This is a genomic window from Paenibacillus tyrphae, from assembly GCF_027925525.1.
GTDB lineage: Bacteria > Bacillota > Bacilli > Paenibacillales > NBRC-103111 > Paenibacillus_G > Paenibacillus_G tyrfis_B.
The window spans coordinates 1-57,671 of record NZ_BSDJ01000014.1 but is presented as its reverse complement, the minus strand read 5'-3'; the positions used below and the strand labels follow the sequence as shown (position 1 = coordinate 57,671).

At 48.1% G+C, this 57,671-nt stretch carries 48 protein-coding genes, 4 pseudogenes and 3 CRISPR repeat arrays (1 of these 55 running past the window's edge); of the genes and pseudogenes, 25 read left to right on the top strand and 27 right to left on the bottom strand.

The features are described from left to right. Nucleotides 1-65, top strand: the end of a protein-coding gene (locus QMG93_RS18385) for an AAA family ATPase (RefSeq protein ID WP_281938936.1). It extends 964 nt beyond the left edge of the window; 65 of the gene's 1,029 nt are visible here — the last part of the coding sequence; its start codon lies off the left edge, out of view; the stop codon is at nucleotides 63-65. A 15-nt stretch (nucleotides 66-80) separates the two neighbouring features. Beyond that, nucleotides 81-986 carry an ADP-ribosylglycohydrolase family protein gene (locus QMG93_RS18380; RefSeq protein ID WP_281938934.1) on the top strand — a complete coding sequence of 302 codons (906 nt, stop codon included), beginning with the start codon at nucleotides 81-83 and terminating at the stop codon, nucleotides 984-986. 7 nt (nucleotides 987-993) lie between these two features. Here QMG93_RS18380 and QMG93_RS18375 read toward each other — a convergent pair whose 3' ends face one another. Genes QMG93_RS18375 through QMG93_RS18365 form a run of 3 tightly spaced genes read right to left on the bottom strand, consistent with a single transcriptional unit; the run spans nucleotide 994 to nucleotide 4,709 of the window. Continuing rightward, nucleotides 994-2,163, bottom strand: coding sequence for a Ger(x)C family spore germination protein (locus QMG93_RS18375; protein ID WP_281938932.1), 1,170 nt, complete (start codon nucleotides 2,161-2,163; stop codon nucleotides 994-996). Between the two features lie 3 nt (nucleotides 2,164-2,166). Then, the gene (locus QMG93_RS18370; RefSeq protein ID WP_281938929.1) at nucleotides 2,167-3,636 is read right to left on the bottom strand and encodes a spore germination protein; all 1,470 of its coding nucleotides are present in this window, start codon (nucleotides 3,634-3,636) and stop codon (nucleotides 2,167-2,169) included. Further along, nucleotides 3,633-4,709 carry an endospore germination permease gene (locus tag QMG93_RS18365; protein WP_281938927.1) on the bottom strand — a complete coding sequence of 359 codons (1,077 nt, stop codon included), beginning with the start codon at nucleotides 4,707-4,709 and terminating at the stop codon, nucleotides 3,633-3,635. Before QMG93_RS18365 ends, QMG93_RS18370 begins: the two co-directional genes overlap by 4 nt. A gap of 220 nt (nucleotides 4,710-4,929) precedes the next feature. Here QMG93_RS18365 and QMG93_RS18360 point away from each other — a divergent pair, with 220 nt between their 5' ends. Further along, complete coding sequence (locus tag QMG93_RS18360; RefSeq protein ID WP_281938925.1) at nucleotides 4,930-5,862, top strand: manganese-dependent inorganic pyrophosphatase; 933 nt, start codon at nucleotides 4,930-4,932, stop codon at nucleotides 5,860-5,862. Nucleotides 5,863-5,942: 80 nt separating this feature from the next. Here the strand turns inward: QMG93_RS18360 and QMG93_RS18355 are convergent, their stop codons facing one another. Beyond that, the gene (locus QMG93_RS18355; protein WP_281938923.1) at nucleotides 5,943-7,091 is read right to left on the bottom strand and encodes an N-acetylmuramoyl-L-alanine amidase; all 1,149 of its coding nucleotides are present in this window, start codon (nucleotides 7,089-7,091) and stop codon (nucleotides 5,943-5,945) included. A 244-nt stretch (nucleotides 7,092-7,335) separates the two neighbouring features. On the opposite strand from QMG93_RS18355, the gene QMG93_RS18350 reads away from it, so the two are divergent. The 5 genes from QMG93_RS18350 to QMG93_RS18330 all read left to right on the top strand — a co-directional run bounded on the left by QMG93_RS18350 (nucleotide 7,336) and on the right by QMG93_RS18330 (nucleotide 13,536). Further along, on the top strand, nucleotides 7,336-8,454 hold the full coding sequence (locus QMG93_RS18350; protein ID WP_281938922.1) for an amidase domain-containing protein: 1,119 nt from the start codon (nucleotides 7,336-7,338) through the stop codon (nucleotides 8,452-8,454). A gap of 173 nt (nucleotides 8,455-8,627) precedes the next feature. Next, the gene (locus QMG93_RS18345) at nucleotides 8,628-9,398 is read left to right on the top strand and encodes an IclR family transcriptional regulator (RefSeq protein WP_281938920.1); all 771 of its coding nucleotides are present in this window, start codon (nucleotides 8,628-8,630) and stop codon (nucleotides 9,396-9,398) included. A 194-nt stretch (nucleotides 9,399-9,592) separates the two neighbouring features. Continuing rightward, the gene (locus QMG93_RS18340; RefSeq protein WP_281938918.1) at nucleotides 9,593-11,020 is read left to right on the top strand and encodes an MFS transporter; all 1,428 of its coding nucleotides are present in this window, start codon (nucleotides 9,593-9,595) and stop codon (nucleotides 11,018-11,020) included. Nucleotides 11,021-11,048: 28 nt separating this feature from the next. After that, a complete protein-coding gene (locus QMG93_RS18335; RefSeq protein ID WP_281938916.1) occupies nucleotides 11,049-11,966 on the top strand; it encodes a nucleoside hydrolase in 918 nt (305 codons plus the stop codon). 226 nt (nucleotides 11,967-12,192) lie between these two features. Next, nucleotides 12,193-13,536, top strand: a complete 1,344-nt coding sequence (locus QMG93_RS18330) for an amidohydrolase (RefSeq protein WP_281938914.1) — start codon at nucleotides 12,193-12,195, stop codon at nucleotides 13,534-13,536. 793 nt (nucleotides 13,537-14,329) lie between these two features. On the opposite strand, the gene QMG93_RS18325 is transcribed toward QMG93_RS18330, so the two are convergent. Both QMG93_RS18325 and QMG93_RS18320 read right to left on the bottom strand, forming a co-directional pair. Further along, nucleotides 14,330-14,557: a helix-turn-helix domain-containing protein gene (locus QMG93_RS18325; RefSeq protein ID WP_108533052.1), complete on the bottom strand. Its 228-nt coding sequence runs from the start codon at nucleotides 14,555-14,557 to the stop codon at nucleotides 14,330-14,332. 608 nt (nucleotides 14,558-15,165) lie between these two features. Continuing rightward, nucleotides 15,166-15,930: direct repeats of the CRISPR family, unit length 30 nt; unit sequence GTTTCAAATCCTCATAGGTACGTTCAAAAC. Between the two features lie 536 nt (nucleotides 15,931-16,466). Then, nucleotides 16,467-16,550 (bottom strand): putative holin-like toxin, encoded by an 84-nt coding sequence (locus tag QMG93_RS18320; protein WP_281939084.1) that lies wholly within the window; start codon nucleotides 16,548-16,550, stop codon nucleotides 16,467-16,469. A 340-nt stretch (nucleotides 16,551-16,890) separates the two neighbouring features. Between QMG93_RS18320 and cas6 the strand changes: the two genes are divergently transcribed. From cas6 to QMG93_RS18275, 9 genes are all read left to right on the top strand, one after another. Further along, nucleotides 16,891-17,604 (top strand): CRISPR-associated endoribonuclease Cas6, encoded by a 714-nt coding sequence (cas6, locus tag QMG93_RS18315; protein WP_281938910.1) that lies wholly within the window; start codon nucleotides 16,891-16,893, stop codon nucleotides 17,602-17,604. 107 nt (nucleotides 17,605-17,711) lie between these two features. Next, on the top strand, nucleotides 17,712-19,775 hold the full coding sequence (gene cas8b, locus QMG93_RS18310) for a type I-B CRISPR-associated protein Cas8b/Csh1 (RefSeq protein WP_281938908.1): 2,064 nt from the start codon (nucleotides 17,712-17,714) through the stop codon (nucleotides 19,773-19,775). Then, complete coding sequence (cas7b, locus tag QMG93_RS18305) at nucleotides 19,765-20,685, top strand: type I-B CRISPR-associated protein Cas7/Csh2 (RefSeq protein ID WP_281938906.1); 921 nt, start codon at nucleotides 19,765-19,767, stop codon at nucleotides 20,683-20,685. Before cas8b ends, cas7b begins: the two co-directional genes overlap by 11 nt. 8 nt (nucleotides 20,686-20,693) lie before the next feature. After that, nucleotides 20,694-21,464, top strand: a complete 771-nt coding sequence (gene cas5, locus QMG93_RS18300) for a CRISPR-associated protein Cas5 (RefSeq protein WP_281938904.1) — start codon at nucleotides 20,694-20,696, stop codon at nucleotides 21,462-21,464. Between the two features lie 38 nt (nucleotides 21,465-21,502). Further along, nucleotides 21,503-23,905, top strand: coding sequence for a CRISPR-associated helicase Cas3' (cas3, locus tag QMG93_RS18295; RefSeq protein ID WP_281938903.1), 2,403 nt, complete (start codon nucleotides 21,503-21,505; stop codon nucleotides 23,903-23,905). A 24-nt stretch (nucleotides 23,906-23,929) separates the two neighbouring features. Then, nucleotides 23,930-24,469 (top strand): CRISPR-associated protein Cas4, encoded by a 540-nt coding sequence (gene cas4 / locus QMG93_RS18290; protein ID WP_281938901.1) that lies wholly within the window; start codon nucleotides 23,930-23,932, stop codon nucleotides 24,467-24,469. A 36-nt stretch (nucleotides 24,470-24,505) separates the two neighbouring features. After that, the gene (gene cas1b, locus QMG93_RS18285) at nucleotides 24,506-25,498 is read left to right on the top strand and encodes a type I-B CRISPR-associated endonuclease Cas1b (protein ID WP_281938899.1); all 993 of its coding nucleotides are present in this window, start codon (nucleotides 24,506-24,508) and stop codon (nucleotides 25,496-25,498) included. A 43-nt stretch (nucleotides 25,499-25,541) separates the two neighbouring features. After that, complete coding sequence (cas2, locus tag QMG93_RS18280; protein ID WP_281938897.1) at nucleotides 25,542-25,805, top strand: CRISPR-associated endonuclease Cas2; 264 nt, start codon at nucleotides 25,542-25,544, stop codon at nucleotides 25,803-25,805. A gap of 152 nt (nucleotides 25,806-25,957) precedes the next feature. After that, nucleotides 25,958-26,721: direct repeats of the CRISPR family, unit length 30 nt; unit sequence GTTTTGAACGTACCTATGAGGAATTGAAAC. Nucleotides 26,722-26,891: 170 nt separating this feature from the next. Then, nucleotides 26,892-27,272 (top strand): hypothetical protein, encoded by a 381-nt coding sequence (locus QMG93_RS18275; RefSeq protein ID WP_281938895.1) that lies wholly within the window; start codon nucleotides 26,892-26,894, stop codon nucleotides 27,270-27,272. Between the two features lie 746 nt (nucleotides 27,273-28,018). Here the strand turns inward: QMG93_RS18275 and QMG93_RS18270 are convergent. From QMG93_RS18270 to QMG93_RS18255, 4 genes are all read right to left on the bottom strand, one after another. After that, a complete protein-coding gene (locus QMG93_RS18270) occupies nucleotides 28,019-28,588 on the bottom strand; it encodes a hypothetical protein (RefSeq protein WP_281938893.1) in 570 nt (189 codons plus the stop codon). A gap of 163 nt (nucleotides 28,589-28,751) precedes the next feature. Then, entirely contained in the window at nucleotides 28,752-28,865 is a 114-nt protein-coding gene (locus QMG93_RS18265) for a YjcZ family sporulation protein (RefSeq protein WP_281938891.1), read from the bottom strand. Between the two features lie 1,215 nt (nucleotides 28,866-30,080). Then, the gene (locus tag QMG93_RS18260) at nucleotides 30,081-30,845 is read right to left on the bottom strand and encodes an NRDE family protein (protein WP_309299674.1); all 765 of its coding nucleotides are present in this window, start codon (nucleotides 30,843-30,845) and stop codon (nucleotides 30,081-30,083) included. A gap of 93 nt (nucleotides 30,846-30,938) precedes the next feature. Next, entirely contained in the window at nucleotides 30,939-31,967 is a 1,029-nt protein-coding gene (locus QMG93_RS18255; protein ID WP_281938890.1) for a pyridoxamine 5'-phosphate oxidase family protein, read from the bottom strand. 577 nt (nucleotides 31,968-32,544) lie between these two features. Here QMG93_RS18255 and QMG93_RS18250 point away from each other — a divergent pair. Continuing rightward, the gene (locus QMG93_RS18250; protein ID WP_281938887.1) at nucleotides 32,545-33,048 is read left to right on the top strand and encodes a MarR family transcriptional regulator; all 504 of its coding nucleotides are present in this window, start codon (nucleotides 32,545-32,547) and stop codon (nucleotides 33,046-33,048) included. Nucleotides 33,049-33,132: 84 nt separating this feature from the next. Here QMG93_RS18250 and QMG93_RS18245 read toward each other — a convergent pair whose 3' ends face one another. The 3 genes from QMG93_RS18245 to QMG93_RS18235 all read right to left on the bottom strand — a co-directional run bounded on the left by QMG93_RS18245 (nucleotide 33,133) and on the right by QMG93_RS18235 (nucleotide 35,080). Continuing rightward, nucleotides 33,133-33,558, bottom strand: coding sequence for a DUF3995 domain-containing protein (locus QMG93_RS18245; RefSeq protein ID WP_281938885.1), 426 nt, complete (start codon nucleotides 33,556-33,558; stop codon nucleotides 33,133-33,135). Then, nucleotides 33,555-34,160, bottom strand: a complete 606-nt coding sequence (locus tag QMG93_RS18240) for a TetR/AcrR family transcriptional regulator (RefSeq protein WP_413789308.1) — start codon at nucleotides 34,158-34,160, stop codon at nucleotides 33,555-33,557. Before QMG93_RS18240 ends, QMG93_RS18245 begins: the two co-directional genes overlap by 4 nt. Nucleotides 34,161-34,582: 422 nt before the next feature. After that, nucleotides 34,583-35,080 carry a DinB family protein gene (locus QMG93_RS18235; RefSeq protein ID WP_281938881.1) on the bottom strand — a complete coding sequence of 166 codons (498 nt, stop codon included), beginning with the start codon at nucleotides 35,078-35,080 and terminating at the stop codon, nucleotides 34,583-34,585. Nucleotides 35,081-35,622: 542 nt separating this feature from the next. Here QMG93_RS18235 and QMG93_RS18230 point away from each other — a divergent pair. Together QMG93_RS18230 and QMG93_RS18225 are read left to right on the top strand one after the other, a co-directional pair. Next, nucleotides 35,623-35,871 (top strand): annotated as a pseudogene (locus tag QMG93_RS18230) (YolD-like family protein). 608 nt (nucleotides 35,872-36,479) lie between these two features. Then, entirely contained in the window at nucleotides 36,480-36,926 is a 447-nt protein-coding gene (locus tag QMG93_RS18225; protein ID WP_281938879.1) for a hypothetical protein, read from the top strand. Nucleotides 36,927-37,296: 370 nt separating this feature from the next. Here the strand turns inward: QMG93_RS18225 and QMG93_RS18220 are convergent, their stop codons facing one another. After that, nucleotides 37,297-37,383 (bottom strand): putative holin-like toxin, encoded by an 87-nt coding sequence (locus QMG93_RS18220; RefSeq protein WP_413789310.1) that lies wholly within the window; start codon nucleotides 37,381-37,383, stop codon nucleotides 37,297-37,299. A gap of 199 nt (nucleotides 37,384-37,582) precedes the next feature. Beyond that, nucleotides 37,583-37,825 (bottom strand): hypothetical protein, encoded by a 243-nt coding sequence (locus QMG93_RS18215; protein ID WP_281938877.1) that lies wholly within the window; start codon nucleotides 37,823-37,825, stop codon nucleotides 37,583-37,585. Between the two features lie 910 nt (nucleotides 37,826-38,735). Between QMG93_RS18215 and QMG93_RS18210 the strand changes: the two genes are divergently transcribed. Next, nucleotides 38,736-38,828 carry a hypothetical protein gene (locus QMG93_RS18210; protein WP_281938874.1) on the top strand — a complete coding sequence of 31 codons (93 nt, stop codon included), beginning with the start codon at nucleotides 38,736-38,738 and terminating at the stop codon, nucleotides 38,826-38,828. 317 nt (nucleotides 38,829-39,145) lie between these two features. On the opposite strand, the gene QMG93_RS18205 is transcribed toward QMG93_RS18210, so the two are convergent. The 4 genes from QMG93_RS18205 to QMG93_RS18190 form a co-directional block, all read right to left on the bottom strand. After that, on the bottom strand, nucleotides 39,146-39,601 hold the full coding sequence (locus QMG93_RS18205) for a hypothetical protein (RefSeq protein ID WP_281938873.1): 456 nt from the start codon (nucleotides 39,599-39,601) through the stop codon (nucleotides 39,146-39,148). Nucleotides 39,602-39,694: 93 nt separating this feature from the next. After that, the gene (locus QMG93_RS18200) at nucleotides 39,695-41,473 is read right to left on the bottom strand and encodes an ABC transporter substrate-binding protein (RefSeq protein ID WP_413789309.1); all 1,779 of its coding nucleotides are present in this window, start codon (nucleotides 41,471-41,473) and stop codon (nucleotides 39,695-39,697) included. A 193-nt stretch (nucleotides 41,474-41,666) separates the two neighbouring features. Continuing rightward, nucleotides 41,667-43,175, bottom strand: coding sequence for an ABC transporter permease (locus tag QMG93_RS18195; protein WP_281938868.1), 1,509 nt, complete (start codon nucleotides 43,173-43,175; stop codon nucleotides 41,667-41,669). 12 nt (nucleotides 43,176-43,187) lie between these two features. After that, on the bottom strand, nucleotides 43,188-44,630 hold the full coding sequence (locus QMG93_RS18190) for an ABC transporter permease subunit (RefSeq protein ID WP_413789307.1): 1,443 nt from the start codon (nucleotides 44,628-44,630) through the stop codon (nucleotides 43,188-43,190). Between the two features lie 159 nt (nucleotides 44,631-44,789). Between QMG93_RS18190 and QMG93_RS18185 the strand changes: the two genes are divergently transcribed. Beyond that, nucleotides 44,790-46,535 (top strand): ABC transporter ATP-binding protein, encoded by a 1,746-nt coding sequence (locus tag QMG93_RS18185; RefSeq protein WP_281938866.1) that lies wholly within the window; start codon nucleotides 44,790-44,792, stop codon nucleotides 46,533-46,535. 337 nt (nucleotides 46,536-46,872) lie between these two features. After that, nucleotides 46,873-47,635: direct repeats of the CRISPR family, unit length 30 nt; unit sequence GTTTTGAACGTACCTATAAGGAATTGAAAC. A gap of 361 nt (nucleotides 47,636-47,996) precedes the next feature. On the opposite strand, the gene QMG93_RS18180 is transcribed toward QMG93_RS18185, so the two are convergent. The 8 genes and pseudogenes from QMG93_RS18180 to QMG93_RS18145 form a co-directional block, all read right to left on the bottom strand. Beyond that, nucleotides 47,997-48,935 (bottom strand): alpha/beta hydrolase, encoded by a 939-nt coding sequence (locus tag QMG93_RS18180; RefSeq protein ID WP_281938864.1) that lies wholly within the window; start codon nucleotides 48,933-48,935, stop codon nucleotides 47,997-47,999. Between the two features lie 83 nt (nucleotides 48,936-49,018). After that, nucleotides 49,019-49,516 (bottom strand): annotated as a pseudogene (locus QMG93_RS18175) (LLM class flavin-dependent oxidoreductase); the annotation flags it as partial. Between the two features lie 85 nt (nucleotides 49,517-49,601). Then, nucleotides 49,602-50,070, bottom strand: a pseudogene (locus tag QMG93_RS18170) (LLM class flavin-dependent oxidoreductase); the annotation flags it as partial. A gap of 66 nt (nucleotides 50,071-50,136) precedes the next feature. Further along, nucleotides 50,137-51,009, bottom strand: a complete 873-nt coding sequence (locus QMG93_RS18165) for an NAD(P)-dependent oxidoreductase (RefSeq protein ID WP_281938858.1) — start codon at nucleotides 51,007-51,009, stop codon at nucleotides 50,137-50,139. Nucleotides 51,010-51,077: 68 nt separating this feature from the next. Next, nucleotides 51,078-51,677 (bottom strand): TetR/AcrR family transcriptional regulator, encoded by a 600-nt coding sequence (locus QMG93_RS18160; RefSeq protein ID WP_281938856.1) that lies wholly within the window; start codon nucleotides 51,675-51,677, stop codon nucleotides 51,078-51,080. Nucleotides 51,678-53,101: 1,424 nt separating this feature from the next. Further along, on the bottom strand, nucleotides 53,102-53,563 hold the full coding sequence (locus tag QMG93_RS18155; RefSeq protein ID WP_010498097.1) for an AbrB/MazE/SpoVT family DNA-binding domain-containing protein: 462 nt from the start codon (nucleotides 53,561-53,563) through the stop codon (nucleotides 53,102-53,104). A 26-nt stretch (nucleotides 53,564-53,589) separates the two neighbouring features. Beyond that, nucleotides 53,590-53,811: a Spo0E family sporulation regulatory protein-aspartic acid phosphatase gene (locus tag QMG93_RS18150; protein ID WP_010498098.1), complete on the bottom strand. Its 222-nt coding sequence runs from the start codon at nucleotides 53,809-53,811 to the stop codon at nucleotides 53,590-53,592. Between the two features lie 342 nt (nucleotides 53,812-54,153). After that, entirely contained in the window at nucleotides 54,154-55,428 is a 1,275-nt protein-coding gene (locus tag QMG93_RS18145; protein WP_281938852.1) for a helix-turn-helix domain-containing protein, read from the bottom strand. A gap of 309 nt (nucleotides 55,429-55,737) precedes the next feature. Between QMG93_RS18145 and QMG93_RS18140 the strand changes: the two are divergent. From QMG93_RS18140 to QMG93_RS18130, 3 genes and pseudogenes are all read left to right on the top strand, one after another. Beyond that, nucleotides 55,738-55,845 (top strand): annotated as a pseudogene (locus QMG93_RS18140) (aspartyl-phosphate phosphatase Spo0E family protein); the annotation flags it as partial. A gap of 153 nt (nucleotides 55,846-55,998) precedes the next feature. Next, nucleotides 55,999-56,712 (top strand): hypothetical protein, encoded by a 714-nt coding sequence (locus tag QMG93_RS18135; RefSeq protein ID WP_281938851.1) that lies wholly within the window; start codon nucleotides 55,999-56,001, stop codon nucleotides 56,710-56,712. Nucleotides 56,713-57,026: 314 nt separating this feature from the next. Continuing rightward, nucleotides 57,027-57,611 (top strand): hypothetical protein, encoded by a 585-nt coding sequence (locus tag QMG93_RS18130; protein ID WP_253413848.1) that lies wholly within the window; start codon nucleotides 57,027-57,029, stop codon nucleotides 57,609-57,611. Nucleotides 57,612-57,671 lie beyond the last annotated feature (60 nt).

Here is a 57,671-nt window from a genome sequence, read left to right as displayed (position 1 = left end):
TGAAGCGGGTGCTGAGCCGCTACCGCAAGTATGCGAGCCTCGGCGCACCGTGGGCGGAACTATAGGAGGGGGAAATCGGGATGAGCGATAGAGGAAAAAGCATGGCAGACCGCATCAAAGGCGGGCTGTACGGCGTCGCCGTCGGCGATGCGCTCGGCGGGACGACCGAATTCATGAGCGCCAAGGAAATTCACCGCAAGTACGGCTATTTGACCGACATCATCGGCGGCGGGGTGTGGGACCTCGAACCGGGGGAGGTTACGGACGATACGATGATGACGCTTTGCGTGGCTGAAGGCATTCTCGACGACCCGAACGACCCGATGGCGAGCATCGGGGAACGCTTCCTGGCGTGGTACCGTTCCGATCCGAAGGATATCGGTAATATTATCCGGCGGGCGTTCACACGGTATGACGGCCATTGGTTCGAGGCGGCCTTTCTGGCCGATCAAGACCTGGGCCGCAGCGCGGGCAACGGCTCGCTGATGCGCTGCCTGCCGGTGGCGCTCGCCTACGCCGACCCGGACCGGATCGACCGCATGTCGCGGATGCAGTCGAAGATGACGCACTACGACGAGCGCTGCAACGAAGCGTGCGGCTTGTACAACCGCATCGCGCTGCGGCTGCTGAACGGCGAAGAGCTGCGCCCGGCGATGGCGGCGGAAACGCAGGGCACGCCGTATGCTTCCGCGCTGGCCGAAGCGCCGGACTGCGAGCCGACCGGCTTCGTCGTCGATACGCTGCGCTGGGCGCTCCACTGCCTGCAGCAGGGCGACGGCTTCGCCGATGTCGTGCAGCGGGCCGCCAATCTCGGCGGCGACAGCGACACGATCGGCGCCATCGCCGGCGGGCTGGCGGGCGTGTATTACGGCTACGCCGGCATCCCGGCCGCGTATGCGGACGCCATCTTGATCCAGGACCGGCTGGACGCCGTGGCCGGGCGGCTGACGGCACTGCGGCGGGCTGCCTCCGACGGTTCGCAGTAGAAGCGGCTCAGCTCTTCTCTTTTAACATGGAAGGCCGTTTCAGCTTCAGCTTTTGCGAATTGTCCATGCGAACCTTTACCTTTACGCTTTGCAGAGAGTCTTTATTGAGGAAAAACTCGTCCTTTTGGGCGAGTTTTCGCCATTTTTTCGGGTCCTTGCGGTATAGCGCGTCAGATAGCTGCAGCACATCCATTTTGCGCTCCAGTCCTTTGCGATACGTGTGCTCGATTTCTTCTTTTATTTTCTGCTCCGCTTGCCGCTGAATCTCCTTTTCGTCCATTGGACGGTTATATTGAAATACGCCGCCGGAAGCGGATACCTCGATGTTGAAGCTTACCCGGTTTTGCTGTACCACGGGCGTGATCACGGCTTTCGGCTTCTGCATGACGACCACGGCCGACGGCCGCTTCGGATCGCCCAGCGCAAGCACGCCCCGGACGGTAGAGCGGTTCATCCAGCGGAAGCCGAGCAAATCTTTACTCGGCATCGCCGCGACCAGCTTGTCCTTCTTCATGCCGTACACGCCATCCATCATTAGGTTCTTATGTGGAGCTGTGTTTTTGGTCCACGCTTTTTCGTTGATGTCGATGGAAGGCAGGAGAGAGGTCATTCCGGGCTCGTACAGAGTAGACATAAAATGGTACAGCCGCAGCGGCTCGATAAAAGAGCTTTGCCGGTATATATCCATCGGACTGCTAAGCTGGGAATACAGCATCGAAATGTTCAGAATCGGGTTAGCCGACAAAATCTCCCGCATTGGACTTTCAGTTCCGAACACCCACGGCGTCTGCCGGAATTCGTTGAACCGGCCCCACAGATCCATGACGTCCGTGATCCCATGCTCCAGCAGCGCTTTGCTGAAGACGATCGCGGAGATGTGGCTCCAGGAAACGGATTGATGCGACGTGCGGTACACTTGAAAGATGGCTTCATCGAAGGTGGAGGCCGTGCCTTCCCCGATAAAATTGCTCGGATTGGCCCGCCGGCCCCCGCTCTCGACCTTGGCGATGTTCGTAAAATCAATCACTTGGACGTACACCTTATATTGGCCTTTCACATAATCGATACCGATCGCATTCGGGTAAATGACCTGTTCGACGGACCGCATGCCGCAGGATGAGAGCAGCAGGAGCAGCGGCAAAATAAGCATCAATTGGAGCAAAGGATGCCTGCGCATCGGTCATTCCTCCCGTTTGGGCGATATCTTCTTCAAAAAGCGGAGCCTTTTCGTCAAACGATTGAATGGGGTGCGAAAAAGCTCCGGAACGATTTCCTTCATCGACGTAGGAGACAACGGTGACATGAGCGGAACGCCGAAGGAGGTCAGGTTCACCACGTAGGTGATGATTGCAAAGGCCGAGAGCAGGAAGCCGTACAAGCCGAAGCTCGCCGACAAAATCAGCACGAAAATGCGTAAAATCGAGATCGTTCCGAACAGCGTCTGGGTTGTCGTCACGAAGGAAGCGACCATGCTGGTGGCCATCACGACCACCATGCTCGGCGAGGCCAGACCGGCGCTGATCGCGGCTTGACCGATGATGAGGCCTCCCACCACCGACAGCGTCTGCCCGATGTTAGGCGGCAGACGCATCCCCGCTTCGCGAAACAGCTCGAACAGGATCAGCATGGCGAATAGCTCCAACTGGCTCGGAAAAGGGACGCCCTGCCGCGAAATGACAATCGTAGCCAGCATGCTCACCGGAAACTGGTCTTGATGAAACGTCAGCAGCGCGATCCAGAAGCCGGGCAAAAAAACGGCCAGAAACAAACCGAACATGCGCAGCAGTCGACCGAAGGCGACGAAATAGAAATGGGTATGCGCGTCTTCGGCGGATTTGAAGGCGAACGTCACGGTAATCGGCGCGATCGCAACGGTGGGCGATCCGTCGAAGAGAATGACCAGCCTGCCTTTCAGCAGGGCCCGGACGGCGAAATCCGGGCGCCCCGAATGATAAGCGGCGGGAAACAGTGCAAATTTGGAATCGACGATCCGCTCGATCAGCTCCGAAATGCTGAAGAGGCCATCCATCTCCAGCCTTGAGATGCGCTCCTCTACCTCCCGAATGGTCCGCGGGTCCGCCGTTCCGTCCATATACATCAAACCGACCCGGGTGCGGGATTTGAGGCCGACGCGGAATTCCTTATAGCTCAGATGATGGGATAGCAGCCGTTTCCGGATCAGCGCGACATTCGTATCGAGCTGTTCGATGAAACCGTCCCGGGGACCCAGCAAGGAGGTTTCCGTCTTGGGCTCTTCCGGAGTTCGGCTCAGCGGAGCGGCCAGATTGCAGCTGTATAAGCGGTCCGATTCCGTCAAAATTAGCAGGTGGCCTCGGAACAGCAGGTCATTGGCCTGCCGAAACCAGTCCTTTCCGTCGACCGGCTGCAGATTCAGCCCGGTGATGCCGGAAAGGACGTGAGGAGCTTCACTCGCAATGTCCGGGGCAGCCTCCGCCAGTCTTGGCAGGACGGTCTGGTTTAGCTTGTCGGTATCGGTCAAGCCTTGGCAATAATAAAGCAGCAGTCGTGTGCTTTCGCCCGAAGAGACCGGATATTCGATGGTGAAAAACAAAATGTCCTGGCTGTTCTCATAGACCGAGCGCAAATACGGTTCGTTTTTTACAGGCGGCAGCTCATGATGAGTGTTCATGGTCCATTCCCTTTCTGGCGACAGGGCAGCAAGGTCATTCCTGCCAGCGTGAAGGACAGTGCCAGCACCGCGCCCGATATATAGGGCAGCGTCGTTTGCAGCGTACCGAGAAACCGCAGGCCCGTTACAGGAAAATAAGGCGCGATAATGAACAGCCCCGAGCATACGATCAGCCATGGAACCGATTTTTGTTTCCAGAGAAGGCTTGCCATGTCTGCGATCAGATACATCGCCAAGGAAATTCGAATGTAGGCGCCTGACAGCCATTGGTATACGGATAAAAAGTCGAGATGCTCGATATATTTTCCGAGGTTCACCAGTCTCCATTCTTCAAATGCGGGATACCGCAGCAAGCCGGCCCGGACCGGCCCGAACTCGACAATCGCTCCGATCAGAGGCCCCATGGTCAGCCCTACCAAGATGATGCCTAACACTAGAAGATGAACGTACTTTAACGTTTTGTGAATGCGGTGCCGCATCAAGACAAGGACGAATAACTCGCTTAAGCCGGCCCCGATATACGGAATTCCCCGCAGTGCGGGGCCGGAGCCATTCTCGAAAAACGGCCGCAATAAACCGTAATTTTTGTGCGGAATATTGGACGACATGACGAAGAAACCGAGAATGACGACAATGGGAAGCAGCAGCGCGGCCGTCATGGCGATGCTTCGGAGCCCTTTATAGGCATTGTAAAAGCAAATCCCTACGAGCAGGACCGTAAGGGAAAGTCCGGGCATCAGCGGCAAGTAAATCCGGGACCATTTGATCGTATCCACGGTCGTGACCGCGCCGATGTACAACAAATAAGCGGCAAAGACGGCTGCGAACAGGACGGCCCAAAACTTGCCGAACCGGATGCGGATCCACTCCGCAATGTGCCGGTTCCCGGTACGCCGGACGATGCAATAGATCAAGGCCAGCCATATAATATATAAAACCGTTGCAAAGAGGACGGAGATCCAAGCGTCCCTGCCCGATACCTCCAGCATAACCGGAATAATGATGACATGATTCATCAATCCCGTCGACAACATCAGAATCATGGATGCTTGCAGGAGTGAAATGGTTGGCATGTGCTCTCACCGTTTGGATTCGTTACCCAATTTACCAATATTATCTTCCGTTGGGTAAAGTTTTATCCAACGATATCGCGTCTGGGAAGCGAAGTAATTCTATTAAAGGGATAGGAATAATGATAGTTTTGCGATATAATCTGTGTGGGAAATCTTGATTGTGAATGTGGATGTACGGTATACTTTTCTCGCCAAAACAAAACAAGTAAGGAGAATAAGGATGGATAAAGTACTTATTTTCGGACATAAGAACCCAGACACCGATACGATCTGTTCCGCCGTTGCGTATGCGCATTTGAAAACTCAGCTAGGCCAAAATGTCGAGCCTGTCCGCTTGGGCAGCGTAAACGGGGAAACCCAATACGCGCTCGACTACTTCAAAGTGGAAGCTCCGCGCCTTGTCGAGACGGTGTCGAACGAAGCGAAAAACGTCATTCTGGTCGACCACAACGAGCGTCAGCAAAGCGCCTCCGACATCGATCAGGTTCGCGTGCTGGAGGTCATCGATCACCACCGCATCGCTAACTTCGAGACAAGCGGCCCGCTCTATTACCGTGCCGAGCCTGTCGGCTGCACGGCGACGATTCTGAAAAAGCTGTATAAAGAAAACGGGGTCGCCATTCCGAAAGAAATCGCGGGTCTCATGCTGTCCGCGATCATTTCCGACTCGCTGCTGTTCAAGTCGCCTACCTGCACGGATGAAGACGTAGCCGCTGCCCGCGAGCTGGCCGAAATCGCCGGCGTGAACGCCGAAGTTTACGGTCTGGAGATGCTCAAAGCCGGCGCAGATTTGAGCGACAAAACGATCGCCCAACTGATCACACTCGACGCCAAAGAATTCCAAATGGGCAGCTACAAAGTGGAAATCGCCCAAGTGAACGCCGTCGACACGAACGACGTGCTGTCGCGCCAAGCGGAGCTGGAAGCGGCTCTCTCCGGCATCATCGCGGAGAAAAACCTGGACCTGTTCCTCTTCGTCGTAACGGACATCTTGAACAACGATTCGATCGGCTTGGCCCTTGGCCGCGCCGCGCATGCCGTGGAGCAAGCGTACAACGTGAAGCTGGAAGACAACAAAGCCGTGCTCAAAGGCGTCGTCTCTCGCAAATCGCAGATCGTACCGGTGCTCACCGACACGTTCAACAAGCTGTAATCTAGGGATGAAAACAAGGCCGCCGGCGCATTGCGCTTGGCGGCCTTTTATTCCTCTGAAGCCATCGTGCTATGTTAGTTTCACTTTTGATATTCGGCGTACCAGGCCTTCACGTAACGCATGTACGTCGTCCAATCCCAACCGGACCCTGGGTCAGTGTGGGTCTGATTTGGGTACTCGCTATGCCCTTTGATGTGACTCCGATCGACCGGAATTCCATAGGTATAGCACATGAGAGCCGCCAGCTTGGCCGACTGGTTGTACATGGTCGAGGTAAACCATTTTTTCGGATCGCTAACGTAGCCTTCGTGCTCGATCCCGATGGTGTAAGAGTTCGCGCTGCGGGCGTGATAGGCAATATTTTTATCTTTGACCATCTGGGTAATTTCGCCGTCTGAGCTTCTTACGTAATAGTGCGCGGCCGAAGGCCCGTCATGCTTTTGCTGCGCCCAACTGATGGAGCCGGCGTAAGTACCCTGCATGACGTGGATCACCAGATGCGTAATGGTTCCGCGGCCGCGGTTTCCGGTTGCATAATTGGTGGGATGCGCCGCCTTCCAAATCGGCTTCACCACCGGCTTTCCGGCAAGACCGGAAATGACGATTTCGTTTTTAATCGTTACCTTATTCCCCGAGGGAATAAACAGCTTGGAAGTACCCAGCACTTGCTGAAGATAAGAGACGTTCAGCTCGTCATTTTCCGAGCCCAGATACATTTTGACGGCATTGGACCAGTCCGACAGATTGGACGATTCCCGGAATTCGGGGTTGGCCGTCTTTTGAAAATCGGCAAGAAGCGCGGCCGCTCCCATAATGTTCGACTTATCATCGGATTTCAGCAAATTGACGTCGAGTCCGGAAAGCTGGGATGCTTTTTCCAGTGTTTGCTTGACCGGATTGGAAACGAGGTTCATCATTCCGTAACCGTTTTCAAAACTGGGAAGGCCTTCATGGCTGCTTAGCCGCGATTCGTTCCAGCCGATCGCTATGAGCAAATCGCGGGGGACCTTATACTGCTTCGATGCTTCATCGAATGCTGCCAATAAGGTATCGGGCACGACGAAAGCCTGCTCGTTTGTCAGCTTGGCTTCCGTGTCCAATTGCTGCAGCTCCATGTTTATTGGGCTGCCGCTGTCCTTTGCCGCTTCCTCCGCATAGCTTGCCCATGGCGCGCTGACCGCGAACAGTGCCGCCAAAGATAAAATGCCTAGTACATGACGAGCCTTCATTCGAGAACCCTCCTAAAAAATGGAATGACATCCATCTAATAATTAGGCGGGAAACTGCAAAAATCCTCCTTTTATTTCTAAATATTTCTTAATCCAGCGAATTTTCGACATCTTCCGTGCGTCATAACGCGGTTTTTCTGCAGGATCATTCATAATCCTCTGCGAGCCGGCCATTTGTTATATAGTTGCATTGTGTGCGGGATCAGATCGCACGCCGATGACAATTCAAATCGAGGAGGAATGAATGATGTTCGGTAAAAAAATAGCTGCAAGCGCGATCATGTTATTTGCTTTAACTTCAGCCGTCGCTTTCGCCGATGACACGACTCTGAAGGCGGGCGATGCGAAAGTCCGGGAAGAGGCCCAAAAATTCGTTGTCGATTTTGTCGGGCAAGCTTACAAGCCTTACTACACGTTGAATACTATCGACAGCGACATCTCCGAGTACTCGGTGAAGGACAATGTGCTGACGGCAAGAGTCAATATTTCTTTAAACAAAACGTTAAAAGCCAAGTCGGTCGACGAAATTCCTTACGTTAAAGGAATGAAGAAGCAATCCGCCGCATTAAAGCAAACCAACGCGATCAGCGCCATGGAAACCGAACAGGTCATCAGCGACCGGCTCAAAGACCTCAGCGAATATATCGGCACGGCAACGGAGCAGAACGACTCGTTCCGGCTTACGGCCAAGGTTGTCAACGGCAACATCGATAACTCAAGTGCAAAGCTTGAATTTTTGAATTATATGGATTGGATTCCGGCGGCCCACTTCATTCCTGAAACCGAGGAAACGATGATGAAGTCTGGACAAAAGGATTTGTTGGAAGCGGTTACGACCAATCGGGCTTACACGGTAAGAAGCGCAGTCCAGCCCCAGGCTGCTTTTACGTACAACCGGATTGCGGCAAGAGATTATGCGAATAGGTACACGTCTACGGTGACTAGCTCGCCTTACTACGATACAAGCAAGTGGAATAAAAACTACAAGTTTCATACGGAGAGCGGCGGGGTCGATTGCGCGAACTATGTTTCCCAAGCGATGTATGCCGGCGGGATTCCGACGGACAGCACATGGAAGCCCGAGTCGATTGCCTGGGTGAACACGGGCCGCAACATTAGCAACGGCTTGGAAGATTACATGGTCCGCACCAAGAAATATTTCTACAAAACGACGAAAGTCACCACGCCGGCCGGCGGATTTATCAGCGCGTTGGATTACTCGCATGTGATGTTTGTCGTGGCTAACGATACCGTGACGATGCAATACAGCGCCCATACGAACGACAAATTGAAAGCTTCGTTCGCCAATTTCAGCGACAGCAAGTTCGAGTTCTTCTATATTAATTCGGCTTATTTAAATTAATTAAGATGCGATCGATGCTGCCGGGCAAATCCACATGTCCCGGCAGTATTTATTTTCCAGACGCCATCTTTCAATCAACCTTATTGCTTTCCCCGGTTAAAAAATCTATAATGAAAGAAAAATCAACAAAAAAGAACATTGTTCTTATTTGCGGAACGAAAGGTTAGCTGCCCATGAAAAACAATACGAAGAAAACGGCGATTCTGGAGACCGGGGACCGGATTCTGAGAATGCTGGAATGCTTCACGATCGAGAAGCCCGAATGGGGAGTGACCGAGCTTAGCGAACATCTGGGTCTGTACAAAAGCGTCGTTCATCGCATGCTGGTCACGTTGGAGCACCGCGGCTTCGTCACCCAAAATCCGCAGAGCCAGAAATATATGCTCGGGATCAAGCTGTTCGAATTAGGTGTCGTCGTCGGCAATCAAATGAATTTGCGAACGGTTGCAAAGCCGGTCATGGAAGAGTTGTGCGAGAACACCAAAGAGACGGTTATGCTCATGATCGTTGACGGTCTGGAGGGCATTTGCGTCGAGAAGGTCGAAAGCACGCAAAGCGTACGGTACACGTCTCCCTTAGGCAAGAGGGTTCCGCTGCATGCAGGAGCCACCACCAAAATATTACTAGCTTATCTCCCCGAGGACAAGATTGACAAAATCATATCGAAAGGCTTGCCGAAATTTACGGACTATACGGTCAGTGACCCGGACGAGCTTCGGCAGCAACTGCAGACGATCCGAAAACAAGGCTATTGCATCTCGTCCAACGACTTCTCGCTGGGAGGCATGGGGATTGCCGTTCCGATCATGGACCATTCAGGGGAAGTTGTAGCCGGGTTGTCCATCTCCGGATTGGAGTTCCGGATGAACGATATTACAGACAGCTTACTCCGGCAGTGCCAGGCTGCAGCGGACTTGATATCCAAGAGACTTGGCGCGCGTTAATTTTTTTTAGACATTTGAAAGAACGTTGTTCCGCATATAAGAACGATGAGGCTGCCCGTTTGACAACGAAATATGATAGCGTTTTCTTGATTGAAACTAAGACAAGGAGGTGATCCTATGTCATATGCCCGGTATAACGATGGCGCGGCGGCACGGATTGACGTTTTTTAAACTTTATGGGGGAGTGAAAGAACATGGGTCAAGACAGACATACGGATAACAGCAGCGTGAATTCCAAGGTCATCTTAATCGCGATGCCTTGGGTCATCTTTTTACTCTTCATGCAGGTGTTTAATGAAAACGTTTTTTCGCTGGTCACGCCGAAAATCGCGGAAGATTTCGCGATCACCCCGGGGACCGTCAGTTGGGTCGTCACGATCGGCGGGCTCATTCTGGGCGTCGGCGGAGCCATCTATGCGGCGCTCTCCGACAGCATCTCGTTCCGCAAACTGTTCGTCTTTGGCGTCGTTACCTTTGTGGCGGGTTCGCTTCTGGGCTTTATCGTTCAGTCCTCGTTTGTGCTGGTTGTCCTGGCCAGAGCCATTCAATGCATGGGGGCAGCGGTCATTCCCGGCTGCTTCATCGTACTCGTGCGGAGATACGCTCCGAAAGAACAACAGCCTCTCTACCTCGGCTACGGTACTGCCATGTACCAGTTATCGGCCGGCATCGGCCATATTATCGGCGGCTACGTCGCCAAATATTTCTCGTGGACGTTCTCGTTCCTGCTTCCGCTCGTCGTTCTGATAACGCTTCCCGTCTTCTTGAAGTATCTTCCGGACGAAACCGGAAAAAAAGGCAAGCTCGATATCATCGGCGCGATCATTTTGACCGTGCTTTCCACCGTTCTCATTCTGGCGGTGACGAGAAAGGATATGCTCATCGGCCTGGTCGGACTCGTGATTCTTGTTTTCTTTGTTCTATATTCCAAGAAACGTACGGACCCGATCCTGGATTTGTCGGTGTTCCGCATTAAAACGTACACCCCTCTGCTGCTGGTGTCGATTCTGATCTATTGCGTGCAGTCCGCCTTTTTCTTTATTTTCCCGTTCTTCATTCGCGACGTGTACAGCGCGGGGATCGAAGTGATCGGGCTTATGTTCGTTCCTGCGAACTTCGGGGCCTTCATTTCGGGGATGCTTGCCGGAAAAATCACGAATAAAATCGGCAAACTAAAAGCATTTTATGTGGGAACGAGCATCGTCTTGGCCGGGATGTTAATGTTCGGCATTTTCCTTGGGATGAATATCATTTATATGTGGATCGCGCTGGCCTTGTTTGGGATCGGTTACACGATCATTTATTCCGGGTTTTACACTTCGTTTACAGGTCTGCTGCCCGACGATCGGGTAGGAATCAGTATGAGCGTCTACAATCTGATCACCAAAATTATTTTGTCCCTGTTCGTCGCGCTGGTCGGTATTCTCATTTCCCAGGACACGCTGGACTTCAAACTGCTGCCCGTACCCGAAGGCTTGAAGCATGTGCATCTGTACAGCAACGTATGCTTGCTGTTCTCGCTGATGCTGGTGGTGGGCATGGTGCTGTTCGAGGTGTTCTACGGGCGGAAGGAGCGGCAAAGGCTGGCGAGTGAAATGATCGTGGAGAAAGAAGCAGTATAGGATGGAAGAATAGAAGGGAGAGAGTACCATGCAAAAAATGATTCTGGATGTGGATACGGGGATTGACGACGCGTTGGCGATTGCTTATGCCGTCTCGCTGCCGACGGTCGAACTGCTGGGCGTCACGACGACTTACGGGATGGCCCCGGTGGATTATTCGTGCCGGAATTCGCGCAAAATTCTCGAAGTGCTGGGCGCCACCGACATTCCTGTGTTCCGAGGCTCGGAAAAACCGCTGCAGCGCATCCGGGAATATAACGGCAAAATTCACGGTACCGACGGGCTCGGCGAGACGTTAGGTCCAGTCGAAGGTCCGGTTCCGTCCTCGCAGCATGCGGTAGATTTCCTTATCGAGCAAATTTATGAGCACAAGAAGGATTTGACGATCGTTGCCACCGCGCCGCTGACGAATCTGGCCGCTGCGCTCTTCAAAGCGCCCGAAATTGCCGGGATGGTCGGCAAAGTCGTCATTATGGGCGGAGCCGTCACGACCCCGGGCAACGTAACCAAATTCGCCGAAGCCAACATTATCATCGACCCGGAGGCGGCTAGTATCGTACTGGAGTCGGGAATGCCGATCACGTTGGTGGGGCTGGATGTGACGAGAAAAACGCTGCTCACGAGAGCGGATGCACAGCAATGGAGGGAAAAAGGGACGCCGGCAAGCACCTCTTTCGCCCAATTTACCGAGTTTTATCTGGATGCTTACAGCAAGCTCCATCCTTATCTGAAAGGTTGCGCGCTCCATGATCCTCTCGCCGTCGGCGTTGCGGTCTATCCCGATCTGGTCCGCACCGTGCCGATGAATATTAAGGTGGATCTGGAAGACAACGCGCTCGGCCGGACGACGGAGGATTTGTACCGGACAACGGAGCCGACGACACTCGTATGCGTGCAAGTCGACGCGGAACGGTTCATGAAGGATTTCTTTGCGCATGTCATCTGAGGCGCGGCGAGAAAAGGGCTTCGCCGAGGGCAGGGTTCGATGATGCGACATGGGTGAAAGCGCCGCTGCGGGGGGAATCGGGCGTGCCGCCGGTATGGTACGTGTACGTACGTTCGGCAGGTTAACGGCGTGGGAACGTGGGAACGGCAAAAATTTTTTTGCATGGGTAGGAGAACGATGTTCTTATATGGAGGACAAATAGAGAGTGTGAGGGGAGCCTGCTTAAATGCTTATGAAATGCGATATTTTGATCAAACATACTGCCTTGATGACTCCCGACTTCGAGATTATAGAAGGGCAGTCCATTGCGATTCACGACTCGCGGATCGTCGAGATCGGAGCCTATGACGAACTGAAAGTGAAATACGAGCCGGAGCACCTTCTGGATGGAAAAGGAAAGCTGTGCATGCCCGGCTTGGTCGACGCGCACACGCATACGTGCCAGCAGCTTTTGAAGGGGCGAACGATGGACGAGCTGCCGATGATCTGGTCGCGCATCCTCGTTCCGTTCGAAGGAAATCTGGACGAGCAGGACGTCCGGGTCAGTGCGGAGCTGAGCTGTCTCGAAATGATCAAGTCGGGGACGACGGCCTTTGCGGACGCCGGTGGTGTGCATATGCATCAAGCGGCGGAGGCTGCCGTCCAATCCGGCATGCGGGCCGCGATCACGCGTTCCGCCATCGATATCGGGGACTTTCTCCCGGACTCGATGAAGCAGCCGATGCAAGACATTATCGACAGCAACGAATGGTTGTACAAGACGTATCACGGCGCAGGCGACGGGAGAATCCAGATTTGGTTCGGCATCCGGCAGGTGATGTCCTGCTCGCCGGAGCTGATCCAAGCCGCGGCTGAGAAGGCCAGACAATACAATACGGGCCTACACGCCCACTTGGCGGAGCACCGCGATGAGGTGAGGTATTGTCTGGAGAAGTACAAGAAAAGACCGGCGGAATATCTGGATTCCCTCGGTGCGCTGGGCCCGAACCTGCTGACGGCGCACAATGTGGTTTATTCCGAAGGCGAGATCGACTTGCTCAAAGAGCGGAACGTCAACATCGTGCACTGCCCGCGGGTTAATTTCAGCAGTCACGGCATTCCGAAGACGCCGAGAATGATGCAAATGGGCATGAACATCGGCATGGGAAGCGACGGGTCGTCCTCTTCGAATCTGAGTCTTTTCGACGAAATGCGGGTGTTCCGCTCAGGCATCCACATGTCCTGGGGTCTTCCGGTGTTCGATCCGGTCGTGCTCCCGGCCAAGGAATTGATCAAGATGGCCACGATCGGCAGCGCGAAAGCCATGCTGCTAGGAAACGAGATCGGGACGGTCGAGATCGGCAAGAAAGCAGACCTTATTCTTATTGATATCGATCAGCCGCATATCTCGCCGTCCCACAGCTTGATCAACATGATTGTCGAATCGGTGACGAGCAGGGATGTCGAGGACGTCATCATCGACGGGAAACTGGTGATGAAGCAGCGGGAAGTGTTGACGCTCGACGAGGAGCGCATCCTTTATGAAAGCGCGCAGCGAATGAAATCGACCGCGGAAAAAGCGGGAGTGTAGCGGAAACGCCGCGGTAGTCAGGTTTGCCCTGAGCCGCGGTGTTTTTTGTTGTTTAGGGGGAGGGGGAGGGTTAGAAAAGGAGTTTGATGGAAATCAGTTTCTATCCTCATAGGTAGGTTCAAAACGACAAGAAGAAGGGGAAAGTGAACAGCCATGAACGTTTCAATTCCTCGTAGGTAGGTTCAAAACCAGCCTGCTGTTGGACGATCTCGGAGAGTTCCTCCAAGTTTCAATTCCTCATAGGTAGGTTCAAAACGCAATTGCAAAAGCAAGAATCGGCCAGAAGGCAGAGTTTCAAATCCTCATAGGTAGGTTCAAAACCAAAAGCCTGATACTCATCCAGAAACCATTTAGCAGTTTCAAATCCTCATAGGTAGGTTCAAAACTTGAAGATCTTTATTTATGGGAATACGTGCGGCGCGACAGGGTTTGAAATCCTCATAGGTAGGTTCAAAACCAGCAGCAGAACGCCAAGAACTTGAAGCGCTGAAAGCAGTTTCAAATCCTCATAGGTAGGTTCAAAACCAAGTGTACGCGAAAAATGGCGGCCGGCCTCGCGCGTTTCAAATCCTCATAGGTAGGTTCAAAACCCGCAAAAATGCCGTTAAACCGGTGTTTTTCATAAACGCCAAAGTCATAAGTGAACGTTGGGAACGAGAGGATTCCTTATTTTACACGGTTTATGTTGTCGTCGATCCCCCGGCTTTTTTGCGGGATTGGGGGTCGACGACAATATGCTCGACCAATCATTACAATTTCGAAGATATTTATCTCTAACCCTTTTCGTAAACAATCAATCAACTGGCGGGTCCTGAACTCCATCATCTTGGTACTCTAACAAATCTCCTATATTAACCCCTAAATATGTACAGAGCTTGTCCAAAAGCTCTCGCGGATAACGTTCTGTTTGGTCATTGTAAAAAGCCCGCACGCTATCGAAACGATAGTCAATATCTTTTGCTAACTGACGAATGGAGATTCCTCTCTGGTCAAGAATTGGCTTTAATTTTGAGCGAATCAAATGCTTCTCACCTCTGTTCAAATTGTAGGACTTACCTAATAAGCATGTCAATCTAATAAAGGATAAATTATTATTGACACGCTAAGCGGGTCGGGATATAATGTAACCAATGACACGTTAAGAGTGTCAAAAAATATTGGAGGTGATAAGCTTAGTAATTCACCGTGACTATGCTGAGTAAAAATAAGCTGGCAATTTTACTTATTGTTAATTTCACTCCCGCTCTACCTTGTATTTATACGAAATGCTGTTGGCATACCTTGAGGTTCAATAAGATGGTATTGAAGTATCAAATGGTCGGCAGATTTGCGACCTTAAACATGGGGGAGATATGTTTCAAGATCTGAAAAAACTAATCGTAGATTTAAGTAGCATTCAAGTTATTTGGGATACCGAGGCTAAAACGAGGCATAATGAAACTGAAAGAATGTATGCTACCGGGGTAAGTGATGGCTTTAAGCACGCAGCAGTAGCTCTAGAGTCAATAATTCGAAAATACTCGACATGATTTTGATATTGACCCATAAGCGACTAGCTTTGGGTCTCTTTTCTTTACAAGTTGCAGTATTAATATTAAAAATAGTCATCTCGATGAGGCATGGATGATGAGTTTCAAATCCTCATAGGTACGTTAAAAAAGCGGAATTGTAGAAAGGAGAACGACTATGGAAGGATAGTTTCAAGTCCTCATAGGTACGTTCAAAACAGATAATCGAAATCATGCAACGTTACGGTCATTGGGGAGTTTCAAATCCTCATAGGTACGTTCAAAACCCCGGGCACAAAAGTGCCTAGAACCCCCGTATTGGTTTCAAATCCTCATAGGTACGTTCAAAACGATGACATTTCTTATGACGCCGGGACCAATTCAAGGTTTCAAATCCTCATAGGTACGTTCAAAACCAAAGCTCTAGAAGCTGCTGCAAGTACAATCATGATCTAGTTTCAAATCCTCATAGGTACGTTCAAAACTACTTCGTAGGTATCCGGCGTCTGAGACTTTACGCAGTTTCAAATCCTCATAGGTACGTTCAAAACCAGGTTCGCCAAAATTTATGCAGAGAACTTTCAGGAAAGTTTCAAATCCTCATAGGTACGTTCAAAACCACAAAAATTTGCTTGTCATATAGACAGGCATACGGGTTTCAAATCCTCATAGGTACGTTCAAAACACGTAGTGAGTACGCTACAGTTTCACTTATCGTTCAAGTTTCAAATCCTCATAGGTACGTTCAAAACTTCCTTCTCCCAAGCCTCGCACACCGGGGTCGAGGGTTTCAAATCCTCATAGGTACGTTCAAAACCGGCGCGGTGAAGCTGACGGAGGAAAACGTCAACAAATTGTTTCAAATCCTCATAGGTACGTTCAAAACCCATAAAAACCCTGCCACTACGCCATTCCTGCATATCCCATAATTTCGTTTTTCTAACGGCTAGCGTCACAATCCTTTTCGCCACGCGGCTATCCTTGTCGTCGATCCCCCGGCTTTTTTGCAGCATTGGGGGTCGACGACAAAATGAACATAGCTAAATTATATTGATGTGCCCTCTTTTTTCCAAGCTTTTAAAAGTTATTTACCTATAGCATATTGTAACTTGAATAGACTTTAAAGGAAATAAATAACACAATCCTTTGTTGAGTGAACCTCAATCATGTCTGAAATTAGAAGCGAAACAAACTACATGGAGTTTTTAGCATAAATGGAGTGAGCCATAATAAACAGCTTTTCGACTTAATTTTGATCGGGTTTTTTCTATTTATAGTTGCCAGTATAATTCCAATCATGATATGTTCAATTAGGAGAGTCGTGCGCTAACATGGGTCTCAAGAACAATATCCGCTACAAGGGCGGTATGGCTTGAATATCGGAATGAAGCTAGGCTCCCGGTCCGTCAAAACAAAGGGGGCCTACTTCTTTTTTAAGTAGTTAAGTAAAGCGAAGATGAACATGCCGAACATGAACATCAATGTTAAAGTATCTTTTATTTCCATGAAACCACTCCTCTCGGGAGAATGAAATCATGCTTTCCTTGAAAACATTGCATTGTTTGTCTATAATACATTGTTAAAAGTGATGACGAATTGAGTTACCTGTGCAGGAGTTGAAACTTATTTTTTCTTTTTGACAGCTGCGCATCTACCTATAAGGAAAATTGGCGCTTGGAACTGATGTTCTTTGCGCCTCTTTTTTTTTTTTTTTTTTTGGATTTTATGTTGATGATTTCACTTTGTGTTATATAATGGGATCATATCAAAGAGAAATAATAATAAAGAAAACAGGTGATTCCCTCTGCGAGTCAAAATAACGCTCCAATTCCCCGGCCAACTGATCGTGCCGATACATCATTTCGAACTGCTGCACGGACTAATCTACGCCAGCATTCGCAACGAGCAATATCGCGAACACCTTCATAACGAGGGCTACAAATACGAGAACCGCAATTTCAAAGGCTTCTGCTTTTCCAGGCTGCAAGGGAAGCACACCGCATCCGAAGGGAAACTCACATTCAGCTCCCCGGTCTCCTTCTTGTTCTCCACCTGCGACGAACAGTTGATGAAAGAACTCGTCTCCTCATTATTTACCAAAGATTACGTGATGATCGGACATCAGCGGACAACCGTCCTTTCCGTCGAGCAGATCGAAGAAAAGATCAGCGAGTGCATGAGGATACGTTTTCTCACTCCCGTTACGATGTATAGCACGTTCATGCATAATGATAAACGTAAGACCTACTTTTACGCTCCCACCGAAGATGACTTCAGCGAACTGATTGCTGCCAATGCCCGCAAGAAATACGAAGCCATCTTCGGCCAAGATCCGCTTGACCGCACACTCACCCTTACTCCTCTTGATAAGCGGCATCCCAAACAAGTCATTTTTTCGTTCAAAAAAACAATCATCAAAGGTTGGCTAGGCGAATTTATTCTGCAAGGAGATCTGGAGCTTCTGAAGCTTGTTTACGATGTTGGTTTAGGGGCCAAGTCATCCAACGGGGCAGGGTTATTCACCGTGGCGAATCATCTGGACACAAAGGCGGAGATGTGACAAAATTCGAAAAAAACCAGGATAAAAGACTGATCCAAATATTCCAATAGTTGGTTTATATGGTATGATAGTCATGTGGCGCGATAAACAAGAGAGGGGGGCGTCCAATGATCGATGCTATCGCTTCATTGGGAAAACTGCAGTACAGCGAAGACCCGCAGCAGTTGATTCGTTCCTTGGTCCGCTTTCGGCGGCCGGACAGCATGAAGGGACAAGCTCACTATTTGATTCTTGATTTTTCGACAAAATCCAAAAAATGCACCATACAGCTCCCTGAATTCAATACACGACGGGAAGATTCCGATTACACGCCGCAGCGACTTCATTATATCGGGATCGTTCCGGCTGCGGGATTGCAGTATCATACGACGGGACATGATCTTCGGCATCTTTGTTCTCAGGTGCTGCCCGCCGTGCTGGACAAGCTGCCGGGGAATTCTCCGCTGGGCGACAGCATCCGGCAAGTACTCTCAGATTATTTTGTCTTGGATATGGAGCTGGACTCGAAGAACCGCTATCGTTATTTATTGGACCTCGAAGCCGTCGGCATAACAAATGCCGGATTCACGGACAAAATTCGCAGCGAAGCAGCCGACAAAGAACGGCCCGGCCTTGTAGCGAAAGAATTGCTGGATTGGGTCAAAAGAGAGAGGCAAATTGCGCCGGAACAGATCGATTTGTTTGCATTTAGCATCGATGGTCAACTGATTGCCCGACACCCCGATTATATCCGCGCGGTGCTTGACGATCAGGTATCGATGTTCGATAAAGCGCAGGAAGGCGTCTGCTGCGTGACAGGACAGCAAGCCGAAGTCAGCGCCGACTTAACGAAATTCAAATTCAAATATTACATCACGGATAAATTAAATTTCTCGAGTTACTTGTCAGGAAGATTCGAACGCAATTTTCAATTGAGCCGCACGGGAGTCTGGCAGCTTCTGTTAGGCGAACGGTACATCATGAACCGGCTGCGGCTGCGTATCGGTTCCTTTAATGTCTATATGATTCCGGAATTTCTCGATTCGGCTGCCTACGAGGCCGCAGAAATACGGGAAACGATTAATGAAGTATACAGCGATGTGCGCGCACTAGCGACTCAGAAGGAAGCCCGAAAGATCGAAGAAGGCCTGAAAAAAGAACTAAGCGCAATCGAATCTTTGGACGGCATTCGGACCCAAATGCTGATCAATCTTTTATTTTTCGAAGAAAATAAAAGTGAATTTAAGGTCTATCGTCATGTGAAAGATATCTCTCCAAGCCGGATCACGCTCATGCTAGATAAGGGAGAGGAAGTCCGCGAATATTTTCGGGGTATCGCTGAACATTTTCGTGCCAACAGACCTTCGCTGGAAAGCTTGTATTATATGATTCCGCTGCAGGTGGACGGCAAGGGAAAGGTCAAAAATTCGCAGATGTTAATGCAGCTCTATGATTCGATCTTGTCCGGCCGCAAGCTTGACCGACGGGAGCTGATCGAAGCGTTTGTCGCCCTGCTGGGAAGGGTATACCACGGAACGACAGGCGGCCTTCAGATCGGTAATAAGCGAGGTTTGTCTAACGAGCCGAGCAGCGATTTTGCATGGATACGCTTGATCTGGGAACAAATGCATTATATACGCTGGCTGGAGGAAATCGGGAATTTGAAGCGGGAAGGGGCAGGCGGTATGGCGATTGAATTATTGTCGGGACTAGAAAAGGAGCAGGAGCATATTCAAGCTTCCGGCTTTGACGAGGCGAGAGCCGCTATGTTTTTGCTGGGGGGCGCGATCAAATTCGTCGCCGATGCGCAGCAGGCGAAGCTTAAATCCAAGCCTATTATGCAGAAGGTTAACTTTAAGGGGATATCCGAGCATCTTTTGCAAAGGCTGATAGCAGAGGTGTTCGAAAAGGCCGAATACTATCGCAAAGCATATGAATACTTTCCACGATACCGATTTGACGCTTTTTATTCCGAGTTGACTCGGCTGCTCGATTTATCCGGATTTTCGATCACGCGACAATGGAAATTGAACGAGCAGGAAACGGTTCACTACATTTTATCCGGATATACCTTTCAGGTTGGGATCAGCATGAAACCGCGCGAGTATAACGGAGGACAAGCAGCGGACGAATACCGGACGGTCGATGCCGATCATATCTTAGACGAAGAGGAGCATGACGATGAAAAATAGTGAAATCTTGTTTCTGTATGATGCCAAGATGACCAACCCGAATGGAAACGTTGATGATGAGAACCGGCCGCGGATGGATTACGAGTCGAAGCGCAATCTGGTTTCCGATGTTCGGCTCAAGCGCTATATCCGCGATTACTTGGAGCTGCAAGGTAAATCGCTGTATGTTGGGAAGGTGGACGGCAAAACCGTCAATGCCGAGAAACGGCTCGAACCTCTGCTGGCGGAGCTTCCGGGGAAGGTGGACAAGAAAACCTGGAACGCAGAGCATGAAGCATGGTTGCTCGATCAACTAATCGATGTGCGCTTATTCGGGGCGACGATGGCGGTGAAAGGGATGCCGCTTACGTTTACGGGGCCGGTGCAGTTCTCTTGGGGCTATTCGCTCAATCCGGTAACGGTCATGGAAAGCACGATTACCACGCATTTCAGCTCGACGGGCGAACAGGGCCAAGGCACGATGGGCCGGGATTACCGGGTCGTTTATTCGTTCTTGTCTTTCTATGGGCTTATCAGCGGGAAACGGGCACAGTGGACCAGATTGACCGAGGACGATGTACGGCTGCTGGATGAGGCGATAGTGAGATCTATTCCGCTTCTGGCAACCCGCAGCAAAATTGGCCAAAGCCCCCGACTCTATATGCGTGTAGAATATGTGGACGATCTGACCTTGATCGGAGATTGGCGTGACAAGCTTGATCCGCTGGGGGACTCACTCAACCAGATCAATGACGTTGAGCTGAATGCGGAACGGTTAATGACGAAGCTGGAGCACGTCAAGGACAAGATTCACCGTATCCATCTATGGGAAGATACGGATTTGAAAGTTAGCTCTCAGGGCGCAACAGGTGCGTTTAGCGAATTGCTTCCTTCCGCACTACAGACCAAATTGCAACGCATCGACGGTTAGGTGAGCTTATGAAAACGGTCGTTTTTGAAGTGCGGGGGAATTTCGCGCATTTCCGCAAGTTTTACGCCAACTCGACCTCGCTCAGCTACGAATTTCCCCCGAGAACAACAGCGTGCGGGATGATCGCCGCTATTCTGGGGATGGAAAGGGACAGCTATTATGAGCTGATGAGCGAGGAGCAAGCCTTTGTCTGCGTACAGATTATGGAGCCTGTCAAACGGATGAGTCAGACCGTCAATTACATGTGGGTCAAAGGGACGAAAGATTTGAACGGCTCCGCAGGTCCGATGCAAATTCCGGTGGAATGGGTGACGAACATTGACGGCGTCGGCAAAGGGGAAGTAGGCTACAGGATTTATTTCTCCCATCGCGATGAAGCACTGCTGGAGAAGTTGAGCAGTCTGCTCAAAGAGAATCAAACGTATTATCCTATCTATCTCGGACTTAGCGAGGCGCTGGGCCATGTTCGTTGGATCGGCGAATTCGAATTGGAGCATGTGGACGAGTCCGATGAGCTTATTGAAATCTCCACCGTCTGCCCGATCGAGCAATTGCAGGATATCTTCTATGTGCAAGCAGGAGAAGGGGGCCAGGTAAGAAAATACATGCGGGACCGTATCCCTTGCGACTTTGCCGCCGAACGTCGTTTGACTGGAGTCGCTCAAGTCATCTACGAACCGAACGGCCATCCCATTACGGCAAGGGTGAAGCATAGAGTATATCGCCTGCGGATCAATGACGAGCCGCTGTATATATTACCGCTTACGAGCCGGGAATAGATTACTGCGATCATCCAAGCGTCGAGGAGGTTGAACTTATGCGTTTTCGTTCTCATCCGGAACGGGAATTATCCGATCATGTACAGGATGTTCATCGACGTGTGCTTTCGATGCTTGAGCGAACTCCGATAGAAGAAGCGGAGCGGGATGCGTGGATGCGCCTGCTCCGCCTTCTTGCTTCCTGTCACGATTTCGGCAAGTATACAAGCTTCTTTCAAAAGCATCTTGCCGGGGATCGCAGCATCGGGAAAGAAAGCTATCATTCGCTGCTTGGTGCTTTATTCGGTTCGTATGTACGGGAGCAGAGTTGGTCTTCCGCTACGGATTGGAAGCAGCTTGAGTATTATTTGCCATTGATCGTTTATTTTATTATTGTTCAGCATCACAGCCACTTGCGGGATTTTGCCGATACGGTCCCGTCGAAGCAGAATTATCTCGCCGCCCAGTTGCAGGATATTACACACAATCTGCGTGAAATTGAGCAAGATCTGCATCAGTCTTTCCCGGAGCTTACGCCTCATTTGCTTGCTTTCCTCGACCACTTCGAAGAACACATGAACCAACTAAGCGGAAAACATAATTTTGTACCGAGATTTTTCCGCCAGCTTCCGGAGTATGACTTGTCTTTAGCGTTGATGGTGCAGGTGGCGTTCTCTTTTCTGATTGACGCGGACAAACATAGCGCAGCGGAAAACGATAGCGTACCCCCAAGCCAACTTTCTCCGGAGCTTGTCGAAGCTTACCGGATACGTCAGTTTGCCAAGGCAGCGGAGAAAAACGATGCGATGGTCGTGAAACGCAATCTCGTCAAGCAGATTGTGACGGAGAACGTCTCGCGAATAGAACTGTCCAGATCGTTCCATACGTTTACCTCGCCCACCGGCACAGGAAAAACACTTGCTGCGCTGGAAGGAGCATTACTGCTGCGGGACCGCCTGAGCAAGGAAGGGTCTCTGCCACGCCGGATCATCTACGTACTTCCTTTCACAAGCATCATTGATCAAAACTATGCTGTAATACAGAATGTCATTACGCAGGGTAAAACGAATTCCCAGCTCGTATTAAAGCATCACTACATGAGCGAAATCGAATATGGAAAAGCGGATGGGACGGACGAGCTTTCGCTTGACCGGCAGTTAATGTTTATCGAGAGCTGGGAGTCCGAGGTCATCGTCACTACCTATGTTCAACTTCTGCATACGATGCTAAGCAATCAGAACCGGCAATTGAAGAAGCTTCATAATTTAGCGGGTTCGATTGTCATTTTGGACGAGGTGCAAAATATTCCGTTTGCTTATTGGCTGCTCACCGAGCAGCTTTGCAAGGCTTACAGCAAGCAGTTCGATAACAAATGGATCCTGTTAACGGCCACCCAGCCGAAAATCTTTCCTGACTCCGATACGGTAGAATGGTTGGACCATCTGGAATACCCGAATACTAGTTTTTTTGACGAAATGAACCGGACGGAAATTCGTTTGCTTAGCGAACATTATTTGGAGCTGGAAGAATGGCTGGAGGCAGCGCACGCCGAGGTGGAAAAGGTTCCTTCGACTCTTATTATCGTCAATACGATTGCCACTTCGACACAGGTATATGATTACTTTTGCGAACGAATAGGGGGCGATAGCGACGAGGTTGTCTACTACTTATCCGCAAATCTGGTCTTTGAACATCGTAAAAAGGTATTGAAACGAGTACGTCAACGACTGGATAACGGTTTGCCTGTAATACTCATCTCTACACAGGTGGTCGAAGCGGGCGTGGATGTCGATTTCCATTGTGTGATCCGGGATCTGGGACCGATGGACTCGATCATTCAGGCCGCCGGGCGATGCAATCGTCATGGCCGAAGGCTGTCGCCAGAACCCGTGGCGGTCATTCCGCTGCAAAAGGCAGGCTCCCGAAAGGCGGATTCGGCCATCGTATACGGTCAGGATGCCTATATCGCCTTAGAAACGATGAGGGAGTTCCGGGCAGAACATGGTGGCGGAGCTATACCGGAGAAAGTTTATCAGCAAATGGTGGATAGGTACTACGAAAAGCTGCTTTATCTAAAGGAAAACGGCGAATCTCGCAAGAGGCTAGTTCAGCTTCAAAAGCTGGAGTTTGACAAGCTGTCGGACTTCTCGCTTATTCCGAAGAAAAACCGGACGATTGCCGTATATATCCAATACAACTGGAAAGCGGTCTGGCTCTGGAATTACTACGTGGAACATGTATGTAGAGAAAAAGATTTAAACCGAAGACGTGAAAATTATTTGCGCTGCAAAACGAAGCTGAGACAATTTCAAATGGATGTCGATTGCCGCTATGTTCGTAATCGGGAATTAGAGTATGGTTTTGTCCTGATCCGCCCGGAGTGGGTAGAGGCAGACCAATACTATGACCGGCGAAAGGGATGGATACGCGATCCGAACGATGAAGAGGCGTTTATTTGGTAACTAACGGATGGGAGGAGAACGGCCATGAACGACTCCACAGCACCGGACATGGGAAGCGATGCCGAACATATCCAAGGGATTACCGGTACGTTCATCTGGTACTATTACATCTGCCGGCGCGAAGTATGGCTGATGTCCCGGCAGATTGTGCCGGACCAGCAGGATGAGAATATGGATTGGGGCCGATTCCTGCATGAGCAGACCTACGCCCGCGAGAAGAAAGAGGTTGCGTGGGAATCGGTGAAGATGGACACCGTGACGAGCAAGCAAGGGGAACTCGTCGTGGCCGAGGTGAAGAAGACCTCGTCGTATTTAAAAAGCGCCACCATGCAGCTGTTATTTTACCTGTACACGCTTAAAATTGCTGGAATTGACGCGCGGGGCGAGCTGCGTTTTCCGGAGGAACGGCGCAAGGAGCCGGTTCAATTGGACGATGCTCGGGTGGCTGAGCTTCAAGAAGCGATTCGGCAGATTCGTCGCATCATCGACCAAGACGTACCGCCCAAGCCGGAAAAAATTAAATTTTGCGGGAAATGTGCTTATCGTGAGTTTTGTTGGGCTTAGCTTGCTGGATGAATCACCGAGCCTGGAGGGAAATCTTTGAAGAAAACCATTTATATTTTTCAATCCGGCGAATTGAAGCGCAAAGACAATACGTTGTACTTTGAAGGCGAAGAGGGCCGGAAGTTTATCCCGGTAGAGGATACGCAAGAGTTGATGATTTTCGGTGAGGTCGACTTGAACAAGTCGCTGCTCGAATTTTGTTCGCAGAAAGAGATTATTTTGCACTTTTTTAACTATTATGGGTATTATACAGGCAGCTTTTATCCCCGGGAGCATCTCAATTCGGGGTATATGATTCTCAAGCAGGCGGAGTACTATTCGGACGAGGTGAAGCGCTACGAAATTGCGCAGGCGTTTGTCCGTGGCGCTGCCCATAATATTTTGCGGGTGCTGAAATATTATCGTTCGAGAAATAAGGATGTCGGCGCGGCGATCGATACAATTGAAGCCTTTGTCGCGAATTCGGCTGCGGCCCGGACGATACCGGAGCTTATGGCGTACGAGGGGAATATTCGGGAGAGCTACTACAAGGCGTTCGATATCATTTTGGATCACCCGGATTTCAAGTTCGGCCAACGTTCCAAACGTCCGCCCAAAAACGAGCTTAATGCGTTAATCAGCTTCGGCAATTCGATTCTGTATACGCAGGTGCTGAGCGAAATTTATCATACTCACCTGGACCCGCGGATCGGTTATTTGCATACGACGAATTTTCGGAGATTTTCGCTGAATTTGGATGTGGCCGAGATTTTCAAGCCGGTGCTTGTGGATCGGCTGTTGTTTTCATTGATTGGCAAGAAGCAGTTGACGAAAGAGCATTTTGTTAAAGAAACGGGAGGCATCTTGCTTACGGAAAAGGGCCGGAAGCTGTTTATTACCGAATGGGAAGGGAAGTTAAAGACGACGATCAAGCACCGGGAGCTGAATAAGGAGGTTAGTTACCGCAGGCTGCTGCGCATGGAGCTATACAAGCTGCAAAAGCATTTCATGGGCGAGAAAAGCTACGAACCGTTCGAGGCTTTGTGGTAGGGACCGGCCGTATAATAGCTGGTGCCGGAAAGAGGTGAGGCTTTTGTTTGCGATCATTGTATACGATGTCGGGGAGAAACGTGTAGCCCGCGTGCTTAAGACATGCCGGAAATATCTGAATTGGGTCCAAAACTCCGTACTGGAAGGGGAAATTACGGAGACGAACCTGAAGAAGCTGAAGGCGGAACTGAATAAAATTATCGAAGACGAAGAGGACTCGGTTATTTTCTATACTTGGCGTACCCAGAAGTATTCGGATCGGGAGATTATGGGGTTGGAAAAAGGTGGACAAAGCCTTATAATTTAACTATGTTTTTTGTCGTCGACCCCCAATGCTGCAAAAAAGCCCGGGGGTCGACGACAACGATAGTTGCGCGGTAGAAGGGATTGCGGCGTTAGCTGTTGGAGATACGAAAGTATGGGATATGCGAGAATGGCGTAATAGAGGCATTTTTACGGGTTTTGAACGTACCTATGAGGAATTGAAACCCTTTAAGTCGGCCGTAATGAGTAAACGAACCTTTGAGTTTTGAACGTACCTATGAGGAATTGAAACTTCCATAACTGCTTTTGATTCTGTTCCGCCTAAACGTTTTGAACGTACCTATGAGGAATTGAAACAAATTTCATATTCATGGTAAGAAACAATGTAGTTTCAAGTTTTGAACGTACCTATGAGGAATTGAAACCCGCCTTCAACACGATACCATAGCCCTTCGGCAGGGTTTTGAACGTACCTATGAGGAATTGAAACTCGAATTGTCTTGACTCCTTGCGGAGTCTGTATCCTGTTTTGAACGTACCTATGAGGAATTGAAACCGAGGTTCTGGACAACATCTTATATTTGAACAGTTCGTTTTGAACGTACCTATGAGGAATTGAAACCATGGTGCTTCAGCTTGAGGCTCCATATACACCTGAGTTTTGAACGTACCTATGAGGAATTGAAACGAATACGGGCTGTAGTGAATCCCGGCGTCGCGAAATGCGTTTTGAACGTACCTATGAGGAATTGAAACAGATACGGGAGCATGTCAGATGAATGTTCCACAACTTGTTTTGAACGTACCTATGAGGAATTGAAACCCCATATCGCGCAGCACCGTCGACTCGTAGCGGGCGGCGTTTTGAACGTACCTATGAGGAATTGAAACAACGATATCTCAAAAACAATTGATATGTCCATGCAATTGTTTTGAACGTACCTATGAGGAATTGAAACTAGGCCATCAGGATTCACCCTTCCTTTCACGCAGCAGTTTTGAACGTATTGTGACGAAAAGAACAGTCGTAACATTTATTCTTGCGATAGCTCTACTATTTTCCAATATTGGGATAGTAACATCCCCGGCTCAAGCATCTGCGAAGAAATGAGCGGATGTATTAACGAAAATGACTGACCCGTTAGCTTTAAAGATGGAAGCAGGAAATAATTTAATTTGGGATAACGTGGATTCAAATGTGATTTCCGCAAAAGATAAATACAGCAAGTTGATAAAAGATAAGGGCTGGAGGATTGAATTTAGCTCAGCTTACCTTCCTTACGAATACCAGAGACACTTATACGAAATCGTCCAAAATCCCACGATTTGTAAGGAAGAGAAGCAAAAGCATCGTTTAGGCACTAAAGTGGCAAAACCTTCAAAAGATGCTCCTCACACAGCCGGAAAAGCTTTTGACGCCACTGTCTATGATAAAAATGGCAAGGCTACACCACATTCTCTTATAAGGCTAGGGTGGTACAGATCCAGTTTTGAGGAGATACCGTCATAAGCCTGGAATCCAACCTTAACTGTATGGTGTACACATTGTTGTGAATTCTTGAGGTGGAAGTAGGAGTTTGTTGCAAAGGCGAAAAGAGTCCCCGCCAGTCAGATAACTGGTCAGGAACTATTTTTAACGTTATTCATATAACTAAGTGCTTAGAACAGCTGCTGTAAGTCCGGCAAAGTTTATAGTAATTGTTTGGTTACCCGATAAACCATTTCCTGTGGCTTGTAGAGTATAGGTATGAGTGCCAGTCAGTGGTGTCTCGTCACAAGTGGTAATAGCAGTCGTTATAGGTTGGTGTCCACGTTACATAGGCGGTCAACCAAACTACGTTGGTAACGGCGGCCACGGTGGCAGTTACAGTTAGGACAGTCGCTGTTGGTGTAGTGGCGGTCAAGACAATAGGCGGGGTGCCAGCATACTTTGAACAATTAAATCCAGTTAAAAGCCCTGGGGGTCCAGCAGGACCTTGAGGTCAGGTAGGCCCTGAAGGTCCTGGTAATCTACCCATAATAAGTTCATACTCCTCATATATGTTAAGAACATAGTATGAATGATGACTGTATTTAGAAACGGAGAACGTTTAAGTATGGCGGCATGAAGACCTTCAACGAAGACGATAATAGCTCAATTTCTGCAGGGGTCCGACAGCTCAGGCGGGTCCATGCTGTATGAGTCAAATTTTTTTATCACAACATTTAGTTTGGTGAAATTAGCCTGATCTAGGTTGGATTCTGGACATCGGGATATTAAGTTGCCAATTCAAACCAGCTTATATTAAGTGACAGAAGGTTCGTTTGATTTGTATTGTTTACGAGCCTGACATAAAAAGTTCTGTTCGTTGTAGTAGGAGGTATAGCAATTTCTCCATTAAAATCAATAACAACGGGGCCGCCAGTCTGAATTATCGAATTAAAAATTATTCCGCCAATCGTAGGATCGGTAGCTTGTGTAATCAATTTCGAAGTTGTCAAACTGGTATTAGTTGAGCCTTGATTGGAATTAACAGGCGTAATGCTTGTTCCTGCTGCAGAAAAAGTTGCATTAAGAAGGATATCAATTGTCGTATTAACTGTAGCCCCTCCCGAAACTCTCTGGATATAAAGAGTTCTTCCCGAGTTGGCAGGGTTGGTAAGTTGGGTGGTAAGAAATCCGTTAGCGGCCACGGAGCGCGATTGAGTGGTAATTGCAAAAAATGTGCCGTTCTGTGCGGCTGCATAAGATGGTGAAGATACAATGTTTGGGGTAGTAATGGTTTGAATGCTTTTAACATAGATCGGTTGATTCAATCCTGAAACCGGATTATAGTTGGGAGACATTTGCTTTCCCCCCAGAATTTAATATGTATCATCATACTATATGCTGTATTTGGGAATTTATTTCTTCATTGAATTGTTATGCGCTGTTGGCAGCGTTGAAGGCGTGACCAACATACGAAAAGGAGCCGCCTGTCGGCGGCCCTTCCATTTGTTCTATAGACGCTTAAAAAAAGCAGAGGCTGCAAGAAACTATAACAAGCAGAATGAAAAGAACCAGAATGACACCTGTTGAAGTAAAGCCGGCACCAACTCCACCAACACCACAACTCATGTTCATCGCTCCTTTAAAAGTAGATTGAGAACCTGCAGTACAATTCACAGGTTACTCTATGCTTAGGGTATGCAACAGAAATAAAGTTGTATGGACGAGTAACGGGTGGCAAGTGACATGCAATGATAGAAAACCATGATCACGGGTCCTTCAGGCGGCGAAATCATGTTGGCGAAATGGTTGAAAATCATTTACCTTGGGAATGACGGCAGCATGACAGAGAAGGATTGCAGTTCGGTCAGTTGAACGAGGCAGGGTCACAGCGTTTTATTTCTAACGGCAAGCGCCGCGAGTGTTCAAATTGGAGAATATCCTTGCCGTACAACAGGTGGTGTGTCATGCTGGCTGATGCTGAACGGAAAGTGTTGCGGATCATTGCGAATTATTCGGCCGGCCGTCGAAGGATGCCTTCTTTATTGAAGTTGGGGAGAAAAACGGGAAAAGCCGGGAAAGGCTGTCGGAGACTTTGGCGGAACTGGCGAAGGAAGGATACGTTCAAGGCGAATATTTGTGTGGCGTTGGGGACGAAATGGGGACACACTTCACTCGGGATATCAATAATTAAACCTTGATAATCAAGGGTTTTAAAGATTTACTCGGAATTCAATATAGATGCATTTCAATTTATGAGGAAATGAAACCATGGTCAGATCGTTCTACTCGTGACCGCACGCCGGCGATGAACCGGAGGTGGTAAGATGGCTATTTAGCAGGATCAATCATCCGGAATATGGTGCAGGATTAAAACGAAACATTCATCACTGATCCAACAATTTCATACGGTCGTCGCAGACCGCGTATGCGTAGTCTAGCCATTGTTCGCCAAATCCCCATATTGGACAGCAGGTTTACCTAGTCAAACCGCTGAATGAATCAGGTATGACACATCAAACGGATTCCTTTATTACAGGGGACCCGGAAATAAAGGACATGTCCCCTCGGATTCCAGAAGCTCCCCAAAACACTTAGTTACATTCCAAGCTACAACAGGTGGAGCAATACCAAAACAAAATTCCCACCAAGTATATTTAATTCCATTTTCACATCCTTCGAATATACAAAAAACACCTTTCAACTCCAAATCGTGTAGTTTTAATCAGCTATTCAATATCATTGATTCAAAGGATGTAACGATTCAAATTCGGCGTGGGCACGGAATGCAAGCCGAACAATGCAAACAAGGAAAGCCTCTCGAGATCGTCTCGAGAGGCTTTATGGCGATTAGAACGTGATCGAATGTCTGTGGTCTTGGATGCGTTCGCCGGAACGTGTTCGTTCCACATAGTGAAGCTTGTTATCCGTCATCAATAAAATCGTAGAGCTTCTCGTACCATAATGATCGCTCCGAATGTAGATCGGAGAGAGGAGACGCTCCCACTGCAGCGACACGCCGGTGGCAGGCAGCGCATCATCCGGTGCCGGCTCCGCGTCCTCAAGCAGTTCAAACAACGCATCGACCCGGTCCTCCCGTAAGTCCTTGAGCTGCGCTTCCAACCCTTTCTTCCCTTTCGTTACCTTCGGCCAATCGGTGTCTAGCAGATGGTTGCTTACGCCGTAAACACCAGGCTGGAGCTTTTGAATCTCATGACCTATGTTCGAATAATAATATAGCTCGTTGGGATCGCCAACCAACAAGTTATAGCCCGGATATTCTGTCCGTTCGCGGGCGGCGCGTTCCGCGTAAGCCTGGGGCGATTCGTTCCCGACCAAATAGCTGGAGACCAACTGTCCGCGGGAGCGCTTACCCTCGGTTTGCTCCGCAGGATCGCGATAATTCGTCAAAGCGGCGAATCGGCCGCTGTTCGTCACGCCCATCCACGTCCCGTTCCGGAGCAAATCCCGTCCGGCCAGTACATGAGGGTAATCTGCCCAATAATGAATCGGCGCCGTCGGACGTGCGTAAAATTCATCGCGGTTCGCGGCTAGGACGAATTGATAAACGGGGTGCATCCGGTAAGCGAACAAGATTAAACACAAGCCAATCACGGCCTTTCCGCATCGTTGTCGTATGCATTATAACACCATGGAGGCGCAAGAGAAACTATCCCAAATGAAAGGCCCAAACCGATAGCCGCCGGATTAGTAGAGGTTGTCCTTGTATTCCTTCTTCAGATCCTTCTCCAGCTGATCCTGAAACCCGGGCTTCGACAGGGCTTCGCTCGCGAGTTTCGCTTCTAAACTCTTGTTCTTGTTCATCTTCATATGTTCGAGGAATATCTTTGTGGGCTGGATACCGTGAGTAGGCTCTGGCACCGGCCAGAGCTTGGCACGCAAGAGAGCGGGACTCAGGCTCAACTCGATATTGTTGCTTTCGATGGCGATAGCCAGCGCCGGTGTCTTGCCCTGAACGACGAAGCTTGCGCGTATTGCCTCGTCCGTCGTAAGTCGGGCGGTTCCCGAGACACGGGCAACATACGTCGACCCTGGGATCAAAAACAATGCCGAGACATGCGGCTGCACGATGATGTTATGGAAGCTGTCCGTGCGATGATTTCCCGGCCGATCGGCGAACCAAACGCAGCCTTTCTCAACACGCGCCATTTTGTCGGCTGGATCGCCCTTCGGGCTCAGGTCGGCGCGGCCGTTTGCGTCGGTTGTCACCAGTGCCATAAAGCGGCTGGCGCTAACGAAGTTAACGGCGTCCTGCGGCGAGCTTTCGTCGAGTATGGCCGTCCAGAAAGCGGAGCGGATCAGCGCCTTTGCGCAATGACCAAAGCACTCCTCAACGCGAATGCGAATCTCACCGTTGATTACATCTACGACCCGACCATTGACGCGCATCGTTTCCCCGGTGCCAGGAATCAGGAACAGCGAACCGAAACCCGTACCGGGTCGAGCTAGCGTAGGGTCGTCGAGCATCGCGGCCGGCACCAGAAGCTCGTGCGTATCGGCGGTTACAAAGCCGGAATCGCCACCGCCTAAGGTGACTCCGATCTGTTCGCCATCGCCGAACCCGGCGAATAAAAGTGGCGATGCGGCAATCCAACGTATCGCGCCTTCGTCAAGATGGTCGATTGCCTTTAACGTCATCAGAAGCGGAATCTCGCCCACGACCGCCTCAATTGCTTCGACCGTGTCGATCACGGTTTTTGGATTGAATAATTCCATTACCACCACTCCTTGATAATCATATTTCCACACGATGCTTATCCATACAATCCACGACATGAATGCTGTTAGGTGTAGGGGGAACGCCAATTTCGTTTCTTAATATTGTTTACTAGTAAATAATAAATGAACAAAGTGTATTCTGTCAAATTTTTCATTTCATGTAACAATCAACCTCATTGGAGACGGGAGAAGAGATGAACGAAATTGCTGTAAAAGTGGCTACTCGGGACGGGATGCGAGTGCGGCCTTCCCCGCATTGGATACGATGAACGGACTGACGAACCGCTATTGATTGTCACTGTTAACTGTGTTATTTTTGTTTATAAGTTAACAATTTTAGGGCGGTCCTGATAGACCGATGACGGAGCGCAAGAATCATTTTGCGAGGGGGAGAACCGTTCCTTTCTCTGAATGGATGTTTGACCTTGGATACTACCGAAGGGTCGGCGTGCCATACAAGAAGGAAGGGTTGTGGCCGTTCTCGACTGTTTGCTGCGATAGATGATAACCGGTTGTGATATATTATTTGAAAGAACCTATCAAAATGGAATACTTTGAAGGAAAGGGATGCGCAATGGATTCTTCCGAGGGACTTAAGCGATTGATTTACGGCCAGTTTCTTCATTTTTCTCATTTGATCGAGCAAACAGTCGAAACCGAATTGGATGAGTTCGCCGATCAGGCGAGGTTGCTAGGACTTGCCGCGTTTCCGAACAATTTGACCAGCATTCACATCATCGAGTGCATCGGCAAACACGAGCCGATTAACAATACGTCCATTGCCGAAAAGATGAATTTGTCGAAAGCGGGTATTACGAAAATCAGCACCAAGCTGCATGCGGAAGGATATATCAAGCGAAGCCGGCTGAACGACAACAAAAAAGAAGTGTACTTCAGTCTTACGTCCAAGGGCAGACACGTTTTCGAAGCGCACGAAGCGATGCACGCAAAGATCGATCGTCGATTTTTGAGCACTTTGGACTCGTTTTCGGAAACAGAGCTGCAGGCGGTGCTGAAGTTTTCCCAGAAGATGATCGATCATCTAAACCAAGGGCTGAAGGGAGACCAGGGACCGTGACTTCGTTTGCATTTCCTGTGCCAGTCGTGCCGGCCTCGCAAGTTGTCTTGTTGCGCTCCCCGGTTTTCCCACCTCCCCCGGCATTCACCCTCCTATTCGGATCGCCAATATAAAAGCAAGACAAAGCCACAAACATAGAGGCGTAAACAAATAACTATCCAAGGTGGCGAAGCGCGTTCCTCGTAACCGTTTCGTTAAGCCCACATACCGGAAATCGCCGATGGCTCGCAGTCCGAATACGATCGCGCATACCCAGCAGCCCCAAGTAACGACAAAAAAGCCGGAAAATGCTTTAATGACTCCCGCTTCCGTCAATAGCAGCAGCGCTGCTGCAATCAATAGAACAGCGACGGCAAGTGTCCCGGCCTTACCCGGAACGAAAGCGGGCTGCTGTGCTTGGGTTTCCGGTATCACGACGCCCGAACCCCAGGTGCCGCCGAAGGCCCAATAAACATGGAGACCGCTGATGCCGATAAGCAGTAGGGCAGAGATGACGATGATGGCTATCATTGTTCTACAGCTCCTCCCGAACGGATGCCTTCCCACACGATATCGAAATGTCGCTGGAATAGCGTCTCGATTTGTAGCGCATCGGTGCCTGCCGAAAGCCAGATCATTAGCGAGTTGAAATAAACGCCAGTCAATACTGCCGCGATATCTTCGCTTGCCGCTTGCTTTGTGAGTTGTCCTTGGCTTTTTGCATCTTCAAGTAGTGCAGCGAGCGCTTGCCTGAACTTTGCGATGATTCTCATTTCAGCATTGATGAACATGTCGGCGCGCATCATTTCCGACACGACCAGTCTGACCATGTCCGGTTGTTCGGCGTATGGATGAAACAAGTTGCTGAAGAGGTGCAGCAATTGTCGCTTCAGATCCGGCATGTTTTTGTTGTGTTGGATGGTTTCATGGACGGATTCGAGCTGGGATACGGCTAAATGGAGCAGCACGGCTTCTTTTTTCGGAAAGTAGTTATAGAACGTTCCCTTTGCAATCCCGCAGGCTTGCGTAATTTCCTCGACCGTTACGTTGTCGAAGCCTTTTTCTTTAAACAGCTCTATGGACTGTGCGAAAATGCGCTCTTTCAATTCTTGTTTTCGGGATGCTCTAAGCATCGGGGAGGGTCACCGCCTTTTTCGAAAAAAATGACTACGGTCATAAAATGACTTTGGTCATAATTTTACTCTGATTGTTCTAGTTGTCAAGCGGTAGAAGTGCGAGGTACTTTGAGATGATTGCACGTTGGAAAACGGCTGGTTTGCTTTTTGAATAGTTAGGAGAGGTCCGGGTCTGAAGAAGTGCCGGGTAATTGCCCAAGCACTTGTAGCTGGGCCTTTTTGCATTGAAAGGGGAGATAGTGGCTTTGTTTAAAACAATTGCTACGAGGTATCGTGACAGACTTGCCGAGGAGCGCCAGGGATGGAATCAAAGCTGGTGTTCTCGTAGAACGGTTGTGTATATTAAGGGTCCTGAAAAAAACAGTCGCATAGCACGGCGGTCATGCCGATGCCCTGCGACTGTTCGGGTGCTTCTTAGTTCATTTGCCTTCGTCGTCGGCCGAGGGACCGTAGAGGCCCGGCACCGGAATATCGAGAAGCCGCAAATAAACCCCGAGCTGCGCCCGGTGGTGAACCATGTGGCTTAATCCGAAGGTGCGGAGCGCGATCGCCCGCGGTTGGCGCAGGATGATATGGTCGCCGTTCCGCAAGGTCCATTCCTCGCCGAGTGTTTTCTCGTCGCATTCGGCTAACAGCTTTTCAAGCTTGACGACGTTCGCGTCGAATTCCTCCAGCACGTCTTCGCGTCTTCCTAAAGGTTCCCGTCGAAGCGGCACGGTCGAAAGATCGAATTCCGGGTAAAGAAAAATCGCGACTTGCCAGTTCAGCAAGTTGATCAGGTGCGTGGCCAGCCCGCCCAACGTCATCGATTTCACGTGCGGCTTCCACGTCATATGCTCATCGGGCAATCGCTCCAGAATGCGGCGCGTAGTGGCCAGCTCATGCATGGCGTCTCCGATGATTAGTTGTTTCACCATAGATTCCCTCTCCTCCCTTATATGGCTAGCATACTATAAACCCGGTCGAGTGGAAAGCTTGTCTCAGACCTGGTTGCAGTTTTGCTCCAGCCATATTTCCAACTGTTGACGGTTCATAGCTATCGGACACGGGATGACATGTATTGAAACTAAAAAGGCACAAATCCCAGCACGAGAAGAACTCGAAATGATCCGCGACGCTGTCCTGCTGCCGGTCATGTTGACGTTGATTGAAAAGAATGGGAAAGAGATTTCGCTTTCAACGTACTCATTAAGAAAGCTCTATATGGTTCTAAAGAAGTGCTTATGAGAAGAGTGCATTCAGAACTCGCTAACATTAACAAGGAACTGCGGACACGAGGCATCAAGGTATTCAAAGATGATCAGGTAGATACCGATCTGCACTTCAGATACATCTATAAAGGATCCGAGGACAAGTTTGAAATCAGTCGAGATGTCGCGAAAGCGACGATTAGTGTGAGGATAGGAAAGCATGTTCAAGCAATTATGGCAGAACTGAACAAGTGAGGGGGAGATTTGCCATGGCTAAGTCGAAAGTACCGAAACGCCCGACACGTGATGAATTCGAGTTGGAGGAGATGGGGGATCAATTGGTCGAGGCAAAAGATGAGGACGCTGAGGTTTTGCTGACTGTATGGGGATGGAGGAGCAGGTGCATGGCCAGATCACGAAGATGGATTCTAGGACAAATTGGTCATGTTAACCGGCACGGTGAAGAGAAGAAGGTACCGTTTATAGACATTATGAAGGTAGAGAGCCCCGGATCCTGAATTCGGGGTTTCTATTTAATTATCTTCAAGTTGATTTGAAAAAAATGTAAAAATAATACATAATATCTTACAAGAGGGGGAAGGGACTCATATCAACCTATTCAGATGGTTTGGACAAAAAATTCAGGCGGGCTAGAGGTTTTCCGTTTAACGAGCTAATTTATGCACTTGGCTGTGAAGGGGCACGTATTGGAGCGGGCGCTGTTATAGGTGCAACTTTTGAGAGAAATGCTGTCAGTAAGAACGTGTATATGACGGGTACCGCAATAAAATTCACATCACGATTAGTTGTAGGTAAAGCCACCGATCGGGTTCTCTGAACTAATGATGGTGGCTTTTTTCGTTTTTTAGGCCATTTAATTTTAGGATCTATGCAACCTTTTTGATCCAACATACGTTAATATGTTCGGAGTCCTCCGAAATATTGGAATATATAATCAAATATGGGTCATATAAAATGAATTAAAATATTGATGTCAACAAAATTTTCAAGATGATTTCTTTACACCCTTTGATGAATTTGTTATTTTCCATGACTTGTAATTAAATCCTAAATATAGTATTATATTTCTGTAATTCATATATTACAAATTTTAGGAGGGATTGCTTTGAAAAAGAAAATCGTATCCGCTGTTGTAGCTACTGCTCTGGTTTGTTCCTTGTCTGCTTCTGCCTTCGCACAGGACAATGTAAACCCTAGTGCAGTGGGAAGGGATATCCGTCCTATGGCGGTTGACAAGGAATGGAACGACAATTTTAAGGATCAGTCCACGGTAACAAGATTTTTTACTATCAATCCAGACTATGGACATGTCAAACTGCATTTTCAAAATAATTCTGACAAACCGGTTAAAATTAGTTTGGAACACAGAGCAAGTGGGTTTGTGTATATCTCTGAAACGCTTTGGGGTAACTCGTCTTGGAGCTGGAATAGTTGGGATAAAAATGCGGATGGTGTGAAATCGGGAGACTATGTCGTCACTTTCTCCGGTGGCGAGAATAACGTTAATGGTCACTATTGGGGTAAAGCTGCTTCCAAAACTAGCGACTTTTAAAATCATTGATTTTCAGCCTTGAGTGTCGATCTTGATTTCGTGGAACAATGCAAAAAAAAACGGCTCTTGTTCGCATTTCGGGCAAGGGCCGATCTTTATTTTTCTCCGGATTTCTCCAATATGTTGGGAGTACGCTACTGCATAAGCCGTCTTTGTTAGATTCCACTAAGGCAGAGAGTTCCTTCGACTTGTATTGATAAATATACTAGCTTCCAGTAAAATAAAGTTATTGGCTTCTAAATTCGTGCATATACTGAAAGAAGGCCGTGCTCGCAACACGACTCCCGCACAATAGTCGCTTTTAAGGGGGTTGGCTTCAATAAAGTTATGGTGCAGAAATAGACCGTATCCCTCTGTCAAAAAGGGCGGTCTATTTCTTTTTGTTTTGGATAAGCATCAAGATGATAGTCACGACCAACGTCAGCAGCGTGATAATAAGCGAACCGAAACTGATCATGAGCGTCACGTCAAAGTGTCCTTAACCTCCACAGGCATCACCTCCCTTCCGAGAGGTTAGCCGACCGCCCATATAAGCCGTTCTATTGCATAGGAAATATTATACATCGTTTAATCCCAGAAATCTACTATCATCCCTATCATATGGAGAAGAGCAGAGGAAAAGCCCCGGTTACACTGGAGCTTTCTTTTAGCGATTATTAGTTTAATTTGACCGAAAACTTGTTGGCCATTTCCTTGACTTTATCTTGGTAATCCCGCATTTCCTTTCTTGCCTCCGCAAGTTTAGCATTTGCTTCTGCCGCTAATTTAGTATCGTTGTTTTCCAGTGCCCCTTGAATTTGAGTGAGCCCATTAAATTGCTTGTTTGAAGCGGAAACATATGTTTCATGAATGGCTTTAACTTCAGGAGTGGACGGCCTGATCTTCTCTATTTTTGGCAATTAAGTTATTATATTTTGGTAAGACAGCTTGAGTTAGAATCTGATAAGTTTCCTCGTCATTTTTATAATTTGTGCCAACGACTTTAGAGTAAGCATCTAATATTTCTTTTTCATCAGTGCCGACATTTTTAATTTCATTAACATAGGTTTTAAAATCTTCTTTTACAGGAGATGCTCCAATTTGGTAACCTACTAAAAAAGAAAAAAGTAATATAGTTGGAATTTTTTCATCTTACCGTTGCACCTTTTTTATCTCCATCGGCTGGAGTACTTGCTGTATTATTTTGTCTTTATTATGATAAATCTATTGGAATGGGGTAGCAATAATAAGATTGGGGACAAAATGGGGACACACTTCACTTGGATTAACAAAAATTCACTGGGATTACGAACAGATACGAACAGGAAAAACCCTCGATAATGGAGGGTTTTAAAGATTTACACGGATTCAATATAGGTACATTTCAATTTATGAGGAATTGAAACCTCATGGGCCTCTCCCTTCCGTTCGGACATAATCCGAGTTTTGAACGTACCTATGAACCATTCGCGTTTGAATCGATTCTGGTTTAACTATGTTTTGAACGTACCTATGAGGAATTGAAATACTTGAAGAAACGCCCTTCCTATAACACGCACGCGGGGCACAATGATCAACGCAATCGGTGCTTTGGAGACGAAGACCCTGAAAAGAAAATACGGAGATCGTGCAGAGTGGAAGCGAGTAGTGGAGAGAAGATGTGCTCAGTCTTATTTGGAAACAGAGAGCTATAAAGGGCATGTAACGCTTCTTGAAATTTACAAAGTTACAGAACCTTAATAAGTTACCTATGACGATAAAAATATTTGTATTGCGGATGACGGTTATTTTGTGGAGTTCCCATCCGATAAACGTCATTCGGTGACAACAATGTTTGATGCAAGAGGGAAAGTTGTTCAATGGTACATTGATATCTGTTACATGAACGGAGTTGGCGAAAACAACATAATGACTTGTATTTAGATATCATCATTTTACCGTCAGGAGAAGTTGTCCAAAAGGATGCGGATGACTGGAAGAAGCATATAAGAATGGCATTATTGATAAGCAACTTTATGATATGGCTTGGGAAGAGTCTGCTAGGATCAATGCTCTTGTAAAAAACGGGGAATTCCATTTGTTGAGACTGTCAGAAGAACACAAAGATTTTTTATTAAACAGACTTCAAAAATACGACTAAACTAACGAGAATCGTGGCTCAAAATCCACGAAAAAACGAGGCTGCCGATAAAACGATATCGGCGGCCTCGTTGCTCCATCACTCCGTCGTGCACACTTCGTTACAACCGGTTTAATGGCTCGATACGGTAGGCCGACTTCTCGTCGGCCGCTCCTGTGTGCTCGCCGTGGATGACCCAGCCGTACGACAGCGTCGAAGCCAGCCGGTCACGCTCCTCCACATTCAGCTTGGCAGTAACCGATTCCTGTCCGGGCTCCAGGCTGAGCTCGGCTTCCTCGCCTAAGGCGAGCAGAAGCCAACTGGAGATGCCCCGCAGCGTGCTGAACTTGATCTGGTAGCCGTTGTAGACGGCCTCTTCGAAGACGGCCGGATCGCTCGCCGCCGACGCGGTCAGCAGCTTGTAGTCGAACTTGAACTTGCTCGCGTCCTGAGGCAGTTCGCCGGCATGGATGCGGCGAAGCAGTTCCTCCTTGGACCAACCGTAGGCGTTTAACGATTCCAGCATGAGGGCATCCCACTGCGACAGCTTGGCTTTACTTTTATCGGAAGAAGACATGGATGATCGCTCCTTATTATATAGGCGTTCGAAAGTTTGTGAAGAAAGAGACTGCCCGGTTGAGGCAGTCCCTTTTCATTATCGTTGAAATCCTTATTTTTTGCCAGCTTTATAAGCGTTCAGGAACTCTTTGGCTTTGCCGGCATCGGCTTTGAGCTCAAGGCCGGTTTGGACGATCGGGCTGACCGTCGATATGGCTTTGAATTTATTGTTTTTGTAGTAAGCGAGGAATTCGTCTTGATTGATGGAGTAGAGCACCGCTTTTCTCAAATCGGCGCTTTTTGCCACTTCACGGTTTTTCGTGTTGAACAGCAGGTACGAGACGGCGTTGCTCGGCATGGTTTGCAGCGAAAGCTTGCTGTCGCTTTTGACGATGTCGAACTTCGTCTCCGGCACGCTATAGAACAGGTGAATCTCGCCGCTGCGCAGTGCGGATAGTGAACTGTCAGCGTCTTTGATAAAGCGGATCTTGATGTTGTTTACCTTCGGTTCGTGCTTCGTGCCTGCCATGTAAGCCGGGTTTTTGAGGAAGATCGCTTCGTAATCGTTCTTATAAGACAGGATGTACGGACCGCTTGTGAACAGGGTGTTGTTATATTTCGCGCCTTCGGTTACCGTGTTTTGATCGCCGTACGGGATGTCTTTGTTAACATCGAATTTGGCTACATCGTACGTGTTGATGCTCTCGACTTGCTTCTTGGACACGATGCCCGCCGATTGGTGAGCCAGGTAGTTCAGCACTTGAGGGAACGGATTGGTCGTTGTCAGCTTCACGACCTGATATTTGCCTTCTTTGCTGTTGGCTTGTTTCTTGTCCGAGACCAGCGCGGAGATTTTGGCGCCAAGGCCTTTCTCCAGACCGCTTTTTACCGTTTCGGAGCTGCCGGATTGCTTGATCGATTCCAGAACAGCCGGGTCGGTCACGAGTTCTGCGTTCTTAATGTGCTCATGCAGCGTGTACGTTCGGTGGTTCGGCACCGAATTTTTGTCCTTCGCACGCAGCAGGGAGAAGATGACATCGTCTGCGCCTACGCGCTCGCCCGTATCGACGGCCAGCTTATCCTTGATTTGAGCGAAATTAATGTCGTCCCGCAGGATGAAGTAATAGTCGGTATTGCCTTCGGCGATGGCGAAGTTATATGACAGGGAGCCTTCGGCGGTCAGCTTGTCGTCATCCGTCAGGTTGAGCAAGCGCACGTACATGTTGGTATTGATGATGTTGATCGAGCCGTCGTTTCCTTTGATCGGGTCGAGCGACGTCAAGGTCGGCATGGACGATTGCAAGATAATCGGGTCTTTCGCGCGCTTCCCCTCATCCTTGAAATCCAGCTCTTCCCACGGGAGGGAGCGGGATTTCGACAGCCGTACGGACTCCTTTTTCAGAACCTCCTGATTAAAAGCCTGCGATTTGACGGAGATGTACAGAGGGGCGATATACGCTTTGTCGAACACCAGCTTTTGCTCAAGCTGTTTGTACGTATCTTTGTACTCTCCTTGCGTCTGTGTCGAAGCTTTCTCGATCAGCTCGTCGATTTCCTTGTCGGCCACAATGCTGTAGTCGCCACCCGTTTTGAACAGCGAGCGCACGGCGTAATCCGGGTTGCCGGTTACCGTGGTCCAGCCCGACAGGGAGATGTCGTAATTGCCTGCGTCCTGCTGTGCCTTGAACGAGCCGTAGTCCGGTTGAAGGTTCAGCTTGACGTTAAAGCCGTTCTTAGTCAGTTGATCGCGGATAATGTTGACGTCCGCCTCTCCGGAGCTCATAGCGAGCAGCTCGATATCGACTTTGCTGCTGTCGCTCGCCGGCTGTTCTGACGATGGTTTGGATTGCGCCTGTTCGTCCTTGGTTGTTAAAGTGCACCCGCTCAGCATAAGCGATACGCCAAGAATCGCCGGAATGAGCAATTTCCCCTTTTTCTTCAATGGAAGTCCCTCCTGGTGAAAATAAGTTTTAAAATATGAACTCACACACATTCAGTTATCGCCCCTGCAGGATTCGAGAACTCGGAAGGGAGCTAGAGTATGGATGAGGATTCCGAATGCGTTGCTTGCCTAGACGGCAGCCTTACTCAAGCTTCGGATCGAGCGCGTCGCGAAGTCCGTCTCCCAAGAAGTTGAAGGAAAGGACCAGCGCGATGATCGCCAGACCCGGGTAGATGGCCGTAAACGAATGCGACTCCAGATACGCGCTGCCGACCTTTAGAATGTTGCCCCACTCCGGGATATGCGGCTCGACGCCGAGCCCGAGAAAGCTCAAGCTGCTGGTCGAAATGACGGCGCTCCCGATGGTAAGCGTCGATTTGACGATCATCGGAGAGAGCGAATTGGGAATGATATGCTTGAACAAAATCAGCAGATCACCGGAGCCGAAAGCCCGCGCCGCCTGCACGTATTCGAGCGTCGAGACGAGCATGACGTTCGCCCTCATCGTCCGGGCATAGGCGGGGATCGCTCCGACGCTCAGCGCGAGAATAAGGTTCATGGTGTTGGCGCCAAATGCGGCAATGATCGCAATCGCGAGCAGGATGCCCGGAATGGCGTACAGGATATCAAGCGCCCGCATGATCACATTGTCCGTCTGTCGGCCGAAATAACCGGAGATCGCACCCAGAATCCCCCCGACGACAACGGGGATCAGCGTGGACAAGAAGCCGACGAACAGCGAGATCCGCGCGCCGAATACGATGCGGGAGAACAGGTCGCGTCCGAAATTGTCGGTGCCGAGCGGATAAGCCAGGCTCGGAGCCTGCAAAATCGTCCCGTAGTTGTTTTCGATCGCCATTCCGTAATCGAACGTCAGATAGCTGCACACGGCGATGGTAAGCAGGAAACAAATAAAAAACAGGCCGAGCATCGAGGTGGAGCTTCTGGACAGGCGCTCAACGGCATGATGAAGCTTCGAGTCCGACAGCTGTTCCTTGTCGCGCAGCTTGGCGATCAACAGAAGGCCGAGGAACAAGGCGAACAGGTTGCCCGTTACGGCGGTTGCCAACAGCGCGATGGCGACGATCCACATCCACTTGGGTAAAATCTTGTCATCTGCATAGCGCGCCACCAGCAGCAAGGCGACCAGTTGGAGCACGGCTGCCACGATGAGCAGCGCCATGCCTTGCAGGAACGTATTGGCGACGTAAGGCTTGAATACGTTCAAGGCCGAGACGGCAAAGACGAACAAGGTCGTTAGCAGCGTATAAAAGGCTAATGTGTAGGCGGCGCTCTTTTTGCGTTTGATGAGCTGGAAAGCCGCCGTCCCGACGAAAATATTGGCTGTCAGCAAGCTGAGCAGCAGCACGTAGCCTAATCGGCGAGTCCTCCGTTGCAGCTCGCCGCTGCGAAGCAGGTCTCTTTTGATCAGGAACTTAACCGCTAACTGCAGCAGCCCAAAAACGAGATAGGCGGCGCAAGCAGCCAAGACGGTCGGCTTCCAGACCGCGCCGGACCCTTCGTAGCTGTTCAGCAGCAGCACAAGGGCGATTCCGAGCGAAGCAATGCCGGAGAAGCCGGCTTGACTGTATTCCGGGCAAGAGGCTAGCCGGAAGTGGATTTCATGTTTGTTTGGTTGAATTGTATTCACGGCTGCCACCTGCTAGTATTGTTTCATTTTTGAACGAATTCTTGGATCGAAAAAGGCGTACAAAATATCGATCACGACATTGACGATAGAGATTGCGATCGCGGTATAGACGACGCCGCCAATAATCGCAGGAATGTCCGGGATGAACTGCTTGTCCACGATATAGCTCCCGATGCCGTTAATGTTGAACACCTTCTCGGTCACGGCCGACCCTCCGAGCATTCCGCCGAACTGAAGTCCGATGACCGTAATGATCGGGATTAGCGCGTTGCCTACCGCGTGCCTCCACAGGACGCGCCTGCGGGACAGCCCCTTGGCTTTGGCGGTCGTAATGTAATCCTCGTGAATAACCTCAAGTGTGGAAGAGCGGGTCATCCGCGCAACCGCCGCCGTTAACCCCGTGCCCAGAACGATAACCGGCATGATCATCGACAGCCCATTCCCCGGATTATAGGTAGCGGGAAGCCATTGCAGCTTGATCGAAAAATTCAGGATAAAGATCAAGCCTTGCCAGAAGTTCGGGATCGACAAGCCGAGCAGCGCGATGAACATAAACGTATAATCGAAAAACGAATTCGGCCGCGTCGCCGATATAATACCGATCGGCAGGGCGATGAGCACCGCGACGATCGTGGATATCACCGTGAGTGTCAACGTCACGGGGAATTTATTGGCGATGGCCGTCGTAACTTCCTCGTTGCCGGCAAACGATTTGCCGAGATCGAAGGTTAGGATGCCTCTCAGCGTATCCCAGAGCTGAACCAGATAAGGCTGATCCAGTCCGTACAGCTTTTTGAATGCGGCAATTTGTTCGACGGTCGCGGTTTCCCCGAGAATATTGGCGGCCGGTTCCATCGGCGATATGTACAGGATGGTGAAGACCAGAAAGGCGACGCCGAAAATGACCAGCACCGTCATAACCAGCCGCTCCACGATGTATTTCAGATAAGCGTTGCCGTAGATTCCGATCAGCGCATACATCAGGATGCCCGGCAGGAAAGTTACAGCCAGAAACGCCGGGTTTTGGATCAACATCCGAAACGTTTCCGCAAACGTGACCTGCGTCTCGTGGTGCTGCTCCAGATGAGCCTCGACCTGCCGCTGCAGAGCTTCCTTGAATTTTTCGGCGGTTATGCGCTCCGCTTCATGCTCCAGCTGCTTCTGATCGACCTGTTGGTTGAAAAAATGATGCTTCCGGGTCAACTGCTCCTTCGTTTCCGTTAAAATCCGGTCCCGGTAGCCGGATTCCAGCAGCTTGCGTTCCAGACTTCGGTGCAGTTCTTGATGCGCCTTCCGTTTGCGTCCATATAAGTAGACGATGCCGACGATGACGTTTACGGGCGCCCCTGCGAGCAGCAGCAGGAAACGATAAGCCGGGTGCAGCAACATTTTGGAGTAGATGTTCCCGATTCGGTCAACGAGACGGGAACCTGTCACGACCGTTTGCCCTGTCAAGCTTGTGCGCTCCCTTTCAAGTAAATTTAGCATTTTTCTATTTGCATTATTCCGATTGATATAGTAGATTTTAAGATAAGGGTTGGAAAATGTCAACAATTACTAACGACGATGATGCCAAGTTTTTTTCAAAATTTACGATTCGACGCAGGTGACTCCATGGATACGTTATTGCAGGTGAACCAATTATCCGTTTCATTTTATTCTCGCGATAAAGAAGTCGAAGCCGTCCGGAATGTGAGCTTCGAGGTACGCAAAGGCGAGACGCTCGGGATCGTCGGAGAATCCGGTAGCGGCAAGAGTGTCACGGCGCGCACGATCATGCGTCTGCTGCCTTCGCCACCTTCGATGGTGAAGGGCGGAGAGATTTTATTCCAAGGCCAGAATTTGGCCTATAAAACCGAACAAGAGATGGAGCAGATCCGGGGGCGGGAGATCGGAATGATTTTTCAGGACCCGATGTCTTCGCTCAACCCGACCATGCGGATCGGCAAGCAGATCGAGGAGAGCTTGATCAAGCACCGGAAGCTTTCCAAGACGGAGGCGCGCAGGGAAGCGATCGAGATGCTTCGGATGGTCGGCATCCCGTATAGCGAGGCGCGCTATATGCAATATCCTCATGAATTTTCCGGCGGTATGCGCCAGCGGGTGATGATTGCCATTGCGCTCGCTTGCCGTCCGTCGCTGCTGATCGCCGACGAACCGACAACTGCGCTGGATGTAACGATACAGGCGCAGATTTTGCACCAAATGAAGGAGCTTCAGCTAAAGCTGGGTACCTCGATCATCCTCATTACGCACGACTTGGGCGTCGTTGCCGGCATGTGCGACCGCGTCGTCGTCATGAAGGAAGGCGAGATCGTCGAGACCGGCACGACGGAAGAGATTTTCTACTCGCCGAAGCATCCCTATACGATCCGGCTGCTGAACGCGCTGCCCCGGTTGGACGAGAAGAAGAAGCCGAAGCCCGCGCCGCTCATCAAGAGGTCGGCCGAGGATCGTCCGCTGCTGGAGGTGCGGTCGCTGAAGCAGTATTTTGATCTCGGAAAGGGGCAGATCGTCAAGGCGGTCAACGATATCAGCTTCGATATCCGGGCCGGCGAGACGCTTGGCGTCGTAGGCGAATCCGGGAGCGGCAAGTCGACGACAGGGCGAGCGATTCTTCGTCTGAACGAGCCTACCGGGGGCGAGGTGCTTTTCAAAGGGATTGCGCTGAACCGGCTCAACCGTGGCGAAATGAAGACGATGCGGCGCTACATGCAGATGATTTTCCAAGATCCGTATGCCTCGCTGAACCCGCGCCTCCGCATCGTTGACATCATTGGCGAAGCGCTGGACGTGCACCGGATCGCAGGAGGGAAAAAGGAGCGGCAGAAGCGGGTCGAAGAGCTGCTTGATATGGTCGGACTTAGCCCTGCGCATGCCATGCGTTATCCTCACGAATTCTCGGGAGGTCAACGCCAGCGGATCGGCATCGCTCGCACTCTGGCCATCGAGCCGGAATTTATCGTGTGCGACGAGCCGTTGTCGGCTCTGGACGTTTCGATCCAATCGCAGATCGTCAAGCTTCTGGAGGAGCTGCAGCAGCGATTGGGGCTTACTTATCTGTTTATCGCGCACGATCTGTCGATGGTCAAGCATATCAGCGACCGCGTGGCGGTGATGTACAAAGGCAAGATCGTGGAGCTGGCTGAGAGCGAGGAGCTGTACGAGAATCCGCAGCATGCGTACACGAAATCGCTGCTGGCCGCGATCCCGGTTCCCGATCCGAAGGTGGAATCGCAGAAGACGTTCACCGCTGTGGAGGAGTCCTCGAAGGCGGACCCGTACGGCTTGGAGCGCTCAAGCTTCGTTGAGGTGAAGAAGGGGCATTGGGTGGCGGTTGTAGAAGGGCAGGTTAGGTGAGGGTTTGGGAATGAGCGGGTAGGGGATTAGGAATTAGGGTCGATTCCGTTCGCTGTGTTCGGCTGCTGGAAGAGATTGAAGGCGAGGATATTAAAGAGGTAAAATTAGCTTAAGCCATAGGGAATAAACAAAGTGCCAGAGTTTAATTCTGTTGGAAGAAAACGGGAAAAGTTGTATAATGTAACTGTGTATTTGTGTCGTCGACCTCCAATGCTGCAAAAAAGCCGGGGGATCGACGACAACGAGGGCCGCGCGGGAACAGGGATTTTGGTAGTTGGCGTGAGGGAGAATTGTTTGTTAGATATGTGGGAATAGCGTAACGACGGCGTTTTTGTGGGTTTTGAACGTACCTATAAGGAATTGAAACTAATTTGTAAGTAAAGAGGAAAGGAGAAATCAAATGTTTTGAACGTACCTATAAGGAATTGAAACTTATTATCGCGGTATGGTTCTTTGTACTGCGGAAGGTTTTGAACGTACCTATAAGGAATTGAAACGAAACAAATCCAGCAATGCAATATGCAAAAGGAAATGTTTTGAACGTACCTATAAGGAATTGAAACTGTTCACCTTCCCCTATCTTGGCTAGGACCGATCGGGTTTTGAACGTACCTATAAGGAATTGAAACATTACTTAGATACAAAATGAATAGGGAGCGTGTATTGAGTTTTGAACGTACCTATAAGGAATTGAAACCCTCGTATTTTGGCATGATAACCTCCTAAAATTTTAGTTTTGAACGTACCTATAAGGAATTGAAACTAAGTCCCCACACCTATACTCTGATGAAGCTGCCGGAAGTTTTGAACGTACCTATAAGGAATTGAAACCAAAGTAAAAAATAGCCGGCTATGAAAGGGGGAATCGTTTTGAACGTACCTATAAGGAATTGAAACAATAAAGAAAAAATTTTCCAAGCAGCCGACGAATTGTACAGTTTAGAACGTACCTATAAGGAATTGAAACAACTTCGCCTACCAATGGGCCGCGCCGTTCCTCCTCGTTTAGAACGTACCTATAAGGAATTGAAACCGATAAGCTCGTTTGATTCCACAGTACGACCGAACGCGCTTAGAACGTACCTATAAGGAATTGAAACTGGATTCGACGGAAAATTGAAACATCCTTCGGCGACTGTAGGCGTCATAGTCGAGGTTGTTCCAGCTAGGCATATTTTTGGATTCCCAACATTTAGAGCTTCGAAAAAGAGGATCTGGGTTCGAAGGAAAAAAGTCTTTACGGATCGACACCTGTATCCGGAGCAACATGATTGGCGTTAAACCTGCATCAACTTGAAGCACTGCATATACCGTACACCGTCGTTGGGGAAGCTGCAACAAGAGCATCCTCTCCCTTGGAGGAGAAGATGCTCCTTGACACAATGGTTTCATTATGACCGCAATAGAAACTGTTTTCCGGCCTTTGCATATATCCGTGTCCATTCTTACAATCTGAATAGATTAAGTATGAAGTGCCCGGGCCATCGCATCCATATAGCTTTGAACGGCGCGCTGACTCACTTCCGCTTCTGGAACGAAACTTTCAAAAAGGTGAAAGCATCCGGGATACAGGTGGAATTCGACATCTACACCTGCTTGTGCAAGCCGCGTTACATATTCGATCGTCTCATCTCGGAACAGATCAAGCTGACCTACACATGTATAGGTTGGTGGCAGCCCTGTCAAGTTCTCCGCTCTCGACGGTACCGCATAGGGAGATAACTCGCTGGCATCGTTCTCCTCGCCCAGGTACATGTTCCAAGCGGCCAAGTTGTTCGTTCGGTTCCAGATTGCGCGATCTTCCGTAATCTCATGGCTTGATGGCGCGATGTTACGGTTGTCGAGCATCGGGTATAACGGCATTTGAAAGATAATAGATGGTCCGCCTTTATCACGTGCCATCAGCGCGAGTGCTGCTGTCAGCCCGCCGCCGCCGCTTGCGCCGGCAATGGCAACCCGGTTCACATCAATTCCCAGCGATTCCGCCTCCTCTGTCATCCAGACCAGGCCAGCATAACAATCTTCGATAGCTGCTGGGTAAGGGTTCTCGGGAGCAAGCCTGTAATCCACCGACACGACAACGCATCCAGCCGTCTGAACGAAGCGTTCGCACAACTCATCGTCCATATCAGGATGTCCCATCACATATCCGCCTCCGTGAATCCACAGCATGGCTGGAAGCTTGTCGTCCTTTCGTCCGGCAGGTTCGTAAATTTTAGCCAGCATCTCACCTGCAGCACCCGGAATGATTCGACTGGTTATGTGTACATGCTCTGACTTCTTCACAGGCGGAGCCGACACCAGACTTCTGCTCCACTCCAAATTCTCTTCCAATTGAAACCCTGGAAATTGTGCAAAGGCCTGTCTTAATTCCGGCAATATACGTTTATCCATATTCATGTAAATCCCTCCGGTAATATAATGAAACGAAATTGGATCTTCATTCATTCTCGTGTTCTGAAGGACGTTTGAATGGATACTCCTTATTCCGTCTCAGCTTCCCACTTGGCAATTTCCTCTCTTACCCGCGGAGCAACCTCGGTTCCGAGCAGCTCGATGGCCCGCATGACCAACTCATGTGGCATCGTGCTTAAGGGTACATACATCATAAAGCGTGTAATGCCTACATGCTTGCGCAGGTGGATGATCTTCTGGGCAACCGTTTCCGGGTCGCCAACATACAATGCGCCTTCAAAACGTCGAGCAGCATCAAAACTGGACCGGTCGTAATACGCCCACCCTCGTTCTTTGCCGAGTTTATTCATACCGGCCTGAGTAGACGGAAAAAATGTATCTGCCGCCAACTCTGTATCCTCTGCAATGAATCCGATTGAGTGAGATCCTACCCGAAGCCGTGATACATCATGTCCAGCATGGGCTGCCGCCTTCTTGTAAAGCTGTACAAGCGGTGCAAAATGCGTCGGACTTCCGCCAATGATCGCCAGGATCAATGGCAGGCCCAGAAGACCTGCACGTACGGCGGCCGGCGATTCATAATCTTGGTGTGTACCCGCGTCCCGTTCAGGACTCTCTACCCATATGGATTGGCAGCGGAGGTACCCAAGAGTCTATGGCCTCCCCTCCATGTTACTTTCTCGGATTCCCGTAATTTCAGAAGCAGTTCGATATTTTCATTAAATAGCTCCTCATAATCATGTAAGTCATAACCAAACAACGGAAAAGACTCAATAAAGGAACCTCTGCCTGCAATGATCTCGGCACGTCCATCGGAGATGCCATCAAGCGTAGCGAAATCCTGAAACACACGTACAGGATCGGCTGATGAAAGGACCGTTACAGCGCTAGTCAGCCGAATTCGTTTAGTTAGAGGTGCAGCAGCAGATAACACAACTGCCGGTGAAGAAGCAGCGTAATCTTCCCGGTGATGCTCGCCAATGCCGAAAACATCAAGTCCCACCCGATCTGCGAGAACGATTTCTTCGACGACTTCACGTATTCGCTGCGCGTGACTTATCACTATACCAGTCTCAATATCAGGCTTTGTTTCTACGAACGAAGTAACACCTATTTCCATGGTTCATCTCACCTTTTTTGATTTTTCTTCTGCACTACGCCCAACAGAGATTCGGGGCAACCCAAATTATTTAGAAGAATGCTCTAGACAACGGATTAAAGCCGTCCAATCCATTTCACCATAACCTTGGGCCATTCCTACAGAAAAATGATGATGAATAAGCTGGCCCAGAGGCAGAGGGGCATGGACGGACTGCGCTGCCTTTATAGCCAGTTCAACATCTTTCAGCCCAAGCTTCATTCTAAAACCGGCCGGTTCAAAGCGCTGTTCTGTCATTATCGCTCCATAGTTCTGATATACCGGAGATTGAAAAAGAGCATTCACGACATCCATAAAGCGGGCCGGCTCTAAACCGTGCTTTCCCACCATCAGCTGCGCTTCCGACAAAGCTTCCAGCATTGAAGCAATTAAAAAGTTTACGCCTATTTTTACAACATTCCCTTCTTCGCCATGATCCCCAATCTCGAATATTTCTTGACCCAATGCTGCTAAAACAGGCATTACTCGTTGCCTGGCTTGTTCCGGACCTGCCAAAAGGATGCGCAATTTAGCTGCTTTAGCGGCATCCGGACGACCCAGCACCGTGGCGGAAACAAAGTATTGCTTTCTCTCTGCATGCGCGGTAGATAATTTCCGAGCCAGATCTGCACTTATCGTACTTGCAGATATGTGAATCCCTGTTTCCGGCAATCCGTTCAGAATTCCATTCGGTCCCTCGACGACCTCCTCCAAAGCGGCATCATCAGAAAGCATGGTTATTACAAGATTGCTCTCTTTGGCTGCCTCCAACGGTGTTTCGGCATATCGTGCTCCCTGATGCATTAAGGGTTCCGCTTTTTCAGGGGTACGATTAAAGACGATTAATTCATAACCGGCTTTCAACAAATTTTGTGCCATTGGAAAGCCCATATTTCCAAGCCCAATAAACGATACTTTCATAAGTCTCATCTCCATATTTATTATGAATTACGATAACGGAACGATCGTTCCAATATGGTCAAAAAAAATTATATTCCTTCAATGACAATTTTTATCATGTCCTTTGCGCGTTGCTGATCTGGATCTACTTTTGCCATGACATTGACGCTTTGATGTAAATTTAGCAATAAGTAAGACAGCGCTTTGACATCTGTATTTTTATCAATTTCGCCGGATTGCCGGCCTTTTTCCAAAAGCTCGTAAAAAGCCTGTTCCAAATTTGAAAAACTTGTCTTTATCAATTCATTTAATTTTTCATCCGGCGATTCCAGTGTTGTAGCTGCGTTCGTTACAAAACACCCGCCCGGCAGGCTAGTATCGTACGCTGTCGCAATATGATGCTCAAAATATTGTCGAAGTCCTGTTCTAACGCTTGATGCCCGTTCAAGAATGACCCGTTTATTGAAGCTAACCTTTTTGTAATGTTCCAGTGCAGCGATGTACAATGCTTGCTTGTCGGAAAAAGTATCGTAAAGACTGGATCGGCTAATGCCCATGACTTGCAGCAAGTCCGGAATGCTTGTTGCCTCATAACCCTTTTTCCAAAACAACAGCATCGCTTGGTGTAGCGCTTGCTCCTCGTTAAACTCTTTTGTCCTAGCGATGAGTAACACCTCCCGTAATTGCAATATAACATATCTGAACCAATCAGTCCAGAAAGGGTGAAAGAAGATTTATTTTTTCAACTGTTTACCTTACGGACTATGATGTCGTACAATTCTCTCTGATCTATAAATTTGCGGGCTGGCTGAAAGCGAGGAACTGTACGAGAACCCGCAGTATGCCTACACGAAGTCGCTGCTTCGTTGAAGTGAAGAAGGGTCATTGGGTGGTGGTTGCTGAAGGGTAGCTTTAGGTAGGGTTTGGGGGATTATCGGGTAGGGGAATTACGACGAAAAAAATATCGATAATAAGTTAGTGCTGCGCGATATCATAAGGCATGGAATAAATGGACGCAATCAATTTTCCATTACCCAATGAGGCAGGTCTTCGGATAGAAAATTTATAGGAGTCGGTTTCGTTCTCTGTGCTCATAAACTTCCCGCTTATTTGGAGGTGAGAAATAGTAAAATGAATCTCGCATGCTGCCGAAGATGTCCGAAGGAATGGAAGACTTCTCCAATGGTTTAGCTTTTGCCGCTGGAAGATATTGAAGGTAGAGTATTGAAGAGGTAAAATTATCTTGAGCGGTCTAGGAGAAACTAAAGCGGAATGAATACGGTTGAAAAAGATGGGTAAAGCCTTATAATGTAACTATGCATTTTGTCGTCGACCTCCAATGTTGCAAAAAAGCCGGGAGATCGACGACAACGATAGCTGTGTGAGAAAAGGGATCTTGGCGTTTGTGTGCGGCGCTACGTCCTTTTCGGAAAAGTGAAAATGGCGTGGTAGAGGCACTTTTACGGGTTTTGAACGTACCTATGAGGAATTGAAACTCTGATTATATCCTTTTATTTTCCTCATTTCATCGGTTTTGAACGTACCTATGAGGAATTGAAACTAGCGACGGGATGTTCATGCCGATCGTGAACTACTCGGTTTTGAACGTACCTATGAGGAATTGAAACGACGGCTCTTTTTCCTTCCCGGACAGCACGCTTGCAAGTTTTGAACGTACCTATGAGGAATTGAAACTGGCTCGAAGATACGAGCACTACGCGTTCATGCGGCCGTTTTGAACGTACCTATGAGGAATTGAAACTCTCCTGAGTATAAAGTTTTTGCCGTTTTTTCAGTGAGTTTTGAACGTACCTATGAGGAATTGAAATTCCGAACCCTCTGGAATAAGCGTATTTGCCCCATACAGTTTTGAACGTACCTATAAGGAATTGAAATCTGGATGATCTCCGTGAGTTGCTGGAGCCATGTGGGGGGGGAACATACCTATGAGGAATTGAAACGTCCATCCCATCGCCCCCTTGATGGCCGTAATAAGTTTTGAACTTACCTATGAGGAATTGTGTAGCGTCGCATTAAATTTGCGAAAAAATCTCATCGTTTTTGAGAAAATAAAAGGAGCCCCTGACAGATCAGGACTCCTTTTATATGGTGTTTAGCTCCTCTGTAAGCCCCTAATCAACTTACTGACCCATGCTGGAGAACATCCCAAGATTTTGGCTAACTCTCTTTGTGAGGCACTAGGGTTTTCCTTCATCGCTCGATGTAGCCGATCGATTGCTTTTTTCCTTTTTGGAGCATTGTCTTTCTTGTTTCTCTCACTTGCTCGTTCACGTTCTACCCGCGCCAAGAAAACTTGAAGCGCCGGAAGGCTTTGAATACAGGACATACAAATATAAAATTTTTTAAAGTAAATGGTTTGTTTCTCACTCAAGCAAAACAAACATTCTTTGCTATGATATCTATAAACCATAATCGCCTTTCTCTTGTCATCACAGAAATACTCTGTCTTAACGTTGGTATCAAGATTCAATGCACGCCTAAGCTCTATAGGAATTATGATTCTTCCTACATTGTCGACCACTCTAACAATTCCGGTTCTTCTATCCTCTTGCATAAGCACACCTCAACCAATAACGATTACTAGCTCGCACATCGCATTTTTCGAATTTGAGCAATTAAAACGTAGGCATCTAATTGTTGGCTCAGTTGGACCATATATTCACTCGTTAAGCTTTCGCCTTGCCGTACTGCCTCTTCCATTTGGTTTAGGATGATTTTCATTGCGTTTTGTAACGCTTGATCATTTAAATGATCAATTTTATGCTGTGCGGGAGCCTCCTCTCCAGTCACTTGTTGCGTCATGTAAATTCCTCCTTTTACCATTTGATTTCCTGATTTGAGTATACTTCGCTGTATGGCAATTTTTGTTTTTAGGTAATTGTTGATACAGGAAATAAATACAAAAAACCCGAACACTAGGTCCGGGCGTTTTATCAGCACTATATGAAACTAAATGAACGTTCAAACTAACTTCAAGTATTCGTTAATAACCGGGTGTGACGTCCACGTTTTGGCAATAAACATCATGGTACGGAGCAGGAGGAAAATTATGAACAGTTCCAATAAAAAGGAAAGACAGAACTGCCAACAAGACGAGCTTCTTCATATCACTCACCTCCAAATTAATGGTTTAATTTGGCATCATTAATATATATTATACACCTCTTTCAGCATACGTACATACTGTAAATCCAATTGTTTATTTGATTTCAAAAAATAGGTGAAAATTTGATTCATGCACGCCTCTCTCTCTTTAATTTCATTAATTTTCCCAAAAGCATTCATGCTATGAACAAAGCTTTGTATCCCCTCATATATCAACCCAGTTTCGAGCTGATAGGACCCTTTTTGACGGTAATACACTCCAATACCATAGTATGTATGCGGATCTTCGTGATTGTCAGGCGGCAAAAATTCTTGTTCTTTTTCAAGCAATTCCGCAATCGATTTCATATCTTTTGTTTGCAGATAAATTTCAATAAGCTCGGTTGCAATGCTTATTTTGTATTTGCTGCTTAGTTCATTCATGTAGCTTCGCAGCAGTGGAGTGGCAATATCATATTCCCCTTTTCTTGCTTTGGTTATTGCCCGTGTAATATTAGCAGCTTCGGCGACAAAATCGTACTCAAACCGTTCAAATACGTCCAAATATATTTCAACCGTATCATAATGCTTTAATTGTGAGTAAGAATTAATCATGGCTAGATAAGCTCTTGCTTTTAGCTCAGTGTCTCGATTTTCTAAACTTATGCCTTCACTGCAAAGTTTAATACATTCCTCGTGTTTTTTTAAAGCGAAAGCTTGGAGTCCCATTCTAATGTAATATGTTATTTTTTCTTCATGTGACAAGAAATCAGTGTATTTTAATATCTCTTTCCCGTCGAAAAACGACTCCTCCATTTGTTTTAAATCAAGTCGTATGATTAAATACTTCTGAAATAATCCTTTTGCTAAGTATGGCATTGTGCCGTGCCATCTCGAATATTGAATAATAACCTCAAATAGTGTTACCTTAAGGGAATTATCCTTTATTGATTGTGTAAAATTAAACAATCGTTGAAGCGATTCTTCCGTCCCCTTGTTGGGAGATTCAAGTAAACGTAATGCTACCTTGGGTGCAAGGCTACAGGTTTCCTCGCGGGAAATAATGTCAGCTAGAATTTCTAACAAAGTATCGACTCGGTTTTCATTTTCAATGTAGCCTTCAATGACTTGAAAATATGGAACGAGCAGTACTGGGGAAATCGCCTTCACTGTCTTATATTCTGGATGTTTCGTTTCTCCAATTTCAATCTTATGAAGAACTCCTCTGCTAACCCCTGTAAGTTCTTCAAGGTCAGCGAAAGACAAGTTTCTCTCTTTTCTAAGTTGGAAGATGAAATCTGCGATGGCGTTATTCTGATGCTTAATATCCACCATAATACATACCTTCCCTTTGACCAAAATTTTACACTGGTTAATTATAGCAAAGTATGTTCAGACTTACAATTTATTGATTCTTACAAAATCCCCGTAATTCTTACACGAGATACAACTATTCGATGAAATTCTACAAAACTAGACCACTTTTTGGTATTATATGTATTTACTTGTACATTTAGAGGAAACTATCGAAACAAAAATAGACACCTGTTCCTATCCCATATTTTGTGTTGTTATGATAAATTATGTTTGAACGATGAGGTCGCGACAAATTGTTCAACTGCTTCCTAAAAGGAGCGAAAAGGCTCGTTTTCTGATAAGGAGGTGGTGCAGCTCAGCCAACGTTTAGATCGGTACATTTTGGCGGCTCAAAAGTCTTCTTACTCTAAACTAAAGCTGAAGGTGTGCGGATGATGCAGTATGAAAAGTTGTTGGTCGGGGAAAGTCAGGAACGGATTCTGTATCTCGCTCGGATCGGCGCAATATTTGAACGGTTATACGGTATCAAGGATTTACACGACGCCGAATACAGGGCAATGACAAGTGTTTTAGGAGGAGGTATTTATTTTGAAAATTCCGATTAGAACGATTGCTGTTTATGCTCTCACTGTACTCACACTGACAACTTCTAGTGTCTATGCCAATGCTCAAGAAAAAATCCCTAGCGAAGTACAAGAGTTGGCGGATTCCAAAGTTTCTCAAAAACAACCAATTCCTGAAATTAGAGCTTGGGAAACGGATTTAAATGGGAACATCACGGAAGTTGTCCCACTTTCAAAAAGAATAAGTACAATGGGTCCACCGAGCGATGGCTATACGTATTCCTTTGAATCTTATAATCCAAATTATGTAACTAAGGATTGGCGTTATCAGAATCTTGGAACATTCCGCTATCAAAACAGTACTGCTGGTGATGCGTCAATCCAGTATGAACAAACATATACTACTTCAGGAAAGTGGAATGTAGGAGTTAACATTAGTGGAAGTGCAGATATTAAGGCAGCGTTTTTTGCTAAATTAACAGTGAATGTAGGCGGCACCTGGGGCTACGAGAGACAATGGACAAGTGGTACAAAATATGGTGCGAACCAAACTGTAAAACCATACACAACAGTCTTTTTAACAAATTATCAAGTTGCGGCTAATTCGAGCGGGATATTAACTTGGAGAAAATACGCTTCAAGTGGTTCTCAGGTAGGAGTTTATCAGGAGACTGCTGGTGGATATGCGGTATCTATGAACGATGTGAATATCGAAGTTACAAGCACAACGTCTAATTAAAACGATAAAAAAAGAGTAGGCGCATATATACGCCTACTCTTTTTAATAATCTTTCTTAAAACAGCTTTTTCACTAAGGCCCAATGCAAGGGGTACCCGCCAACAAACCGCGTTTGCACTCAAAATTTATTGGGTAATGTTAACTCTCTTCGTATTGGGAATTCTTTCATCACTATCAATTTTTGTTATATCAACAACCTAAATACATTTTTTCATAAATAACTATTAAAAATACTGATCAACTTGTTTTTATAGTTTTACAAGATTAGAATATATTGTAGTAAAAGTAATATTATTACTAGGAGGGATGTATTGATGAAAACATCGTTATTTCTAATCAGTAGTTTGATAATTTCCATTAGTCTAGTAGGTTGTTCGGATAAAACCGATAAACCAACAATCACGGCATCCAACGAAAACATTACAGAAATTAAAAACACACAAAACTACGATGATTTCACAAAATTAATGGAGAATTTTAAAAACAATATAGTTATAAGTGGTTTTTCTTTAATTCCACCAATGAAAACAATTTTTTTAATAGAAAGAGATTTTACATTTAACAAAAAGGATACAATTACTCTTAAAGGTGGAGTTAGTGATTTAAATACAACGCAACAACAATTTATATTTGAAAATAATGATAAATCAATCCAGTTATATGTACGATTCGCTTATACAGAAGTAAATATGGGAAACAACTTGGTTGCTTGGGATTCTACTTCAGGATACGACGGAGCTGATCGTGAATTGTTGGATAGAACTGATATGGCGACTTACACATATAAAAACCTTATTGTTACTGTAACTCAAAATGCAAAAACAACTGCAAAAACTGCTACTACAAAAGAAGCAGTAAAGTCTGTTCTTAATGTGCTAGAAAAGTATTACAGCAAATAGCCTTGAGCGGCGATTTTGATTACGTGGAATAATGCAAAAAAAGGGCTCTTGTTCGCATCT

Coding starts and splice junctions, on each gene's coding strand:
- QMG93_RS18380 (WP_281938934.1), top strand. CDS start 81: ATGAGCGATAGAGGAAAAAGCATGGCAGACCGCATCAAAGGCGGGCTG.
- QMG93_RS18375 (WP_281938932.1), bottom strand. CDS start 2,163: ATGCGCAGGCATCCTTTGCTCCAATTGATGCTTATTTTGCCGCTGCTC.
- QMG93_RS18370 (WP_281938929.1), bottom strand. CDS start 3,636: ATGAACACTCATCATGAGCTGCCGCCTGTAAAAAACGAACCGTATTTG.
- QMG93_RS18365 (WP_281938927.1), bottom strand. CDS start 4,709: ATGCCAACCATTTCACTCCTGCAAGCATCCATGATTCTGATGTTGTCG.
- QMG93_RS18360 (WP_281938925.1), top strand. CDS start 4,930: ATGGATAAAGTACTTATTTTCGGACATAAGAACCCAGACACCGATACG.
- QMG93_RS18355 (WP_281938923.1), bottom strand. CDS start 7,091: ATGAAGGCTCGTCATGTACTAGGCATTTTATCTTTGGCGGCACTGTTC.
- QMG93_RS18350 (WP_281938922.1), top strand. CDS start 7,336: ATGATGTTCGGTAAAAAAATAGCTGCAAGCGCGATCATGTTATTTGCT.
- QMG93_RS18345 (WP_281938920.1), top strand. CDS start 8,628: ATGAAAAACAATACGAAGAAAACGGCGATTCTGGAGACCGGGGACCGG.
- QMG93_RS18340 (WP_281938918.1), top strand. CDS start 9,593: ATGGGTCAAGACAGACATACGGATAACAGCAGCGTGAATTCCAAGGTC.
- QMG93_RS18335 (WP_281938916.1), top strand. CDS start 11,049: ATGCAAAAAATGATTCTGGATGTGGATACGGGGATTGACGACGCGTTG.
- QMG93_RS18330 (WP_281938914.1), top strand. CDS start 12,193: ATGCTTATGAAATGCGATATTTTGATCAAACATACTGCCTTGATGACT.
- QMG93_RS18320 (WP_281939084.1), bottom strand. CDS start 16,550: ATGGAAATAAAAGATACTTTAACATTGATGTTCATGTTCGGCATGTTC.
- cas8b (WP_281938908.1), top strand. CDS start 17,712: ATGATCGATGCTATCGCTTCATTGGGAAAACTGCAGTACAGCGAAGAC.
- cas7b (WP_281938906.1), top strand. CDS start 19,765: ATGAAAAATAGTGAAATCTTGTTTCTGTATGATGCCAAGATGACCAAC.
- cas5 (WP_281938904.1), top strand. CDS start 20,694: ATGAAAACGGTCGTTTTTGAAGTGCGGGGGAATTTCGCGCATTTCCGC.
- cas3 (WP_281938903.1), top strand. CDS start 21,503: ATGCGTTTTCGTTCTCATCCGGAACGGGAATTATCCGATCATGTACAG.
- cas4 (WP_281938901.1), top strand. CDS start 23,930: ATGAACGACTCCACAGCACCGGACATGGGAAGCGATGCCGAACATATC.
- QMG93_RS18275 (WP_281938895.1), top strand. CDS start 26,892: ATGACTGACCCGTTAGCTTTAAAGATGGAAGCAGGAAATAATTTAATT.
- QMG93_RS18270 (WP_281938893.1), bottom strand. CDS start 28,588: ATGTCTCCCAACTATAATCCGGTTTCAGGATTGAATCAACCGATCTAT.
- QMG93_RS18265 (WP_281938891.1), bottom strand. CDS start 28,865: ATGAACATGAGTTGTGGTGTTGGTGGAGTTGGTGCCGGCTTTACTTCA.
- QMG93_RS18255 (WP_281938890.1), bottom strand. CDS start 31,967: ATGGAATTATTCAATCCAAAAACCGTGATCGACACGGTCGAAGCAATT.
- QMG93_RS18250 (WP_281938887.1), top strand. CDS start 32,545: ATGGATTCTTCCGAGGGACTTAAGCGATTGATTTACGGCCAGTTTCTT.
- QMG93_RS18245 (WP_281938885.1), bottom strand. CDS start 33,558: ATGATAGCCATCATCGTCATCTCTGCCCTACTGCTTATCGGCATCAGC.
- QMG93_RS18240 (WP_413789308.1), bottom strand. CDS start 34,160: ATGCTTAGAGCATCCCGAAAACAAGAATTGAAAGAGCGCATTTTCGCA.
- QMG93_RS18235 (WP_281938881.1), bottom strand. CDS start 35,080: ATGGTGAAACAACTAATCATCGGAGACGCCATGCATGAGCTGGCCACT.
- QMG93_RS18220 (WP_413789310.1), bottom strand. CDS start 37,383: ATGATCAGTTTCGGTTCGCTTATTATCACGCTGCTGACGTTGGTCGTG.
- QMG93_RS18210 (WP_281938874.1), top strand. CDS start 38,736: ATGTTTGATGCAAGAGGGAAAGTTGTTCAATGGTACATTGATATCTGT.
- QMG93_RS18205 (WP_281938873.1), bottom strand. CDS start 39,601: ATGTCTTCTTCCGATAAAAGTAAAGCCAAGCTGTCGCAGTGGGATGCC.
- QMG93_RS18200 (WP_413789309.1), bottom strand. CDS start 41,473: ATGCTGAGCGGGTGCACTTTAACAACCAAGGACGAACAGGCGCAATCC.
- QMG93_RS18185 (WP_281938866.1), top strand. CDS start 44,790: ATGGATACGTTATTGCAGGTGAACCAATTATCCGTTTCATTTTATTCT.
- QMG93_RS18180 (WP_281938864.1), bottom strand. CDS start 48,935: ATGAATATGGATAAACGTATATTGCCGGAATTAAGACAGGCCTTTGCA.
- QMG93_RS18165 (WP_281938858.1), bottom strand. CDS start 51,009: ATGAAAGTATCGTTTATTGGGCTTGGAAATATGGGCTTTCCAATGGCA.
- QMG93_RS18155 (WP_010498097.1), bottom strand. CDS start 53,563: ATGCAAGAGGATAGAAGAACCGGAATTGTTAGAGTGGTCGACAATGTA.
- QMG93_RS18150 (WP_010498098.1), bottom strand. CDS start 53,811: ATGACGCAACAAGTGACTGGAGAGGAGGCTCCCGCACAGCATAAAATT.
- QMG93_RS18145 (WP_281938852.1), bottom strand. CDS start 55,428: ATGGTGGATATTAAGCATCAGAATAACGCCATCGCAGATTTCATCTTC.
- QMG93_RS18130 (WP_253413848.1), top strand. CDS start 57,027: ATGAAAACATCGTTATTTCTAATCAGTAGTTTGATAATTTCCATTAGT.